This window comes from Mycobacterium sp. SMC-2 (genome assembly GCF_025263485.1).
Taxonomy (GTDB): Bacteria; Actinomycetota; Actinomycetes; order Mycobacteriales; family Mycobacteriaceae; genus Mycobacterium.
In genome coordinates this window covers 5,204,495-5,261,871 of record NZ_CP079863.1, presented here as the reverse complement: position 1 = coordinate 5,261,871, position 57,377 = coordinate 5,204,495, and the positions used below count along the sequence as shown (strand labels likewise).

Below are 57,377 nucleotides of genomic sequence, written 5' to 3'. Positions count from 1 at the left end.
AGCCAGATGACCAGTGATCCCAGTGACAGCGCGCCGAGCATTGTGAACGCAGTGGGGAAGCCGAGGTGTTGGGCGACGACGCCGCCCAGCAGCGGGCTGAGTGCGCCGCCCAGGCCTTGTGCGGCCATAATGGCGCCCTGACCGACGTTGATGTGGCCGGTGCCGTCGAGTATGCGGGCCACCAGCCCTGGCACCGCGACCGACAGCATGCCCGCGCCGATCCCGTCGAGGATCTGCACCGGGATGACGCCCCAGGTCGTGATGAGGCCGGCGGCCAGCAGCCCGCGCACCGGCAGCGCGGTTAACGCGATCAGGATGGCCAGCCAATAGCCGCGGGTTTGGGCGATCCGCATCGCGGCCAGTGCGGCGACGACCATGACCGCCTGCGCGACGACGACGGTGCTGGCCACCGTGATAAACGGGTTGGCGTGGGTGGCGACCACGGCCAGCCCGTAGAGGGGCAGCATCGCCGCGTTTCCCAAATGAAACAGCACCATTGCCGCGGCCAACGCCAGCAACGGCCTCGATTCGAGCAGCACGCGCATCCTCTTGATCGGAGCCTGGCCCGTCGCGATGGCCTCGCCGCGCGCGACGTGATGGTCGATGCGGGCGGCGGGAATGGATAGCACCGCCATGGCGGTGATCACCGCGAACCCCGCGGCCAGCCAGAACACGCCGGCGTACCCGACCAGCCAGCCCAGCAGCCCGCCCGCGGCGGCGCCCACCATGTTGCCGGCGTGGTTGTAGGCCTGATTGCGGCCGTTTTGGGCGACAAAGCCGGCCTGCCGCGCCGCGCCAAGCGTGATGCCGATCACCGCAGGGGCGATCGTCGCCCCGGAAATGCACATGACGGCCTGGGCGGCCGCGACAACCCAGAAGTGCCGCGTCGTCAGGATCACCGCCGAGGCCACCACCGCGGCGAGTCCGGCTCCGATGACGCAGGCTCGCTTGCGGGTGGTTGCATCGACCAGCGCCCCCGCCGGAGCGACCGAGATCATGCCGACGATCGCCCCGAGCGTGATCACTAGGCCGATGGTGCCGGTGGGCCAGCCGCGGCTGGCGAGTAAGACTCCCAAGAATGGCCCCATGCCGGCCTCCATGTCGGCCATGAAGAAATTCACCGCCTGCAGTGCGGCCCGATCCCGGACAGGGATCCCCGGTGTCGTCCTGCTGCGGGTCGGCATGCCTTGATTTTTGCGGAGAACCGACGGCACCGCGCAACCCGGTGCGGCGGTGGGGGTTCCGGGCAGGCGGGGGCCGCAGACCGAATCCTCGTCCGGCCCCGGGCTGCGCACCTGCGAGACTTGCGGGGCGCCCCGGAATCCCCATAATTAGCACTCGGGGGGTGGGAAGTGCTAACGCCCGCGGGGGAGGGGTGAGGAGGAAACATCAATGCGCGGCACTGATTTCGTCTCACCGACCGATGTCGCCGATTCCGGCCGTTGCATGCGGATCGTGCTTGTCGCCCCGCCCTACTTCGATGTCCCGCCGACTGGCTACGGCGGTGTGGAGGCTGTTGTCGCCGACCTCGCCGACATGCTGGTCGCCAGGGAACACCACGTCACGTTGCTTGGCGCCGGCGAACACCGCACGGCGGCCAACTTTGTCCCGCTCTGGGATCGCGCGCTGCCCGACCGGTTGGGTGAGCCATATCCGGAAGTCATGCACGCGTTGAAGGTGCGCAGCACGATCGCCCGGATCGCCGCCGTCGACGGTGTCGACATCGTGCACGACCACACCTTCGCAGGTCCCATGAACGCGCCGGCCTACCACGCCCTCGGAGTGCCGACCGTCGTCACGGTGCACGGCCCCATCGACGACGATCTGTACCCCTACTACCGGGAACTCAGCGGCGATGTGGGTCTGGTCGCCATCAGCGACCGGCAGCGGGAGATTGCTCCCGACCTGAGTTGGGTTGGCCGCGTGCACAATGCGCTGCGGGTGGACGACTGGCCGTTCGAAACCGAAAAGCACGACTACGCCCTGTTCTTGGGTCGCTTCGCGCCGTACAAGGGCGCCCACCTAGCGCTTCAGGCGGCCCACGAGGCCGGGATTCCCCTCGTGCTCGCCGGCAAATGCAATGAGCCATCGGAGAAGGAATACTTCGAAGATTGCGTACGGCCGTTGCTTTTCGAAAGCGACCACGTGTTCGGCGAAGCCGACGCCATCAGCAAGCGAAAACTGTTGTCGCGAGCGCGTTGCCTGCTGTTCCCCGTCGTATGGGAGGAGCCGTTCGGAATTGTAATGATCGAAGCGATGGCCTGCGGTACGCCCGTCGTCGCGTTGCGGGGCGGGGCAGTACCGGAAGTGGTCGTCGACGGTGTGACGGGCGTGGTGTGTGACCGCGCGGAAGAGTTGCCCAGCGCGATCGACCGGGCGCGAACGCTCGATCCGCACGCGTGCCGACGCCACGTTGCCACCAATTTCGGTGTCGATCAGTTTGGTTCGGCGTACGAGCTGATCTACCGCGACATGCTGAACCACATGACAGAACCGCGTCGCTGTGCGCGGACCAAAGGCGGTGTCGAATCGCTCGGGCGCACCAGGCAAGCCCACGACTTCCGACGAAAGGTCACGGCGTGACCGTGCCGACGGCATTCAATTGCGGCGCTCCAGTCGCGATCGGCGCGGGCAGCGAAACCGTCACCCTTGTAGAGGGCGGGACTTTCTGTTTGTCGGATCGTCACGGTGACGTGCTGGTGGGCACGTCTCACGGGTTGTTCTTCCGTGATGCGCGCGTGCTGTCCCGCTGGGAGCTGCGAGTCGACGGCCAAGTCGCCGAGCCGTTGACCGTGGAGTCGACGGATGCGTTTGCCGCCCAATTTATTTCGCGCCGCCCTCCGCATTCTGGTGCGGACAGCACGCTGCTGGTGGTCCGCGAGCGGCTGGTGGCCGACGGATTACGGGAAACGATCTGGCTGCACAACATGGACAAGGAGAGCACGGTCGTGGCTCTCGAGCTGCAGGCCGACGCCGACTTCGCGGATCTGTTCGCGGTCAAGGAGGGACGCGCGCCGGTGGGGGGAGCGGAGAAGACGGTGGCGGGCGGGGAACTCGTGTTACGGAGCCGGGCGGACCAGGTGCGCGGCCTGACGGTGTCCGCCACCGGCGACCCGATCGTGCTACCCGGGTCGCTGAACTGGCGGGTGGTGGTGCCGCCCGGCGGGCGTTGGCAAACCGAGATCATGGTGCATCCGACATGGGCGAACCACAAAGTCCAGACTCGCTTGCCGCGCGGCGAAAACGTTCGGTCCAGCGCACCGGCCCGCAAGATCGAGGCCTGGCGTGACACCGCGACCACGATCGAAACCGACCATGCCGTATTGGCCCAGGTGCTGAGCCAAACCGAACGGGACTTGGGGGCGTTGCTGATTCACGACGCCGACGGTCGCGGTCGACCGTACGTCGCGGCGGGTGCGCCATGGTTCATGACGTTGTTCGGCAGGGACAGCCTGCTCACCGCGTGGATGGCTCTTCCGCTGGACGTCGGGCTCTCGATCGGTACTCTGCAGCGGCTCGCGGCGATGCAGGGACGGCGGGTTGATCCCCTCACGGAGGAAGAGCCCGGCCGCATCATGCACGAGATCCGGCGCGGCCCGGCCAGCGCCGACGTGCTGGGCGGCAGCGTCTATTACGGCACGGCCGACGCGACCCTGTTGTTTGTGATGCTGTTGGCCGAATGCTGGCGGTGGGGTGCCGAGGAAGCGGTCATACGACCGTTGCTGCCGGCGGCCGACGCAGCGCTGGCCTGGGTGGAACAGTACGGCGACCGCGATGGCGATTGCTTCGTGGAATACCGGCGGGCCACCGATCGGGGGCTAATCAACCAGGGCTGGAAGGACAGTTTCAACGGGATCAACGACGCCGCCGGTCGCCCCGGCGAACCACCGATCGCGCTGTGCGAAGTGCAAGGCTATGTGTACGCGGCCTTGCTGTCACGGGCCGAACTCGCCGACGCCTTAGGGGACCAGGGCCACGCGGCGCGGCTTCGCGAGCGCGCCGCGTTGCTGCGGGCTAAGTTCGCCGAGGCCTTCTGGCTGCCCGAAAAGGGTTGGTACGCGGTCGCGCTCGACGGATCTAAGCGCCCGCTCGACGCGTTGACGAGCAATGTCGGCCATTGTCTCTGGACCGGAATCGCGACGGAGGAGTACGCCGCCGCCGTCGTCGAGCGCCTGTCGGCACCCGAGATGGACTCCGGATTCGGATTGCGCACCCTGGCCACCACCATGGGCGCATACAACCCGATGAGCTACCACAACGGCTCGGTGTGGCCGCATGACACCGCCATCGCGGTGGCCGGCTTGCTGCGCTATCGTCACGTGCCCGGGGCGGCGTCGCTGGCGGAGCGTCTGGCGAACGGGCTCCTTGATGCCGCAACGGCTTTCGGCGGACGTCTGCCCGAGTTGTTCTGCGGCTTCCCCCGTTCCCAGTTCGCCTCGCCGGTGCCCTATCCCACCTCGTGCTCGCCGCAGGCATGGGCCAGTGCGGCGCCGCTGCTGCTGCTGCGGTCGTTTTTAGGGCTCGATCCGCACGTACCCAACCGCACCCTGTCGGTGTCACCGCAGTTGCCGGCCGCGTGGGGCAAGATCGTGTTGGCGAATCTACGGCTGGGCCGCACGACAGTGCACCTCGAAGCCGAGGGTGAGACTGTTCAGACCCACGGCCTGAGTGAGGACTGGCAGCTCGTGACGCCGTCGACGTAGCGCTGCGAATGTGGCAGACACTCGCGATTCACCGGCGGCCCAGACCGCTCAGCTGCACCGCCAGCTGCCGCCGCACGGCGGGAACCCGCGCGGCGAGGCGCATTCCCGAGTTGCGGATCGGCCGTAGCGGGCGCGGCAGGGTGGAGACCCGCGTCAGTCGCCCGGTCAGTTTCAGCACCTGCCCGGCCCGCCGGCGCTGGGCGGCGGCGTAGGCGTCCAGCGCGGAGTCGGGACCGCCGCTTAACACCTCGGTGAGCGCGCCGGCCAGTGAGATCGCATCGGTGATGCCGAGATTCATGCCCTGGCCACCCGCCGGGCTGTGCACGTGGGCGGCGTCGCCGGCGAGTAGCAGCCGGCCGGCCCGGTAGCTGTCGGCGACGCGGTGGTGGATGTGGAACCGCGTTCCCCACAGCAGCTCGGTGACCCGCAACTGGCCCGGCCCGAAGGCCCGCGCGTCCAGCAGACCCTGCACGAATTCCGCCGACGGCACCTTCGGTGCGTTCGCGACCGGAGCGACGATGCGGAAGATGTCGCCCGGCAGCGGCGCCAGCACGTTCAGGCCTTCCTTGGCGTAGAACAGGATCACCTCGTCATGCGGTGCCGCACCGGCCAGCCGGACGTCGGCGAGCGCGAATGACTCGGCGAATTCGCCTCCGGTGAAACCGATTCCGGCGTTCTCACGGACCGTGCTGTGCATACCGTCGGCCCCGACGGCATAGCGGGCCCGGATGGCCTCGCCGTCGTCGAAGGTGGCCGTGACGCCGTCGGCGTCCTGCGTGATGCGGTTCAGCGTTTTGGGGCGGACCACGTCACCGCCGAGCTCCTGCAGTCGCTCCAGCAGCAGCCGTTCGGTGTCGGCCTGCGACAGCATCAAGGTGTACGGATGCTTCGTCGGCAGCTCGCTGAAGTCGACGGGCACGAGGATGCGCCGGCCCTGCCGCATGGTGAACCGCGGGGCGATCAGCCCGGCCTTGACCATTCGCCGGGCGACGTCGAGTTCCTCGAGTACCTCGAGGGTGCGGGCGTTGACGGCGGCGGCACGGGTGGTGTTCTGCCCCTCACCCAGCCTGTCCACCACGACCGCCCGCACCCCTTTGGTGATCAGGGAGGCGCCCAGCGCGAGGCCGGTGGGTCCGGCCCCTACCACCAGAACATCGGTGTCGTTCACGGTCGGCTCCTCTCATTATTAGTCAACGCTTGTTGACATAACCTCATCCTCGCGCGCCGCTGCGGAGATGTCAACAGTTGTTGGCCTACAATTGTTGACATGAGGAGATCGTCGGACGAAACCAAGGCGGTGATCCTGACGGCCGCCTGCGAGCGGTTCGGCGCGGTGGGATTTCAGGGCGCGACGATTCGGGCCATCGCCGCCGACGCGGGGGTCGACCCCGCCATGGTCATGCGGTACTACGGCAGCAAGGACAAGCTGTTCGCGGCCGCGGCCGAGTTCGACTTGCGGTTTCCCGACTTCGCCGCGGCCGACTCGGCGCAGGTCGGGCGGTTGCTGGTTCGGCACTTTCTCGAACGCTGGGAGGCCGACGAGGCGCTGGTGATCCTGCTGCGGTCCAGCGCCACCAACGGCGAAGCGGCGCAACGGATGCAGGAGATTTTCGGGGCTCAATTACAACCGCTGGTCGCCACACTGGTGCCCGCCGGGGAATCCGGTGTGCGGGCCGGGCTGATCGCCACGCAGATCCTGGGTATGGCGTTGTGCCGCTTCGTCTTACGGCTGCCGCCGGTCGTCGAGATGAGCCGAGACGAGATTGTCGAATGGCTCGGCCCGACCATTCAGCGCTACCTCGGGCGGCCGGAGGCCTGACTCGCGAGACATAAACCATTGCGTTCCGCGGCGTGTCGTGTGCGTGGTTTATGTGTCGCGGCCGAGACGGTTTCCGGGCAATCCGATGCCGCGGTAGCGCCGCAGCCGGGTGGCCAGACGCTCGGCGGGCGGCGTCTCGCGCAGCGCGTGCACCTCGGCGGCGACTGCGCCCGAGAGCCGCCGGCAGAATTCGACCGGCTCGTCGGCGGCGTCGGGATGCTCCGGCACGATGGCGTCTACGATCCCGGACGCGAGCAGGTCGGCCGACCGGATGCCTTGCGCCGCAGCGAGTTCGGCGGCGTGCGCGGTGTCGCGGAAGACGATCGCGCTGGCGCCTTCCGGTGGGAGTGGCGCCAGCCAGCCGTGCAAGGCCGACAGGACGCGATCCGCGGGCACCATCGCCAGCGCCGGCCCGCCGCTGCCCTGGCCGAGCAGTACGGACACCGTCGGGGTGTCGAGGGTCACCAGCTCGGCCAGGCACTGGGCGATCTGGCCCGCCAGCCCGCCCTCTTCGGCCTCGGCCGACAGCGCAGGGCCGGCGGTGTCGATCACCAGCACCAGCGGTAGGCGCAACTCGGCGGCCAGCGCCATGCCGCGCCGGGCCTCACGCAGCGACGCGGGTCCCACCGTCCCGCCGGTCACCCGTTGCTGGCCAAGCACCACCACGGGCTGACCGGCGAAGCGGGCCAGCGCCAACAGGGTCGTCGCCGCCTCGCCCTGACCGGTGCCCGACAGCAGCACCCGATCGGTGGCGCCGTGGCGCAGCAGCAGCCCGACACCCGGCCGGTCGGGGCGGCGGGACGCCACCACCGACTCCCAGGCCGGCACGTCGGGTATCGGTTCGGGAGGCGAGGCCCCCGGTAGGGGCCGGGGCGGATCGGCGATGACGGTCAGCGCGCGGTCCAGCATCCGGCGCAGTTCACCGACCGCGACGACGCCGTCGATCACCCCGTGGCGCTGCAGGTTCTCCGCCGTCTGGATGCCTTCGGGGAACGGCTCGCCGTAGAGCAGCTGGTACACCCGGGGCCCGAGGAAGCCGATCAGTGCGCCCGGCTCGGCCACCGTGAGGTGGCCCAGCGATCCCCACGACGCGAACACCCCGCCGGTGGTCGGGTTGCGCAGGTAGACCAGGTAGGCCAGGTGCGCCTGCTTGTGCAGGCGCACCGCGGCGGCGATCTTCACCATTTGCAGGAAGGCGACCGTGCCCTCCTGCATCCGGGTGCCCCCGGAGCTCGGCGAGGCCAGCAGAGGTAGGCCCTCGGCGGTCGCCCGCTGCACCGCGGCGGTGATGCGCTCGGCGGCCGCCACCCCGATCGAGCCGCCGAGAAAGCCGAACTCGCAGACCACGACCGCCACCCGGCGCCCGAAGAGGCGGCCCTCGCCGGTCAGCACCGACTCGTCCAGGCCGGTGGCCGCCCGCGCGTCGGCCAGCTCTCGCGAATACGCCTCGCTGGCCGGCACCGCGAGCGGCTCGCTGTCCCAGCGGGCGAAGGAGCCCTCGTCCAGCACCGCGTCGCGCAGCTGAGCAGCCGTGATACGACTCACGACACGAGGCTATATAGGGTGGCTGCCATGATCGGTATTACCCAGGCCGAAGCCGTGCTGACCATTGAGCTGCAGCGGCCCGAGCGCCGCAATGCCCTCAATTCGGAGCTCGTTGAGGAGCTGCGCGAGGCCTTCCAGAAGGCGTGCGACGGGTCCGTGCGGGCCATCGTGCTCACGGGCCAGGGCACGGCGTTCTGTGCCGGCGCCGACCTGAGTGGTGACGCGTTCGCCGCCGACTACCCCGACCGGCTCATCGAGTTGCACAGGGTGATGGATACCACGCCGATCCCGGTGATCGGTGCCATCAACGGGCCCGCCATCGGTGCGGGCCTGCAGCTGGCCATGCAGTGCGATCTGCGGGTCGTCGCACCGGAGGCGTTCTTCCAGTTCCCGACATCGAAATACGGTCTGGCGCTTGATAATTGGAGCATCCGGCGGCTGGCGTCGCTGGTCGGTCACGGCCGGGCCCGCGCGATGCTGCTGGCGGCGGAGAAGCTGACCGCCGATGCGGCGCTGCAGACCGGAATGGCCAACCGCATCGGGACACTGGCCGACGCCCAGGCCTGGGCCGCCGAGATCGCGGGCCTGGCGCCGCTGGCCATTCAGCACGCCAAACGGGTGCTGAACGACGACGGCGCCATCGAGGAAGCCGGGCCGGTGCACAAGGAGCTCTTCGACAGGGCATGGGCGAGCCAGGACGTGATCGAAGCCCAGGTCGCCCGCATCGAAAAGCGACCTCCGAGGTTCCAGGGGGCCTGACCGTCATGTTGCGGGGGGCGCTGCGGTTGGCCGCCGGCACGGCGTCGTTGGCGGCCGGTAGCTGGTTGGTGCGGGCGCTGCATGGCGCACCGGCGGCCCTGGGTGCGCACCCCGCTGCGATCAGGGCGGCGGCCCAGGGGTCGCCGAACTACCGTGACGGCGTATTCGTCAACCTCGACCCCGCCTCCATATTCACGATGGATCGCGAGGAAATTCGGTTGGTCCTGTGGGAGCTGATCGGTAACCGGAGCGCGGGCCGGCCGGCCTCCCCGATCCCACTGGCCGCGCCGGCGATCTTCGATAATGATCCCGGCCGGCTGGCCGTCAGCTGGTTCGGTCACTCGACGGCGCTGCTGGAAATCGACGGTTACCGGGTGCTCACCGACCCGGTGTGGAGCGACCGATGCTCACCGTCGGACGTCGTCGGCCCGCAGCGGCTGCATCCGCCGCCGGTGCAACTGGAAGGGCTGCCCGCCGTCGATTTGGTGGTGATCAGCCACGACCACTACGACCACCTCGATATGGACACGGTGATGGCGTTGGCCCGCACGCAGCGGGCCCCGTTCTTCGTGCCGCTCGGGGTCGGCGCCCACCTGCGCGCGTGGGGGGTACCGGAGCAGCGCATCGTCGAACTCGACTGGCATCAGAGCGCCAAGGTCGATCAGCTCATCGTGACTTGCATGCCGGCGCGGCACTTTTCGGGTCGCTTCCTGGACCGCAATACCACGCTGTGGGCGTCGTGGGCGTTCGTCGGGCCGAATCACCGCGCGTATTTCGGCGGAGACACCGGCTATACCAAGAGCTTCGAGCACATCGGCGAGGACCACGGACCCTTCGACCTGACGCTGCTGCCCATCGGCGCCTACAACACCGCATGGCCGGACGTGCACATGAACCCGGAGGAGGCGGTTCGGGCCCACCTGGATCTCACCGAACGTGGACTGCTCGTGCCGATCCACTGGGGCACGTTCCGGCTGGCCCCCCATCCGTGGGCTGAGCCGGTCGAACGCCTGCTCGCCGCCGCGGGACCCGAACGGGTCAAAGTGGCGGTGCCCGCCCCCGGTCAACGTATCGATCCCACGGCGCAGGTGAAATCAAACCCCTGGTGGCGGCTCTGATTCATCGGGCCCCGCAGCCTCCCACGCTAAGGTTCCGCCATGGCGAAACGCGCGGCCGCGGCCGCTGTCACCGTGCTGCTGGGCATGACCGGATGCGGGCCCGCGCCACCGGTATCCGGCCCGCCCCCGCTCTCTGACGCGCCGCCCAACGAGGTGTCCGGTCTCGCGATCCCGGCCGGCCGCATCGACGACGCGGTCGCAAAGGTCGACGGTCTGGTCGGCGACCTGATGAAGGGCACCGGCGTCCCGGGAATGGCCGTTGCCATCGTCCATGGTGGAAAGGTGCTGTACGCCAAGGGGTTCGGCCTCAAGGATGTGAGCAAGGGGCAGGGGCAGGACAACAAGGTGGACGCCGACACCGTCTTCCAGTTGGCCTCGGTGTCCAAATCGGTTGGCTCGACGGTGGTTGCGCACGAAGTCAGCGACAACGTCGTCGCCTGGGACACCCCGGTGGCGTCCAAACTGCCCTGGTTCACGCTCGGCGATCCCTACGTCACCAGCCACGTGACCGTCGCCGACCTGTATTCGCACCGTTCCGGGCTGCCCGACCACGCCGGTGACAAACTCGAGGACCTGGGCTACGACCGGCGGCAGACCCTCGAACGGCTGAAGTACCTGCCGGTGGCTCCATTTCGAATCAGCTACGCCTACACCAACTACGGAGTGACGGCCGCCGCCGAGGCGGTGGCCGCCGCGGCCGGCAAGTCGTGGGAGGAGCTGTCCGACGAGGTGCTCTACCGGCCGCTGGGAATGACGTCGACCAGTTCCCGGTTCGCCGACTTCCTCGCCCGGCCCAACCACGCCGTCAACCACATCAAGATCGCCGACAAATGGGAGGCCCGATTCCAGCGGGACCCGGATCCCCAGTCGCCCGCGGGCGGCGTGAGTTCGTCGGTCAACGACATGGCCCGCTGGCTGATGATGTTGCTGGGCAACGGAACCTACAACGGCCAGCGGATCGCATCACCGGATGTCCTGCTGCCCGCCATCAGCCCGCAGATGGTTTCGGCACCCGCGAAAACGCCCAGGGCGCGCTCAGGGTTCTACGGCTACGGCTTCAACTCGTCGGTGGATTCCTCGGGCCGCACCGAATACAGCCATTCTGGTGCTTTCGATTTGGGGGCGGCGACGAACTTCGTGGTGATGCCCTCGGAGGACTTGGGCATCGTCGCCCTGACGAATGGGGCGCCCTACGGCATCCCGGAAACGCTGACCGCCCAATTCATGGACCTTGTTCAGTACGGCCAAATCCGCGAGGACTGGGCCGCTCTGTACAACAAGGCGATCGGCTGGCTGAACAATCCCGAGGGCTCGCTGGTGGGCAAGCAACCACCGGCCGACCCCGCCCCGGCCAGACCGCTGAGCGAGTACGCCGGCGTGTACGCCAACGACTACTGGGGCCCGGCCGTCGTCACCGAACACGACGGCGTCCTGCAACTCGCGATGGGCCCGAAGAACCGGATGTTCACCCTGACGCATTGGGACGGCGACACCTTCACTTTCCCATTGACCGACGAAAATGCTCCCCCCGGAACGATTTCCAAGGCCTCATTTTCCGGGTTCCCCGGCGCAACGCTGAACCTGGAGTACTACGACTCGGACAAGCTGGGAACGTTCACCCGATGATTGCCGGCCTGACCGATGCCGAGGTGGCGCAGCGGGTCGCCGACGGCAAAAGCAACGAGGTCGCCGAACGTGCCACCCGCAGCATCACCGAGATCGTGCGGGCCAACGTCTTCACCCGGATCAACGCGATCCTCGGGACGTTGCTGCTGATTGTGCTCGCGACGGGTTCGCTGATCAACGGGATGTTCGGCCTGCTCATCGTCGCCAACAGCGTCGTCGGCATGGTCCAGGAGATCCGGGCCAAGCGGACGCTGGATGCGCTCGCGATTCTGGGGCAGGCGAAACCGTTGGTGCGCAGGCAATCCGGGACCCGCACCCTGTTGCCCGCCGAGGTGGTGCTCGACGACGTCATCGAACTCGGGCCCGGCGACCAAATCGTGGTCGACGGCGAGATCGTCGAAGAGACGAACCTGGAGGTCGACGAGTCGCTGCTGACCGGCGAGGCCGACCCGATCGCCAAGGCCATAAGGGACCCGGTGATGTCGGGCAGCTTCGTCGTCGCCGGAACGGGCGCCTACCGCGCCACCAAGGTCGGGCCGGAGGCCTACGCCGCCAAGCTCGCCGAGGAGGCCAGCAAGTTCACCTTGGTCAAATCCGAGCTGCGAAACGGGATCAACCGGATCCTGCAGTTCATCACCTACCTCTTGGTGCCCGCCGGTCTGCTGACGATCTACACCCAGTTGTTCACCACCCACACGAGTTGGCGGCAGTCGGTGCTGCGGACGGTGGGTGCGCTGGTGCCGATGGTGCCCGAGGGGCTGGTCCTGCTGACGTCGGTGGCGTTCGCCGTCGGGGTGATCCGGCTCGGCCAGCGCCGGTGCCTGGTGCAGGAGCTGCCCGCCATCGAGGGGCTGGCCCGGGTCGACGTGGTCTGCGCCGACAAGACGGGCACCCTGACCGAAACCGGCATGCGCGTCGCGGGCGTCGAGGAACTCGGAGCGGCACAACGGGACAGCGTCGCCGACGCGCTGGCGGCGTTGGCCGCCACCGACCCGCGCCCCAACGCCAGCATGCAGGCGATCGCCGAAACCTATCAACGGCCACCCGACTGGATCGCCACGGCCACAGCGCCTTTCAAGTCCGCCACCAAATGGAGCGGGGCCTCCTACGGTGACCGCGGCAACTGGGTGATCGGGGCTCCCGACGTGCTGGTCGATCCGGGGTCCGCGGCGGCCGAACAGGCCGAGCGGATCGGCGCGCAGGGGTTGCGGGTGCTGCTGCTCGGCACCTGCGACGCGGCCGTCGATCACCCGGACGCACCGGGCCGCGTCACCCCCGTCGCGCTGGTGGTCCTCGAGCAGAGACTGCGTCCAGATGCTGCGGAAACGCTGAATTACTTTGCCGAGCAAGACGTCTCGATCAAGGTGATCTCCGGCGACAACGCCGTTTCGGTCGGCGCCGTCGCCGACAAGCTCGGGCTGCGCGGCGAGACGATGGACGCGCGCCGGCTGCCGTCGGAACCCGCCCAATTGGCCGACGCGCTGGACGCCTACACCACCTTCGGCCGGGTGCGGCCCGACCAGAAGCGGGCGATGGTACACGCCCTGCAATCGCACGGGCATACGGTCGCGATGACGGGCGACGGCGTCAACGATGTGCTGGCCCTCAAGGATGCCGACATCGGCGTCGCGATGGGCGCCGGCAGCCCGGCGTCGCGTGCCGTTGCCCAGATCGTGTTGTTGGACAACAGGTTTGCCACTCTGCCGTATGTCGTCGCCGAGGGCCGGCGGGTGATCGGCAACATCGAGCGGGTCGCCAACCTATTCTTGACCAAGACCGTCTACTCGGTGCTGCTGGCGCTGCTCGTCGGCATCGAATGCGTGTTTTCCAAGGCGATCAAAGCCGATCCCCTGCTGTACCCGTTTCAGCCGATCCACGTGACCATCGCGGCGTGGTTCACCATCGGGATCCCGTCGTTCATCCTGTCGCTCGCGCCCAACAATGAGCGCGCCTACCCGGGCTTCGTCCGGCGGGTGCTGAGCTCGGCCCTGCCGTCCGGGCTGATCGTGGGCGTCGCGACTTTTGCGTCTTACCTGCTGGCCTATCACGGCCGGCACGCGACGTTCCAGCAGCAGGAGCAGGCGTCGACCGCGGCCCTGATCACGCTGCTGATGACGGCGCTGTGGGTGCTCGCGGTGGTGGCGCGCCCCTACCAGTGGTGGCGGGTGGCCCTGGTCATCGCCTCCGCGCTGGCCTACGTCGTGATCTTCAGCATCCCGCTGGCCCGCAGGGCGTTTTTGCTCGACCCCTCCGATGTCGTGGTGACGTCGACCGCCATGGGGATCGGTGTGCTGGGCGCCGCCGCCGTCGAGGCGATGTGGTGGATCCGGGCCAGGATGCTGGGCGTACAGCCGCGGCTGTGGCGCTGACCACCCCCGGTCGCCCGCAACTTGGGTTGGCCCGGGCAAGTAGGATTTCGGCGGGGAAAGGACGGGTACATGGGTTTCCTGGACAAGGCCAAGGACCTGCTGTCGCAGAACGCCGACAAGGTCGAGACGGCGATCGACAAGGCCGCCGAATTCGTCGACGACAAGACACAGGGCAAGTACTCCGACACCATCCACCAGGTGCAGGACGAGGCGAAGAAGGCGGCCGAATCCGCGGCAAAAGGCGACGACAAGAACTGAGCTCATGGCGAAACTCTCCGGATCCATCGATGTCCCGCTGCCACCCGAGGTGGCCTGGAAGCATGCCTCCGACCTGTCCCGGTACAAGGACTGGCTGACGATTCACCGGGTGTGGCGCAGCACGTTGCCCGACGACATCGACAAGGGCACGGTCGTGGAGTCGATCGTCGAAGTCAAGGGCATGTACAACCGGATCAAGTGGACGGTCGTGCGGTACAAGCCGCCGGAGGGCATGACGCTCAACGGCGACGGTGTCGGCGGCGTCAAGGTCAAGCTGCTGGCCAAAGTTCGGCCCGCCGAGGAGGGCTCCGTCGTCAGCTTCGACGTCCACCTCGGTGGGCCGGCACTGTTCGGGCCGATCGGCATGATCGTTGCCGCCGCCCTGCGCGGCGACATCAACGAATCGCTGCAGAACTTCGTGGCGGTTTTCACCAGGGCCGACCCGGGCACGAACGGACACGGCGGCGTTCGCCGCTGATCGCCTCAGTTGCCGGTCCCGTTCCGCTAATCTCGCTGGCATGACTCCCCGGCTGCGCCCTGGTTGGCTGGTGGCGCTTTTCGCGTTGGTGATTTCTGCCAGCGCGTGGCTGCCGTGGCTGACGACGGCGGTCAACGGCGGGGGCTGGGCCAACGCCATCGGGGGCGCGCACGGGAACCTGGAGCTGCCACGCGGATTCGGGGCGGGCCAGCTCATCGTGCTGTTGTCCTCGGCGCTGTTGGTCACCGGCGCGATGGTCGGACGCGGCCTGTCGGTGCGGGTGGCTTCGGTTGGCGCCCTGTTGATTTCACTGCTGATCGTGGCGCTCACGGTGTGGTATTACAAGCTCAACGTCAATCCGCCGGTATCGGCGCAGTACGGTCTGTACGTCGGCGCGGTGGCGGAGGTCTGTGCGGTGGTGTGCTCAATCGCGGCGGTCATCGCGGCATTGGCCTCCCGTCGGCCCGGCCGCTGACGACTCAGGCCGGCGGAAACTCATGCGTTCCCGAGGCGGAGCTGTCGCTTGGCTCGTTGACGCCGAACACGAAGGGCGCAAACACGATTTCGCGGCCGTCTGGATCGCGGTAGGTGACCGCGCCCGTCGCCTCCCAATACGGATGCTGTTCCACGGGTTGGATCCTCGCGGCGCGCAACCGCGCGATCGCCGCCTGCTGGGCCTGCCTGTCGGGGAAGTAGAGGCACAGCTGTTCGTGGGGGTCCACGGCGACGGGGTCGACGGACTCCACGATTTCCAGGGTCAGGTTCCAGCTGGGCAAACCGAAGATCGCGCCATTGCTGCCATAGCTCTCGCCGAACGTCTCGAAGAGCGGCAAGCCCACCAGTTCGCGGTAGAACCGCACCGTGTCCTGGAAGTTCGACGACCGGCGCGCGAAACGGATACCGCCGATCGACGCCAGCTGTATCGGCCAGTGCGTGGTGCGGCGGGGCGTGTGGTCGCCCATCAGAGCCCGACCGCGCTCGGCGCAGCCTCCGCGGTGCCCCAGCGCCGCAGCTGTTCGCCGGGCGCCCAGGTCGAATGGGTGCCGCTGGAAATACGTTCCGGCAGTCGGAGTTTGCAGACCGGGCCGTCGGCGATCCGGCCGGCGTCGAAGACCACGCAGTAGGAGGCGTCGGTGTTCATGTCGGTGGTGAGGGTGACGAGGTAGCCGTCGTCCTCGGCGGTGGCGCCGACCCGCGGGGCCATCGCCGTTTCGCTTCCGTAGACGCCGTCACCGAAGGAGAACTCCTGCTGGCTTCCGGTGCGCAGGTCGTGTTTGACCAGGCCGTCGAACAGGAACCAACCCGGTTTGCCGGTCGCGGCATAGACGTAGCGGTAGTCGCCGGCGGCGTAGTGGGGGTTGATGGTGCCGAATTCGGTGATGGACTCGGACAGTTGCTCTTCCTTCACGCTGCCGGTGGTCAGGTTGAAGCGCCACCGGTGCAGCCGCGACTGCAGGCGGTCCAGTGCCAGGAACCGAAACAGCTTGTCCCACTTAGATCCTTCGGTGTCGGCCGGGGAGGGATCGCCCTCGAAGAAACCGTCGAGCACGATCTCGTCGCCGTCCTCGTAGGCGTTGACGAAGTGCAACACGAACGTGGGGTCCGCCTCGAACCATCGGACGTCGGCGGTTTTACCGCGGCGGGGGAGGATCGCGAAGCGCGACGGCATGTCGGGATAGAAGCGCGGCACGTGCACGTCATGCTCGAGCAGGGCGGGGTCCCAGAACAACGGGAAATCGTTGAGAATGATGTAGTTTTCGGTGAAGGCCATGTCATGCGGCAGCCGCGGTCCGGGCAGGGGGATGTCGACGTAGTGGACCAGCTCGTTGCTCTGGTCGACGACGCCGTACCGCATGTACGGGTCCTGCTTGCTGTAGTTGAAGAACAGCAGTTCGCCCGTCTTGTTGTCGACTTTCGGGTGCGCTGACACACCCCAGTCGGTGGGGAAGCGGCCGTTCCAGCTCTCCTTGCCCAGGGTTTCACCCGAATACGGATCGACCCGGTACAGGTCGCCGCACTGGTAGAAGCTGGTCAGCGCCACGCCCCGGTGGACGATGACGTCGGTGCTCGACGCGTCCTTCATCCGGGTGCGAGCGCCCCAGCCCTCCTCGCGCTTGGCCAATTGCACGGGCTCGGCCAGCCCCGGCCACAGCGGCCCGCCGGCGTCGTTCTCCGCCAGAAAGCCGTCGGTGCGGACGAAGCGGTTGCGGTAGAAGGCTTTTCCATCTCGAAAGCCCACTATGTGTAGCATGCCGTCGCCATCGAACGGGTGGTACGTCTTGAGCGCCGGGTGCAACGGGTTCTCGGTGTTGCGCAGGTAGATGCCATCCAGGTCGCGCGGGATTTCGCCCTCCACGGCGGTGAGGCGGTCGGCGTCCCATTCGGTGGTCTGGGGACGCCACGGTCCGGTCCGGTACGGGTGGTCGTCGTCCTCGGGCAGCGTGGACAGGAACTTGCCGACGATCTCAACGTCCACGTCACACATCTCCTGCTGTGCTGACAACGAAACTCACCGTGGTCGCGGTGCTGCCGCCGAAATTCAGGGTCCCGAAGGTCTTGGCCCCGTCGACCTGATACTCGCCGGCGGCGCCGCTGACCTGCTTGGCCGCATCGAGCAGCATGCGCACGCCGGACGCGCCGACCGGGTGGCCGGCGCCGATCAGCCCCCCGCTGGGGTTGATCGGCAGCCGGCCGCCGATCTCGATCTCGCCGTTCTCGATGGCCTTCCACGACTCCCCCGGACCGGTCAACCCGATATGGTCGATCGCCAGGTACTCGCTGGGGGTGAAGCAGTCGTGCACCTCGTACCCGTCGAGGTCGTCGAGGCTCAGCCGGGCGCGCCCCAGCGCATCGTGCACCGCGGCCCGCACATGCGGAAGGACGTACGGGTCGTCGGCGGCTCGGTCCAGCTTCTGTCGCAGACCCAGCCCCACCGTGCGGTGCCCCCAGCCCTCGATGCGACCGACCGGGCGCGCATCGGGATGGTCGCGCAGGTAGGCGTCGCCGACCAACACCAATCCCGCTGCACCGTCGGTCATTTGGCTGCAGTCAAAGCGCCGCAACCGGCCCTCCGTGACGGGATTGGTTGCATCGTCGTCCGTGATGGGGTCGGGGACCGTCCACGCGCGCGTCTGGGCGTTGGGGTTACGCCGCGCGTTGGCGAAGTTGAGCTGCGCAACGGCCCTCAGGTGTGCGTCGTCCAGGCCGTAGCGCCGGTCGTATTCATCGGCGACCTGAGCGAACATCGACGGCCACAGGTACCGCGCGTCGGCCCCCTCGCGACCCGTCCAGGCGGCCGCACCCAGGTGCTTGGCCGCGGTGTCGCCGGGCACGGTCTTCTCGAGTTCGATGCCCAGCACCAGCGCGGTGTCGTAGGCGCCCGACCGCAGATCGGCGATCGCCGCCAAGGTCGCTACGCTGCCGGACGCGCACGCCGCTTCGTGCCGCGAGGCCGGGGTGTCCCAGAGGTCGGCGCAGACCGTGGCCGGCATCGCGCCGAGGTGGCCCTGGCTGGCGAACATTTCGCCGAAGGCGTTCGCGACGTGCACCACTTCGATGTCGGCGGCGTGCACCTTGGCCGAGGCGAGGGTGCCCTCCACGACCTCCGCGGTGAGGTCGGCGAAGTCGCGACCCTCCTTGGTGAGATTGCGGGCGAAGTCCGTCTGGTAGCCGCCCAGGATCCACACGCCAGCCGAGACATCCATACGCCGCACGGTACTCCGGGATTGCCGCGTCGTTGCGGCGTATCCACGGGCAGGTCATGCCCGAAAAGGTGTCCCGAAATGAGGCGGCCCCGTCGGCTCTCGGGCTGAACCAACGGGGCCTAGGCGGACGCGAAGGCCGGCCGACGCGTTCGCCTCTCATGGAACATTGCCCCGTACGAGGGCAGCCAAACGTGCGGACGAACCCCGTTCACTCCCCGGCGAGTCCGTCGGGTGGTGGTGCGGCGAGGGCTGTCCGCGGGTTTAGACGGCGTCTTCGACGAGTTCGGTGGGCTCGGGGCCTTCCGGTTGACGTGCCGCAACCGCCCGCTGTTTGCGGGCGTCGGCCAGGTCGATCGCCGCCAGGTCGATGCCCTTGGTCTCGGCGGCAGCGACGACGGCTATGGCGCTCACCGTGGCGGTGGCCGCCAGATACCACGAGATGGGCACCGCGGATTTGTAGGTCTCGAGCAGGCGAACCGCGATGATCGGTGCCAGCGATCCGGCCACGATCGAGGTGACCTGGTAGCCCAGCGACACCCCCGAATACCGCATCCGGGTGGGGAACATCTCGGCCATGGCGGCCGGCTGGACGGCGTACATGAGGCCGTGGAACACCAGCCCAATGACGATCGCCGACATGATGATGGCGTTGCGGCCGCTGTTCATCATCGGAAACGCAAAGAAGCCCCAGGTACATGTGCTGACCGCACCGATGAAATAGATTGGGCGCCTGCCGAATCGGTCACTGAGATGCCCGGCCAGCGGGATGACCGCGAAGTGCACGGCATGTGCGGCCAGCAGCCACCACAGGATGGTCTTGGTGTCGGCGCGCACGTGGACTTTCAAGTATGTGATCGAGAAAGTGACGACGAGGTAGTACATGGTGTTCTCGCCGAGCCGCATGCCCATGGCGGTGAAAACCCCACGCGGATAATGTTTTATCACCTCGACAACGCCGATCCGGGCGTGCTCGGACTGTTGCTGGGCTTCGTAAAAGATCGGTGCGTCCGTCACCTTGGTGCGAATGTAGTAACCAATCAGAACGACGACCGCGGAAAGCCAGAAGCCGACGCGCCAGCCCCAGCCCAGGAAGGCCCCATCCGAGAGGGTCGAGGTAAGAACCAGCAGCACCGCGGTGGCCAGCATGTTTCCGCCCGGCACGCCGGCCTGCGGCCAGCTGGCCCAGAATCCGCGACTGGAGTTCGGGCTGTGCTCGGCGACCAGCACGATGGCCCCGCCCCACTCGCCGCCGACGGCGAAGCCCTGGACGAACCGCAGCACCACCAGCAGCGTGGGGGCCCAATACCCGATCTGGGGGAAGGTGGGCAGGCAGCCCATCGCGAAGGTGGAGACGCCGACCAGCAGCAGACTGAACTGGAGCAGCTTCTTGCGGCCGTACCGGTCGCCGAGTTGGCCGAAGACGATGCCGCCGAGCGGGCGGGCGGCGAAGCCGACCGCATAGGTCACGAAGGCGGCGAGGATGGCGTCGAGTTCGTTGCCGCCTCGGGGAAAGAACACCTTGCTGAAGACCAGGGTTGCCGCGGTGCCGTAGAGGAAGAATTCGTACCATTCCACGACCGTGCCGGCCATGGACGCGGCAACCACCCGGCGAAGATATGCCCGGCTTTGGGAGAGCTTGCCGCGCAGGCCGCTACGCACACTCATCGTCGCCCTCCTTGGCGGTTCGCTCACCCAGGGCGCCGAGCCGGCCAGCGTTTGCCGAAACCGGGTTTGTGCTCGAGCGTGGCGATGATGGGTGTGCTGGCGGATGGGAGCGTACCTGGCACGGGCGCTCCACGCATGGTGTCGCCGCGGTGCTCCCGGGGCGGTTGCGGCCGTCGGCATCATGCGTCTCCCCAGCCACTGTGAACGGACACACGCGGGTGCGCCCGCTTCACAGCGACAACGCGGGGGAGCGGCTCGGCCCCAGAGCGGGTCACAACCCCCCGGCACGACGCCTTGTGTCGCCGACGATTGCGGTACCGCTGGCAAACCCTCGGGATCGGGCGGAAACGTCTCTCGGCGGCGGCGGGATTTGTGCGCGGTACGACGGCAAACGGTCTTGGCCCGGAAGGCTACGGCGTTGGCCCGGCCATACAGTGAGCAATCGGCGAAAGCGCATGTTCGCCGGAGAACCGGCTGCGTTGCGACACGGTCACGGATACGTACCTATCGTCGCATCGATAGTCACAACAGCCGCTCTGATAACTATCGTCACATGAGCCAACTGCGGACGTCAATGCGGTGTCCCGCCGCTCGAAAGGTGTTACATGTCGGCGATTCTTCGAAGTGTGTCGCTATCGATGGCGTCGGCGGCCGCTGTGGGACTCGTCTTCGTGGTCGGTCCCGCGCCCTCGGCCCATGCGACCCCGTGCGGCGCGCCGGAAGCGAACGTGGAGCCGCCCGCCGCGCAGCCGGCGATACCCGCCCCCCAACCGGTCGTCCAACCACCGACGGGCCGCAGGCCCACCCACACCAATGACCAGGCGCCGCTGCCTCGGCTGGGACCGCTGATCTCGTCGTTCATCAGGCCGGCCATCCCTCGGCAGGCCGCCCCGATGAGACCGCAAGCGGAGGTCCTACCGCCCGGGCCCAACCCGCCCGTCCCCAATCTGCCGCAACCGCCGAACGCCGGTCAGCTGCAGCCCAATGCCGCCCCGGTCCCGCAGCCGGCGCCGGCGCCGCCGCCGCCCTCGATCGCGGGGGCGCCGACGTCGCTCGTCGACTGGGTGACCGGACCGGACGGCCCGAACAAGACTTTGCAGCGTTTCAGCATCTCCGGTACCGACCTCGGGATCGCCTGGGACAATGGCGATCCCGTCAACCGGCAAGTGCTGATGGCCTTCGGCGACACCTTCGGCTACTGCAAAGTCAAGGGCCAACAGTGGCGCTACAACACGCTGTTCCGCAGCTCGGACCGTGACCTGTCGCACGGAATCCACATCGCGGACGGCATCCCCAACGACCGGTACTCCGGCTCACCGGTGTGGACGACGAGCCTTTCCAAGCAGGTCGTCAACACCATCCACAAGGCAGCCCACGAGACGGGGATCATTCCCACCGCCGGCATCTCGATCGGCAGGACGCAGTACATGAGCTACATGTCCATTCGGCAGTGGGGCCGAGACGGCGAGTGGAGCACGAACTACTCGGCGATCGCCAGGTCCAACGACAATGGCCAGAATTGGGGGATTTTTCCCACCTCGATCCGCACGGCGTCCCCGGACGCCATTCCGGGAGCCGGGTTCACCCCCGGTAACGAGAACTTCCAGATGGGGGCGTTCCTGAAGGGCAACGACGGTTACCTGTATCAGTTCGGGACCCCGTCGGGCCGCGGCGGCGCGGCGTTCCTGTCGCGGGTTCCACCCGGCCAGTTGCCCGACCTGACCAAGTACCAGTACTGGAATGGCGACAACGGTGGCCGCTGGGTTCCCAACAATCCGGGCGCGGCGACGCCGATCTTCCCGGGCCCGGTGGGCGAAATGTCGGCACAATACAACACCTATCTCAAGCAATATCTGGTGCTCTACACCAATGGCGGCAGCAACGACGTCGTCGCGCGCACCGCACCCGCCCCCCAGGGACCGTGGAGCCCCGAGCAACCGCTGGTGTCGTCGTTCTCGATGCCAGGTGGCATTTATGCGCCGATGATCCATCCGTGGTCTTCCGGCCGGGATCTGTATTTCAACCTGTCGCTGTGGTCGGCATACGACGTGATGCTGATGCACACCGTTTTGCCCTAATCGTGATCGTGTCGCACCCCGAAATGTCGGCAAACCAGGCGCACGCTGAATAAAGCGGGGGCCTAGTGAGAGAGGAGATCGACGATGATCATCTTCGAAAACCCGGCCGCGTCGACCGCCAGCAAGCCAAGGCGGCCAGACATCGAGGTGCGCATCGAGGGCGTGCACCGCACGGGCGGCGTAGTCCGCCTGGGCATCGTGCTCAACGGTCGGATGGCAATCCCGTCCTGACCGACGCGGTGCGGCCGGCCGCAATGGCGGGGCAAGATGTAGTGCGTGAGTTGGGCCAAGCGCGAGGGAAGGGCGCTCGCCGATATGACCCTCACGGGCGACGCGTTACTTGCTGAACTCGAAGACTTTGTCCGCGTGCATAATCCGGATTTAACGGACGTCCGGTTGGAGCGGGCGACCGCGACCGAGGAGTACGACACCGGCAGCCAACCGCCTAGGCGGTGGTACGTCGTCACTTACCTGGCCGACGACGGCGAAGGCTACGGCATCAGGCCGTGATCCGCGATACACCCGAGTTGGTGCCCCTGTTCACGGGAGTGATCATCGATCCCGGTCAAGGCTTTGGCGCTGGTGCCATCGGCCAACGCGAAACCGCCCACCCAACCTTCTCGGCAACCTGCGAGATCGACAGACCATCGCTGATCACCGCCAACACAGCCTGATACCTCTGCTCGGCCACGCTCAACTCCCTCATCTAGGGAGTGTCAAGGATCTGCCGAAGTAACTGTCAACCATCAGCCGAAACACTGTCAGGCATCACCCGAAGACAAAATGTCAACCATCAGCCGAGGTCATACAAACGCTTTGGTGCCCCCGGCAGGATTCGAACCTGCGACACCGGCTTTAGGAGAGCCGTGCTCTATCCCCTGAGCTACGAGGGCGAGGACGTCTTGAATACCTGATTAAAACCTAGCTAAGCGTTTGCAGCGGCGTTCGCGGCGGCCTGGTGCCATTCCGGACGATCGGCCTGGTCGTGGTGATGTGGCGGGTGTGAGTGTAGTCGAGCGTCGCGCTGCGGCGACTATTGCCATCTGAGATCTTCGTCGAGTTGTTGGGCTCGTTCGTCGAGTTCGGCCGCGGGACCGGTATCAATCGTGACCTCTTGCCAGTACGCCGGACTGTAGAGGTGAATATCGTTGCCGCTACTGACCTTCAGCACGCCACCGGTGAGTACTTCATAGGTGGCGCCGTCCGGGTATTCGTCATCGTCATCCTGGCCGTCAATTTGGATCCACATTTTCATGCTGAAAAATCCTCCGCGTCGGCCGATCGAATTCTTGAGGCTACCGCTGCGACGGTGAGCTGGGGAGTCGGAGGTCCTGGGCATCCGTGGCCGGGGGTCCCAAGAATAGGGTCTTTCGCCCGCTGACCAGCGACCGTCGTGGGCTTCATCCTGTACCTAACCGGTCACTCGTACACCGGCTCCGGTTAGTGGGATTGCTTCATGCGTTCGAATGACGTCGCGGCCGAGACGCTGCAGGAGCTGGCCGATCTGATCGCGATCTCCGGTGGCGATCCCTACCGGGTCCGCGCCTACGAGAAGGCGGCCCGCTCGGTCGCCGGTTACCCGCTCGACCTCGATGGGCTCGACCGCAAGGGCTTGCTGGCCATTCCGGCCGTCGGCGCCCACACGGCCGACAAGCTGCTAGAACTTCGGCAGACCGGGCACATCGCCGCTCTCGAGGACCTGCATGCGCAGCTGCCCGCGGGTCTGCGCGCCCTACTGGGAATCCCCGGGCTCGGACCCAAGCGAGCCCACCAGGTCTATGAGGAGCTGGGCATCTCGTCGATGCCGGAGCTGCTCAACGCGCTGCACGACGAACAGCTGCGCAACCTGAAGGGCTGGGGCGAGACCAGCGAACGCAACCTGGCCCGGGCGATCCGCCAAATGCAGGAAGTCGGCGGCCGCATGCCACTGGCGATCGCTCTGGACGTCGCCGAGGATCTGGTCGCGCGGCTCGCCGCGCTACCGCAGGTGAGTCGCGTCGACTACGCGGGATCCTTGCGGCGGATGCGCGACACTGTCGGCGACATCGACCTGCTGGCCGCCGCGGACGACGACCCGGCATCGGTCATGGACCACTTCTGCTCCATGCCGCTGGTGGACCGCGTGTTGGCCCATGGCCCTACGAAGTCTTCGGTGGTGACGACCAAGGGCATCCAGGTGGACCTGCGGGTGATACCGGCGGCGGTGTGGGGCGCGGCGCTGCAATACTTCACCGGGTCCAAAGCCCACAACATTCGCATCCGCGAGTTGGCGGTACGGGCCGGGCTGAAGCTGTCGGAGTACGGACTCTTCCGTGCCGACGACGACCGGCTACTGGCATCGGCCGACGAAGCCGACATCTATGCCAAGTTGGGGCTGCCCTGGATCCCGCCGGTGCTACGCGAAGACCGCGGGGAAGTCGAGGCCGCCCTGGCGGGCCATCTGCCCGCTCTGGTCGAGGCGGCCGACCTTCTCGGCGACCTGCATGTGCATACCGATCTCACCGACGGTCTCGCCGGGCTGGACGAGATGGTCGCCGCCGCGGCCAGCCGTGGATACCGCTATTGCGCCATCACCGATCACGCCCCGCAGCTGGCGATGCAACGAATGACGCGGGACAAGGCCTTGCAACAGCGCAGCAAGCTGCCTGAGTTGGCCTGCCGCCACCGCATCGAGGTGCTGCACGGCATTGAACTCAACATCGCCGCCGACGGATCCCTTGACTGGGACGACGACTTCCTGTCCGGCTTCGACATCCTGATCGCTTCGGTGCACTCCGACTTCGACCAGACCCGCGACGAGATGACCAAACGTCTGCTCGCTGCCATCGAGCATCCCTACGTCAACGTCATTGGCCATCCGACCACCCGCGTCCTCGGTCGTCGCCCGCCGATCGAGTTCGACGTCGACTCAGTCTTCGCGGCCGCGGCACGCACCCGTACCGCGTTGGAAATCAACGCATTTCCCGACAGGCTGGACCTGTGTGACGAACTCGTCCGTCGCGCCCGCGAGTACGGCGTTGTCTTCGCGATCGATACCGATTCGCACGCCGTGCCGCATCTCGATTACGTCCGCTACGGCGTTGCCGTCGCCCAGCGCGGCTGGGTTTCCGCCGGTGAAGTGATCAACACCTGGCCGCTGCGCCGGCTGCGGAAGTTCCTTGCGAAGGGGCGTGGCCGACGGCGTTAGGAGTGAGTTAGGTGGCGGCTCAGTCTTCTTCGTCGATGATGTGCACGGCGGCTTCCTCGGCCGACGCCGCACCTCCACTGATTCCGACGTCTGTCGCGAACAACTCCTCGTCTTCGTCTTCGCCAAATCCCATGTCCGGAGCGATAAGCCGGCCGGCCCGTGCGGTACCCACTTCGCGCCGCTGCGGGAATTCGGCCTCACGCTCGGATGCATCGCTGCTCCGCTGCTCGGCCTCGTCGAGCACGACGTTGATTCGAGCTGCCGGATCCGGCTCCTCCTCCGCGAGGATGTCCTCGATGCTTTCGGACGGGCCGAATGCGCCAGGTCCGTACAGTCTTTCGGGAGGCGAGTAACCCTCGTCGAGGATGTCGTCCACACCGCGATCGATCAGGGTGTCCTCTTGCTGAAGCTGGTTGTCGTCCTCGACGCTGTATTCGCCTGCGGCGGGGCCGGACTCGTAGTGCGCGCTCATAAGTTGCCTCCCAGCTGCTCACCGTTGCCGGCCGTGGTCATTGTCCGCTCCTGACGTGTCGTGTTTCGCGGCTGAGGCGCTCGATCTCGTCGGCTGCATCGGTCAGTGCCGCCGCGAGTTCACGCGCCGTGGTCACGTCCAGCGCATTGAGGTGGCGGGTCTGCACGGTGATCCACCGTCGTGTCGAGCCGTCGATCTGCTGCCGGCCGTAGATCTGAACGCGGACGCGCCCGCATCGGCGCGAGGTGCCCTCGAAGTCGCGAAACCAGTTGCTGTCGAGCTGCCAGTCGAATGTGCGGACCGCACCATCGGGCGGCGCGACGCCGTCGAACGGCATCCCAGCGCTCACGTTCTTGGCTGCCCACTGTCGCGCCATCTCCAGCAGCTGCTGCGGTTCGTCGTGTTCGAGGCGCTCGAGCTGGGCGATCTGCGCAGCAGTGAGCTGGTCGGCCACGTCACGCCAGCTTCGGGCGGCGCTGTCGTCGGATGTGCTCATGGTGAACATTCTGCCTTGCCGAGTCGCTGATGGTGAGAGTCCAAAGTCATGTCTTGAAGCCATTGGTCCCCGAAAGACGCTGGGGCAGCGCGGTCGCCGACCACGGGTGGGGAACCACCTGAAGCCGAGCCGACCGGCAGAGGTGCCTGATGGCCGGTGCGCCAAAGCTTTTAAGGCTTCGGCGTGGAGGCTACCTGGCTCATATGGTCGACGAACCAGTCGCGGGCCAGGACCGCGACCTGGTCCAGCGTGCCGGGTTCCTCGAAGAGGTGAGTCGCGCCGGGCACCACGGTCAGTTCGCACTCTCCGGGGATCCGCGCCTGGGCCTGTCGATTCAGTTCCAGCACCACATCGTCGCGGCCACCCACGATCAGCAGCGTCGGTGCGTGGACCCTGGCCAAGGCAGCACCGGCGAGATCCGGTCGCCCGCCGCGGGATACGACCGCCGCGAGGGTCACGCGCGGGTCGGCCGCGGCGACCAGGGCCGCGCCCGCACCGGTGCTGGCACCGAAATAGCCGACCGGCAGCGCGGCTGTCTCGGGCTGGCCGGCCAGCCAGCCGGTGACATCGATCAGGCGGCGCGCCAACAGATCGATGTCAAAGACGTTGGCGCGGTTGCGTTCCTCGTCGGGGGTGAGCAAGTCAACCAGCAGCGTGGCAAGGCCCGCCCTGTTCAGGACATCGGCCACGTAGCGGTTGCGGGGGCTGTGGCGGCTGCTTCCACTACCGTGGGCGAACAGCACCACGCCGACCGGATGCTCGGGGACCATCAGGTGTCCGGCGACGTGCACCGAACCGGCACCCACTCGGACATCCTCGTCACGTAATGGGGGGTCGTCCGGCGCGGCAGCGGCCGAGGGCTCGCGGAAACCGTTCCGGGCGTGATCGAGCAGCGCCACCACCTCGTCGTCAGAGGTTTGGGTGAAGTTGCGGTATCCCTGGCCGACGGCGAAGAAGAACTCGGGCGTGTGCAAGCAGATCACCTCGTCCGCGTATCCGGAGAACCGTGCGAAGATGTCGCGTCCGCCGATCGGTACGGCCAACAGCACCCTGCTCGCGCCCTCGGCGCGGGCCACCTGGCATGCGGCGCGGGCGGTGGCGCCGGTCGCCACGCCGTCGTCGACGATCACCGCGGTCTTTCCGGCCAGCGGGATCCGGTCGTGCCCGCTGCGGAACAGGTCCGAGCGGCGGGCCAGCTCGGCTCGCTGCTTCGCCTCCACGGCGGCCATTTCGTCCTCGGACAAGTGCGCTTCGCGCACCACGGCGTCATTGATCACCCGCACCCCGTCCTCACCGATGGCGCCGAACGCCAGTTCGGGCTGGAACGGGACTCCGAGCTTGCGCACCACCAACACGTCCAGCGGCGCCTGCAGCGCCTTGCCGACCTCGTAGGCCACCGGCACACCGCCGCGCGGTAGACCCAGCACCACGATGTCTTCGCCGCGCAGGAATTCCAGCCGCTGGGCGAGATGCCGTCCTGCGTCGACGCGATCGTCGAACAATCTCGAATCGCCGCGCAACCCAGACAGCCGCTGCCGCAGCGGACCCCTGCCGTCATCGATACGGTCCATTCGTGTCATCCCCCGAGTGTGGCGCGACTTGCCGCCGCACCGAAGGGCCGTAGGGCCATTCCCTCAGGGACCAACGCCTCCTGACCGGTGATATCCGGGCATCTAGCGTCGGGGTGGTGGCGACGGAACGCGCGCATGACGCTGACGCGGTGACGGTGCTGCTGGGCGGTGACGTGATGCTCGGGCGAGGTATCGATCAGATCCTGGCCCACCCCGGTGACCCGGAATTGCGTGAGCCGTACATGCGTGATGCGCGCGGATATGTTCAGCTGGCCGAGCGAGCGAATGGGCCTATCGCGCGCCCGGTTGATTGGCAGTGGCCGTGGGGCGAGTTGTTGCCGCTCCTGGACGAGGCCGCGCCCCATGTGCGGCTGATCAACCTGGAGACAACGATCACCACAGGCGATGATTTCGCTGAAGGCAAAGCGGTTTGCTACCGCATGCACCCGGACAACCTGCCCGCCCTGAGGGCACTACGGCCGGACGTCTGCGCGCTGGCCAACAACCACATCCTCGATTTCGGTTTGCGGGGGCTGACGGACACGGTGACGGCTCTCGCCGGGGCGGGGATCCGGGGCGCCGGGGCCGGGGCCGACTTGCCGGCCGCACGTCAACCGGCCGTGGTCAGTATTTCCGATGGATGCCGGGTGCTCGTCAGCTCGGTGGCGATGCAGTCGGCCGGCGTCCCCGCGTCGTGGGCAGCGCGTCACGACCGGCCGGGGGTGCGGCTGATCCGGGATTCGTCGGTGCGAGACGTTGCCGACGAACTGGCGGCGGAGGTGCTGGCACACAAAGGTGACGGTCACGTCGCCATCGTTTCGGTGCACTGGGGATCCAATTGGGGTTACGGGATAGCGCACAGTGAGATCGCATTCGCGCACCGGTTGATCGATGCCGGCGTCGACATCGTCCACGGTCACTCCTCGCACCACCCCAGGCCCATTGAGATTTACCGCGGCAAACCGATCCTGTACGGCTGCGGGGACGTCATCGACGACTACGAGGGAATCGGTGGCCACGAGTCATTCCGCGGCGATCTCAGGTTGCTCTATCTGACCCGAACCGATCCCGCCAGTGGTGAACTGGTCTCGTTGCAGCTGATTCCACTGCGTGTGCGCCAGATGCGACTCGAGCGCGCGGCCCGAAGCGACGCCGAATGGCTGCGCGCGACGCTCGAGAAAACCAGCAGCCGGTTCGGGACTCGTGTCGCGCTGCAGTCCGACGACCTGCTGGAGATCAAGCTGGTCACTCGGACGGGCTGAGATCAGCGACGTCGCGTGAGGCTCGCTCACCGCAACTCGGCGATGACCTTTCCGAAGTTCTCCATGTGGTTGTCCTGCACGGTGATGAAACTGACCCCGTACTTCTCCCGGTATTGGGACAGCGTGTCGGCCATCTCGCGCGGCGTCCCGCTCAGCACCGAGTGCATGGCCAGTATCTGCTCGTCCGACATCCCCGGCGAATACTGGCGCGTCATGGCCAGGTTGGGCATGGTCTCGCCTTCTCGCGGCACCGCCGTGATCGCCAGGTTCAACTCCAGGTCGTCGAACCGGTCGCCCGCGGCGTTGCGGACAAACTCCACGCGTTCGGTCAGCGGGTCGTCGGCCCCGCGGACGTTGGCGCCGGTCAGCCCGATGATGTCGGCGTGCCGGGCGGCCAGCGTCAGCACCCGGTCGCCGTTGCCGGCGATCATGATCGGCGCCTTCGGGTGATGGTCCTTCAGATACTTCGTCATGTGTTCGAGGTGGCCGACCCGGGCGCCCGCGCTGGGGTAGGGGATCTCGGCGGCCTCGAATTCTTCCCGGACGTATCCGGTGCCCAGGCCGATCTCGAGACGCCCGTCACTGAGTAGGTCCAGCGCTTCCAGGTCGCGGCTCAATAGGGCCGGCTTGTAGAACGCCGCGTTGAGCACGAACATGCTCAGCCGAAGCCTGGTGGTGACCATGGCAACCGCGGTCAGCGTCGGAAACGGTGCCGCCGCACCGAGGTGATCCGGCACGCACAGAACGTCGAATCCGACATCCTCGGCCCGCTTCACCTTCTCTTCCAGCACCGCGCGGGACTTGATGAACCGCATGCTCAGCCCGAAACGAAAATCCTTGGCCACCAACAACCTCCGCTCAGCGATCTATCGATAGTTACCAGGTACGAGCCGCGGCCAACGGGAGGGATCCCAGCGCCGCAGGAAGTCGATCCAGCGTTGCGGCAACCCGTGTTGCACGGCGCCGTCGATGATCTTGGGCAGGTAGCCCGGCCGGGGCGGACCCGGTATCACCCGATGGTCGATGTAGACCCACGCCGGCGACGGCCCGTCGTCGGTGTGCACGGTCAGCCGGTCGCGCCGGTACCGCACCGGCACGCCCTCGGCGCTGTCGAGCGTCGCCAGGTCGCCGTCGGAGATCTGCCACACGACGCCGTGCACCTGATTACCGGCGCACGATTCGACCGTGGCCACGCCGCGCTGGTTGATCAGCCAGTCATGATCCGACAGGACGGCCGGCCGCGGATCGGCGGCGTCGGGACACCGCAGTGCCATCTGCCTGACGCACAGGTTCGACCCGTATGCGAAGTAGGCATGCCGGCGGGCCGACATTTAGCCAGTCACCGTCAGCCAGATGAGCACCACGTTAAGCAGACTAATCATTACGCCGACGGCCCAGCCAATAACCGTCGTGACGGGGTGGTTGGCGTCGTCGCCCATCAGCTCCCGGTCACTGGTCAACTTCACCAGCGGAAGGACCGCAAACGGTATCCCGAACGACAGCACCACCTGGGAGAGCACCAGCGCGCGGGTGGGGTCGAACCCGAACGCGAGGATCACCAGGGCGGGGCAGACGGTGATCAAGCGGCGCACCAGCATCGGAATCCTCCGGTGCAGCAGCCCCTGCATGATCATGGCGCCCGCGTAGGCGCCCACCGACGACGAGGCCAGCCCGGACGCCAGCAACCCGATCGCGAACAGCACCGCAATGGTCGCGCCCAGGGTGTTGTGAATGGCGGAGTACGCGCTCTCGATCGAGGCGCTGATGTTGTGGTGCTGCAGGTTGATCGCCGCGACCAGCAGCATCGCGGCATTCACCGTGCCCGCGACGGCCATCGCCAGCACGACGTCCAACCGGGTGACCCGCAGCAGCAGGCGTCGATGTGCGCCTTCGGCGGGGTGCCCGTGTCGATCGAGCACCAGTCCGGAATGCATGTACACCGCGTGCGGCATCACGGTGGCGCCCAGGATGGCGGTGGCCAGCAGCACGCTTTCGGTGCCGCCGAATCGCGGCACCAGCCCCCCGAGCACCGCATCGGGCGGCGGCGTCTTCACGAAGAAACTGGCCGCGAAGCCGACGGCGATGACGAGCAGCAGGCCGGTGATGACGCGTTCGAAGATGATCTGCCCGCGCCGGTCCTGGATGGCCAGCAACAGCAGGGACACCAGCCCGGTGACGATCCCGCCGAGCAGCAGCGGCAGATCGAACAGGATGCGCAAAGCGATTGCCCCGCCGACGATTTCGGCCATATCGGTCGCGATCGCCACCAGTTCGGCCTGGGCCCAGTAGACCAGCCGGACCGGACGGCTCATCCGCTTGCCGATGGCCGAGGGCAACGAACGCCCGGTCACCAGACCGAGCTTCGCCGACAGGTACTGCACCAGGCCCGCCAGCGCATTGGCCACCACGATGACCCACAGCAACAGGTAGCCGAACTGGGCGCCGGAGCTGACGTTGGCGGCGACGTTGCCCGGATCGACGTAGGCGATCGCGGCGACGAACGCAGGCCCGAGCAGGTACCAACTGCTTTTGAGCGTGTCTTGGCTGCTCTGGGTCAACTCGTCGCCCTCGATTCACACCGCCGAATAAGAAAGTGAGGTTAGCCGAACACTCGCCCGCAAACCGGAAGGCCACCCGCGATTTCCGTCAGGTATATCTATAGCGCCGGCTGCGCGGCGGCGATCAGCCGGGCAGGTAGAGCCCCTTGCCGGTGATCAATGGCAGGTCCAGCGTCGTCACGATGCCCGGCGGGGCGGCCACCACCGCGGGGATCGCGTTGACCACCCGCATCGCGGTGGCGACCAGCCCGGCGTGGTTGTGGTCGCCCCTGCGGCTGCTCAGGCAGACGTCCATGGCGTAGGACGGTTCGCCGGTGATCTCGATGCGGTAGGACCCGCCGTGCTGGGCCGGCTGCGGCCACTCGGGACACAGGTCCTCGCGCAGTCGGGTGACGTGTTCGAGGACCACGACGGGGTCGCCGTTGACCATGCCGAAGACTTCGAACCGCAGCGCCGCGGCGCTGCCCTTGGGAATGTGTCCCGACGCGATGTCGAAGTCCTCGGGCGCCGGCACGCGCACGTACTCCTGCGCGACCGAGTCGAGCGAAAGCCCCAGGCCGGCCGCCAGTTGCCGTACCACCGATCCCCACGCCAGGCTCAGCACTCCGGGCTGCAGCAACATGGGGATCTCATCGAGCGGCTTCCCGAAGCCCATCACGTCGAACATCACGGCGGCGCTGTCATAGGTGGCGTAGTCGACGATCTCCATGCAGCGAATCTGCTGGATGTTCTGACAGGTGCCGGCCAGCGCCAACGGCAGCAGGTCGTTGGCGAACCCGGGATCGATCCCATTGACGTACACGCTCGAATTACCTTCGCGCGCAGCGTCTTCGATGGGTTTGATGAGCTCCTCGGGAATGACTTCCCAGGGATACTGCAAGAAGACCGGGCCGCTTCCGACGACGTTGATTCCGGCCGCCAGGACGCGCCGGTAGTCCTCCAACGCCTCGGGCAATCGGTTGTCGGCCAGCGCGTTGTACACGGCGCATTGCGGTCCGGTGGCAAGCACCGCCTCCAGGTCCGTACTGGCCAGCACGCCGGTCGAATCGGGAAGCCCGGCGAGCTGTGCCGCGTCCTTGCCGGCCTTGGCGTCCGATGACACCCACACTCCCTTGAGTTCGAACTCCGGGTTGGTGATCAGCGCCCGCAGCGCGTGGACGCCGACGTTGCCGGTGCCCAATTGAACGACGGGTATGGCCATGACGGGCTCCTTAGTGGTCGGGGGTCACAGATCCGGGACGGGGATGTCGAGGTTGGGGTAGGTGAGGCCGCCGTCGACCTCCAGCGTCTTGCCGGTCAGGAAACTGCCCGCGGGGGAGGCCAAATAGACTGCGGCCGCGGCGATATCGACAGGATCGCCGAGGCGGCGCATGGGTGTCGCCTTTTCCATCGGCGCGCGCAGCTCGTCGTTGGATGCGACCACGTCCAGCGCGGACGTGAGGATCGACCCCGGCGCGATCGCGTTGACACGGATGCGCGGGCACAGGTCCAGGGCGGTCAGCCGGGTGTAGTGGGACAGCGCGGCCTTGGCGGTGCCGTAAGCGGCGAAGCCGCGTCCGGCCAGCCGACCCATGGTGGAGGTGATGTTGATGATGTTGCCACCGCCGGAGTGCTCGAGCATGAGGGGTACCGCCGCAACCGTCAGCGCGTGCGCGGTGGCCACGTTGAAGGTGAATGCGTCCTTGAGCTCCTTGGTCGAGGTGGTCAGCAGCGTGTTGGGCATGGTCCCGCCGACGTTGTTGACGACGATGTCTAGTTTCCCGAAGGCCTCGACGGCCTGGCCGGCGAGCTGCGCGGTCGCCTCCGGGTGCGCCAGGTCGGCGGCGACGATGTGCGCCCGTCGACCGGCGGCGCGGACCTGTTGGGCGACGCCTTCTAGTTGCGATTCCGTGCGCGAGGCGATGAGGACATCGGCGCCGGCCTCCGCGAAAGCCAGGGCGATCGCCGCCCCGAGGCCGCGCCCGGCACCGGTGATGACGGCGACTTTGTCATCGAGACGAAATTTGTCCAGGATCATTGCGGCCTCTCCTCGCCCATGTTGTCAGCCGACACGGTAGCAAGCCGCGCCGTCTCGGATACGGCATTTCTGTAACAGGTTCTACTTTTGCATGTGGACGGGGCGAATAGGTGCCGTGCCTTCGACGGCCTCGCCGCATCCCGCGTCCGCTGCGAGAACATTCGCCCGGCGCTAGCCTTAGTGCTTAGCGTTGGTCGGCGCACGGCGGCTATTGAATGGTGGCGATCATGTCCGATTCTTCCTGTTGGGGAACATGTTGCGGCTGAGGCGAATTGGCGCTGCGCTGAGTGCCACGACCGTTGTTGCCCTGGGCTTGTCGGGCTGCGGGATCAATCACGACGCGGCCGGGGGAACCGCCGGTCCGGGCACGTCGCCGGTCAAGGTGAGCTGCGGCGGGACGAAGTCGCTGAAGGCCAGCGGGTCGACCGCCCAGGCCAACGCGATGACCCGCTTCGTCAACGCCTTCGAGCAGTCCTGCCCCGGCCAGACGCTGAACTACACCGCGAATGGCTCGGGCGCGGGAATCGGCGAATTCACGGCAAACCAAACGGATTTCGCGGGGTCGGACACACCGCTGGCTCCCATCGAATACTTCGCGGCGCGGCAGCGCTGCGGTTCGCCGGCGTGGAATTTGCCGGTGGTGTTCGGTCCGATCGCGATCACCTACAACGTCACCGGCGTGACTTCGCTGAATCTGGATGGTCCGACGGCCGCGAAAATATTCAAGGGCGCCGTCAGGGCCTGGAACGATCCGTCGATTCAGGCGTTGAACCCCGGCGTCGCGTTTCCCGCCGAGCCGATCCGGGTGATCTTCCGCAACGACCAGTCGGGTACCACAGACAATTTTCAGAAGTACCTGGACTCCGCCGCCGGCGGCGCCTGGGACAAGGGCATCGGAAAGACTTTCAACGGCGGTGTCGGTGAGGGGGCCAAGGGCAATGAAGGCACGTCGGCGGCGATCAAGGCCACCGAGGGGTCGATCACCTACAACGAATGGTCGTTCGCCCAGGCGCAAAACCTCAACATGGCCAAGATCATCACGTCGGCCGGCCCGGACCCGGTCGCGATCAGCGCTGACTCGGTCGGCGAGACGATCTCCGGTGCCACCTTCACCGAAGAGGGCAACGACTTGGTCGTCGACACCTTCTCCTTCTACAAGCCGGCCCGGGCCGGGTCCTACCCGATCGTGCTGGCGACGTACGAGATCGTCTGTTCGAAGTATCCCGATCCGCAGGTCGGCGCCGCCGTGAAGGCGTTCCTGCACAGCACCGTCGGTGCGGGGCAGAACGGTTTGGCGAGCCACGGCTACATTCCCGTGCCCGAGTCGTTCAAGTCCCGGCTGTCGGCGGCTATCGACGCGATTTCGTGAGCATCTCGCAACGGCGTGCAGCCCGCCCCCGAGCCGTCTTGGCCAGCCGCAATCGGCCGACCGCAATTTGCCCAACGTTAACCTTCTTGCTGTTAGCTTCCTTGCTGCGAGAGACGGCTGGTCGCCGGACAGCGGCTGGAAGAACGTCGGCAATCATGTTTCCTCCCTACCGTTAGGAAGTGACTTGAAACTCAACCGATTCGGTGCCGCGCTGAGCGTCGTCACCGCTGGTGCGCTGGCATTGTCCGGCTGCGGAAGCGACAACAACGCCACTGGCGGAAGCGGCGCGACGAGCGGTTCGTCGTCGGGCAAGGTCAGCTGTGGCGGGAAGAAGACGCTGAAGGCGAGCGGGTCGACCGCCCAGGCCAACGCCATGACGCGCTTCGTCAACGCCTTCGAGCAGGCCTGCTCCGGCCAGACGTTGAACTACACGGCCAATGGTTCGGGGGCGGGAATCAGTGAATTCAACGGCAACCAAACCGATTTCGGCGGCTCGGATTCACCGCTCGCTGCGAAGGAATACGCTGCGGCACAGCAACGCTGCGGCTCGCCGGCGTGGAATCTACCGGTGGTCTTCGGTCCGATCGCCATCACCTACAACGTCAAGGGCCTGAGTTCGCTGAGCCTCGACGGCCCCACGGCGGCGAAGATCTTCAACGGCGCCATCACGACCTGGAACGATCCGGCCATCGCGGCGCTGAACTCCGGCGTCACGTTGCCCGCCGAGCCGATCCATGTGGTGTTCCGCAACGACGAATCCGGCACTACCGACAACTTCCAGAAGTACCTTGACGCCGCCTCCGACGGCGCGTGGGGCAAGGGCGCCGGGAAGACGTTCAAGGGCGGCGTCGGTGAGGGCGCCAAGGGCAACGACGGCACGTCGGCGGCGATCAAGGCCACCGAGGGATCCATCACCTACAACGAGTGGTCGTTCGCTGAGGCGCAGAAACTGGACATGGCCAAGGTCGTCACGTCGGCGGGTCCGGACGCGGTGGCGATCAGCTCCGACTCGGTCGGCAAGACGATCTCCGGAGCCAAGATCAGCGGGCAGGGTAACGACCTGGTGCTCGACACGCTCTCCTTCTACAAACCGACCCAGCCCGGGTCCTACCCGATCGTGCTGGCCACGTACGAGATCGTTTGCTCGAAGTACCCCGATTCCCAGGTCGGTACGGCGGTGAAGGCGTTCCTGCAAAGTACGATCGGTGCGGGGCAGAATGGCCTGGCCGACAACGGGTACATTCCCATCCCCGATTCGTTCAAGTCCAGACTGTCGACCTCGATCAACGCCATCACGTGATTTGAGGTGGTCGTGACCCGAGGAGCGGTAGCCATCCCGTCGACCCCGCAAAAGCCCGGGCTCAAGGCGCCGGGCACGCCGTCAGGTCGGCGGGGTGACCGGCTGTTCAAGCTGATGGCTGCCGCTGCGGGTTCGACGATCGTGGTCGCGATCCTGCTGATCGCGGTGTTCCTGCTGATCCGTGCCGTCCCGGCGTTACGGGTCAACCATGCGAATTTCTTCACCAGCGCCCAGTTCAGCACCACCGACCCGGGGAAACTCGCCTTCGGCATCCGCGACCTGCTGATGGTCACGGTGCTGAGTTCGCTCACCGCGCTGGTGCTGGCGGTGCCGGTCGCGGTCGGTATCGCGGTGTTTCTCACCCAATACGCGCCCAGGCGGCTGGCCCGTCCGTTCGGCGCGATCGTCGACTTGCTGGCCGCGGTGCCCTCGATCATCTTCGGGTTGTGGGGCATCTTCGTGCTGGCGCCCAAGATCGAGCCCGTCGCGGCGTTCCTCAACCGCAACCTGGGCTGGTTGTTCCTGTTCAAACAGGGCAACGTGTCGCTGGCCGGTGGTGGCACCATCTTCACCGCCGGCATCGTGCTTTCGGCGATGATCCTGCCGATCATCACGTCGGTCTCGCGTGAAGTGTTCCGGCAGACCCCGCACATACAGATGGAAGCGGCGCAAGCGCTGGGTGCCACCAAGTGGGAGGTGGTGCGGATGACCGTGCTGCCGTTCGGCCGCAGCGGTGTCATCGCGGCGTCCATGTTGGGCTTGGGCCGCGCGCTGGGCGAGACCGTGGCCGTGCTGATCATTCTGCGTTCCGCCGCGCGCCCCGGGAATTGGTCGCTGTTCGACGGCGGCTACACGTTCGCCTCCAAGATCGCCTCCGCGGCAGCCGAATTCAGTGAACCGCTGGCCACCGGGGCCTACATCGCGGCGGGATTCGCGCTGTTCGTCTTGACGTTCGTCGTCAACGCGTTCGCTCGTGCCATCGCCGGCGGGAAGGTCAACGGATGACGGCCAACGTGTTTGACCGGCCGGTCAAGACCCAGGCGTTCCGGCCCGTCAGCATCCGGCGCCGGATCACCAACAGCGCCGCGACCACGTTCTTCGTCGCGACGTTCCTCATCGCGCTGGTGCCGCTGGTCTGGGTGCTCTCGGTCGTGGTGGCGCGTGGCTGGTACGCGGTGACCCGGACGGGCTGGTGGACCCACTCGCTGCGCGGCATCCTGCCCGAGCAGTTCGCCGGTGGCATCTATCACGCGCTGTACGGAACCGTGGTGCAGGCCGGGGTGGCAGCCCTGCTGTCGGTGCCGCTGGGGTTGATGACCGCGGTTTTCCTGGTGGAATACGGCTCGGGCCGGCTGGTGCGGCTGACGACCTTCATGGTCGACGTTCTCGCCGGGGTGCCCTCGATCGTGGCGGCGCTGTTCGTCTTCAGCCTCTGGATCGCCACCCTGGGATTTCAGCAGAGTTCGTTCGCCGTCTCGCTGGCGCTGGTCTTGCTGATGCTGCCGGTGGTGGTGCGCTCCGCCGAGGAAATGCTGCGACTGGTGCCCGACGACCTGCGCGAAGCCAGCTACGCGCTGGGCGTTACCAAGTGGAAGACCATCATGCGGATCGTGTTCCCGATCGCGATGCCCGGCATCGTCTCCGGCGTCTTGTTGTCGGTCGCGCGGGTCATCGGCGAAACGGCCCCGGTGCTGGTGCTGGTCGGATACAGCCGTTCGATCAACCTTGACATCTTCCACGGCAACATGGCCTCGCTGCCGCTGCTGATCTACACCGAGCTCACCAACCCCGAGCACGCCGGCTTCCTGCGCATTTGGGGTGCGGCGCTGAGCCTGATCATCATCGTCGCGGTGATCAACCTGATCGCGGCGGCGACCCGGTTCCTGTCGAGCCGCCGGCGCTGAGCCCGCGCCGGATCAGGATTTCGACGCGGCCTTCTTGGCCGGTGTCTTCTTGGCCGGTGTCTTCTTCGCGGTGGTCTTCTTGGCGGCGGTCTTCTTGGCCGGTGCCTTCTTGGCGGGAGCCTGCCCGTCGCCGGAACGCGCCTTCACGCTGGCTTCCAGCTTGGCCAGCAGGTCGGAGACGTCCTCGGTCTCGTCGAGTTCCTTCGGCTGCTCCTCGGTGGTAAAGGCCTCGCCGCCTTCGAGTTTCGCGTCGATCAGCTCCTGCAGCTGCTCTTGGTAGGTGTCGTGGTAGCGGTCGGGGTTGAAGTCTTCGGCCATCGACTCCACCACCTGACCTGCCATCTTCAGTTCTGCGGGCTTGATCTCGACCTTCTTGTCGAGCACCGGGAAGTCCGGATCGCGGATTTCGTCGGGCCAGAGCAGGGTATGCACCACCATGACGTCGCGCTTGCCGAAGTCCTTGACGCGCAACGCCGCCAGCCTGGTCTTGTTGCGCAGCGTGAAGTGCACGATTGCCATCCGGTCCGATTCGGCGAGCGTCTTGGCAAGCAGCACATAGGATTTCGACGACTTGGAATCGGGCTCCAGGAAGTAGCTGCGGTCGAACAGCATCGGGTCGACCTCGCTGGCCGGCACGAACTCCAGTACCTCGATTTCGCGGCTGCGTTCTTCGGGCAGCGTGGCGATATCGTCGTCCGTGATCACGACGGACTGGCCGTCGTCGGACTCGTAGGCCCGGGCGATGTCCCGGTATTCGACGACCTCGCCGTCCAGCTCGCACACGCGTTGGTATCGGATGCGGCCGTTGTCCTTGGCGTGCACCTGATGAAACTTGATGTCGTGGTCCTGGGTGGCGCTGTACACCTTGACCGGGACGTTGACCAGCCCGAATGCGATCGAGCCCTTCCAGATGGAGCGCATGTAAGTCAGTATGCCCACACCACCAGCGGATAAGCGCCTAATGACGCGACGCGGCCCGAAGCGCAGCCCGATCCGGCAGGTCGGCTCCCGCGCGAGCCACGGTCAGCGCCGACGACAGGCTCGCCGCCTCGAGCGCCGCCGTCAGCGCGTCCACCCCGATCCCACCCAGGTCGGCGCGCCGGTCGCCGCCCAGCAAACCCGACCCCCACAGTGCGTCGAGCAGACCGGCCATGAAGGCGTCACCGGCGCCGACGGTGTCGACCACGCGCACCGCGCGCGTGGGCACCCGTGCGACCCCGGCCGCGCAGAAAGCCACCGCGCCCCGGTCGGCCATCGTCACCGCCACGATGGCGGGGCCCAACCCCAGCCAGGTCTGCGCGATCTGCTCGGGCGGGCGAGCGGGGTCGATCCAGCGCAGGTCTTCCTCGCTGGCCTTCCCGACGTCACTGCGTTCGATGAAATGCTCGATGCGTGCGACGGCCAGTTCCCGGTCGCCGATCAGCGACGGCCGCACGTTGGGGTCAAAGGTGACCGTGGCCGAGGCACGATAGGCGTCGATCAACGCCGCCACCGCCACGCAGCCCGGATCCCGCACAGCGGCAATCGATCCGGTATGGATGAAAAGCGGCGGCGCGACCGGCGGCGTTGCGGAAAGGCGCCAGTCGAGATCGAACACATAGTCGGCCGACCCGTCTTCCGCGATGGTCGACCGCGCGGTGGCCGTGCGCTCCGCGGTCCGGCTTTCTGAAAGTAGTTGCACCCCGGCGGCTTTGAGGTAGTCGACGATGCGCCGGCCGCGTTCGTCGCCGCCGATGTGGGTCAGGAAGTCGATGCCGCGGCCCAGCCGGCCGAGCCCGACGGCGAGGTTGAGCGGACTGCCCCCGACGTGCTCGTCGCCCCCGAGGATATCGATCAGCGACTCGCCGATCACCAGCCCGCGGCTCATTGCATCAAGGCCGCCAGTGTCGCCCGAGCTCCCTTGTGGTGCAACGAATCCAGTGCCCAGCGGTACGCCTCGACGAACCGGGGTTGGTGGGTCAGATCGCAGAACACCGCGGTGAGCTCGATGAACGCGGTGGGATTCTCGTGCTGCGAGCGCGCTATCGGGATCAGCGAATCCGCCAGCTGATCCACCACCTCGTAAGGCTGGCCCCACTCGTCGACACCCTCGGCGTAGCGGGCCCAGCTGGCCACTGCCGCGGCCGCCAGTCGAACCGGCCCGCTGCCGGCCAGGTTGTCACAGATGACGGGAAACAGCCATTTCGGGATGCGGTCCGACGAGTAGGCGCAGATCCGCGCGACGGTGTCGCGCACGGCCGGGTTGGCGAACCGCTCGACCAGCGTGCGGCCGTATTCATGCAGGTCGATCCCGGGCACCGGCGGGAGCGTCGGAATGGCCTCGGTGTCGAAGTAGGCGAGCAAGAACTTGGCGAACAACGGATCGCGGGCCGCTTCGTGGACGAACTCGAAGCCGCAGAGATGGGCGAAGTAGCACAGGCACTGATGTCCCGCGTTGAGCAACCGCAGCTTCATCAGCTCATAGGGGCGGACATCGTCGACCAGCAGCGCGCCCGCCCGCTCCAGCGGCGGCCTGCCGTCGGCGAAGTCGTCTTCGAGCACCCAGGCGCTGAACGGCTCGGCCACCACCGGCCACCGGTCGTTGACGCCGAAGTCGCTCCGCACCTCCGCGGCCATCTCCAAAGTCGTTGCCGGAGTGATGCGGTCGACCATCGAACTCGGGAACCGGGCGTGTACGGCCACCCACCCGGCCAACTCGGGATCTGCGTGTTCGGCACTTGCGAGCACAGCGCGTCTGGCCACCTCACCGTTGTTCTCGATGTTGTCGCAGGAGACGATGGTCGGCGCGGGGATCCCTCGATCGCGCCGCCTGGCGAGCGCCTCGGTGATCAGCGCGAACGCCGGCCCATCGGGATCGCGGTACCCGCCCTCGGTGATGGTCAGCGAAATGATTCTGGTAGACGCCGCAGCGAGCACCTCAAGGGCGGACTCGGGATCGTCGGGCGCGTAACGGTAGTCGATGATCGAGCCGATCACCTGCGCATCCCGGCTGCCGTCGGGGTGTTCCAGGATCAGCGTGTAGAGCCCGTCCTGGCCATCGAGGACGTCGCGCATGGTCCAGTCGGCGGGCATCACGCCCACCCCGCAGATGCCCCACTCGCGCGCCAAGCCCTGCTGCAGCAGCAGGTTGATGCACGCGGCTTGGTGCGCCCGGTGGAAGTGGCCGGCTCCGATGTGTGCGATTCCGACGCTGACGCTGCCGCGGTCGTAGTCCGGCGCCTCGATCGGCAGCGTGGAGAGCGACGCGTTGTTCAGATCGATCGGGTTAGCCACCGTCGGCTACCTCCTCCTCGGGCCACAGCCCTGATCTTTACCGAGCTCGGGAACCCCCGGTCGGCACGGCCGACGACAGCAGGACATCGGCAAGAGCACGCCACGAATCGGTTATCGCGACTGCGCCGGCATCGATCAATTCGCCACGGCGGCAATCCCGTTCGTCAGGGGACACGAACATCAGGTTACCGACGGCGGCGTAGCCGGCAGCGACCGCGGAACGCACGCCGGCCACGGAATCCTCGATGGCCAGCCCTTGTTCGGCCGCGACCCCCAGCGCCTGGCCGGTGTGCAGATACACCGCCGGGTCGGGTTTGCTCGTCGGCACCGGGAGAGAGTCCTCCGCGCTGAAGGTCACCGCCTCCGGTATCAGCGAGCCGAGGCCGGTGGCGGCGAAGCAGGCGCGCAGACGCTTGGTCGCGCTGGAACTCACGGCCGCCAGCGCGTAGCGCGCCGCGAGGTCGCGCAACGGTTCCAGCACCTGCGGATCGGGTGTCAGCGTGACGGCCAGATGGGCGGTGACCCGTTCGCGTTCGTCACGCACCCACCGCTCGAGTTCGTCCGAGCACAAGGCATTGCCGCTCGCCACATCGCCGGCTGAGGCGACCACCGCTGCCGGACGGCCCCGTGCCAACGCCTCATCGAGCGGCACTTCGCACTGCACCGCCAGGTCCAGGGCCGTGGTGCGGAAGTTTTTCCCGACGGCCCGTCTGCGCAACTCCTCGGAGCTGAGCGGAGCGGTCACGCCGAACCTTGCCAGGAAACGACTCGTCACCTCGGCCGACGCGTCGAACGCCGGCCTCTCCGATCCGAACAGGTTGTCATCGGCGTCGCAGAGCAGCGTCGTGATCGGCGCGTGGTCGAAGGCGCGCACAAACGTCAGGCCGGAATTCATCGCGACACCAACTCCTGCTCGTCGTTGCGCATAGCGCCGCGCAGCGTGGGAACCACACCGCGCGCGTCGATGTCCGCGATCATGTCGCCCAGGCGCTGCGCAAAACCGGGAACCCCGCGTACCTCGGCGAACATCTCATGCCCCAGCAGGGGGTCGGGGTTTTTGGCCGCCATGTTGGCCAACCTAGCCACCGGTATCGCCTGCGAGTCTTCGAGCTGAAGCTTGCGCCCCTCGAGGTCGTGGCCGCGCATATAGCGGGCCCATCCGGCAACGGCCAATGTCAACAGCGTGTGCGGCCTACCCCGTGAGATCGCTTCCTGCAGGGAGGGCAGCACGAACGACGCTATTTTGCTCGTGCCCCGTCGTGCCAGCCGCGTCAATTGGTCACTCATCCGGGGATTGCTCAGCCGGTCGAGCAGGGTGGCCCGGTACTCGGGCGTGTTCATCCCGGGGACGGCGGGCAGCAGTGGCTGAATCTCATCGCGCAGGAGCGTCTCGACGTAGTCGGAGATGGTGTGGTCCCGCATCGCCTCGTCGGTGCGCTGGTAGCCGGCCAGAATGGCCAAACACGCGAGGGCGATGTGAGTTCCGTTGAGAAGACGGGTCTTGATCAGCTTGTGGTCGCTGACGTCGGCGACGAATTCGGCACCGACCTCCTCGAGCGGCGGCCGCCCGTCGCTGAAGGAATCCTCGATCACCCATTGGCAGTACGGCTCGGTCACGATCGGGCAATTGTCAGCGACGCCGAATGCCTGCTCGACGAACTTGCGCTCCGACTTCGAGGTTTGCGGGGTGATGCGATCGACCATGGTCGACGGGAACGCGACATGCGTGTCGATCCAGCGGGCAAGCCTGGGGTCCTTCAAGGCGGCGAACGACACCAGCGCGATTCTCGCCGGCTGGATGTCGCCGGGAATGTTGTCGCAGCAGAGCACGGTGAACGGGGCGACGCCTGCGCGGCGGCGTCGGTCGAGCGCTTCGGCCAGATATCCCCACGCGGTGGCGTAGCCATCGGACGCGATGACGTCGGCGCCCACGTCGGGGTGGTCGGCGTCAAACTCGCCGGTGACCGGATTCAGGAAGTATCCGTTGTCGGTGATCGTCAGGCTGACGATGCGGGTTTGGGGATCGGCCAGGGCGGCGCGGACCGCTGCGCCATCGTTCGGTGCGTAATGAACGGAGCCGATCGAGCCGACCACGCGGGCGGTTTGGCGGTCATGGCCGCGCTGCACAACGGTGTAAAGCCCATCTTGCGCCGACAGCAATCCTTTGGCGCCGGGGGAGTGCAGACTGACGCCGGTAACCCCCCAGCGATCTGAAATGCCCGACCGGGCAAGGTCGTCGAAGTAGACGGCCTGGTGTGCGCGGTGGAAGTTGCCCGCACCGATATGAACGACACCCCGCGCAAGAGCCGACCTGTCGTAGGTGGGCACGTCAACCCGTTTCGAATGCAGTCGTAATGTCGCGTCGCTCAGTGGGACGCCGTTTTCTGGACGCCAGGGGGAGGGAATGACATTAAACATTCCCCCCACTGTGCCCCGGGGCCGTCCCCGGTTTTAACCCCTCCGTGGTTGATGTCACAAAAGAAATCGGCGGCACGGATGATATTGGGTGGTCAACGCGATTAACACGATTGAAACGCGTAGGTTGACTCTCATGGCGCCACGGGTGAAGCTGACGAATCCCGACAAGGTGCTGTACCCGGCCACCGGCACCACGAAGCGGGACGTCTTCGACTACTACACCCAAATCGCGGAGGCGATGATTCCGCACATCGCGGGGCGTGCGGCCACCCGCAAGCGGTGGCCGAATGGCGTTGACCAGCCTTCGTTTTTCGAAAAGCAGCTGGCTTCCTCGGCCCCCGGTTGGTTGCCCCGCGCCAGCGTTTCGCACCGGTCCGGGACGACGACATACCCGATCATCGACAGCATCGACGGGCTGGCCTGGATCGCGCAACAGGCGGCGCTGGAGGTGCACGTGCCGCAGTGGCGGTTCGTCGCGCAGTGGACCCGGAGCAAGGCCGAGGAACTCAAGCCGGGCCCGGCGACCCGGTTGGTGTTCGACCTCGACCCCGGTGAGGGCGTGACGATGGCCCAGCTGGCCGAGGTGGCTCACGCCGTGCGTGAGCTCATGGACGGGATCGGGCTGACGCTGTTTCCGCTCACCAGCGGCAGTAAGGGCCTGCACCTGTATGCGCCGCTGACGGAGCCGGTGAGCAGCAGGGGCGCCACGGTATTGGCGAAACGCGTTGCCCAGCAACTGGAGAAGTCGATGCCCAAGCTGGTCACGTCGACCATGACCCGCAGCCTACGCGCCGGAAAGGTGTTCCTGGACTGGAGCCAGAACAACGGATCCAAAACGACGATCGCACCGTATTCGATGCGTGGACGCGAGCACCCGACGGTCGCGGCGCCCCGCACCTGGGCCGAGATCGACGACCCGGCGTCGCTGCGCCAGTTGCGCTACGACGAGGTGCTGGCCCGGGTCGCGCGCTACGGCGACCTGCTGGCGGCGCTGGACGACGGCGTCGCTGTTCCCGACCGGCTCACCAAGTACCGCAGCATGCGGGACGCATCAAAGACCCCAGAGCCGGTCCCACGGTCAAAACCTGTTACGGGCCGGGGCAATTCATTTGTCATCCAGGAACATCACGCCCGTCGGCTGCACTACGACTTCCGGTTGGAGCGAGACGGCGTCCTGGTGTCATGGGCGGTACCGAAGAACCTCCCCGAAACCACGTCGGTGAACCACCTGGCGGTGCACACCGAGGATCATCCGCTGGAATACGCCACCTTCGAGGGCAACATCCCCCAAGGGGAATACGGCGCCGGAAAGGTGGTCATCTGGGACGCCGGAACCTATGAGGCGGAGAAGTTTCGCGATGACGAGGTCATCGTCAACCTGCACGGCAGCAAGGTCTCCGGCCGCTACGCGCTGATCCAAACCAACGGTGATCAATGGCTGGCGCACCGGATGAAAGACCAGAAGACTTTCGACTTCGACGGGATCGCGCCCATGCTCGCCACTCACGGTTCGGTCGCGGCGTGCAAGGCGAGCCAGTGGGCTTTCGAAGGCAAATGGGACGGCTATCGGCTGTTGGTCGAGATCGACCACGGCGACTTGCGGGTACGGTCCCGGCGCGGACGCGAGGTCACCAACGAATACCCCCAATTGCGCGCACTGGCGGCCGATCTGGCCGACCATCACGTGGTGCTTGATGGTGAGGCCGTCGTGTTGGACTCGTCCGGGGTGCCGAGCTTTCACGCGATGCAAAACCGGGGCCGCGGCAGCCGCGTGCAGTTCTGGGCATTCGACCTGCTGTATCTCGACGGCCGTTCGCTGTTGCGGGCCCGCTACCAAGACCGCCGAAAGTTGTTGGAAACGCTGGCCGGTGGCAGCGATCTCATCGTCCCGGAGTTGCTGCCGGGTGACGGGAAGCAGGCGCTGAAGCACTCCCGCGAGCATGGCTGGGAGGGCGTGGTCGCCAAGAAACGCGACTCCACCTACCAGCCCGGGCGGCGCTCGGCATCGTGGATCAAGGACAAGCATTGGAACACCCAGGAAGTCGTCATCGGAGGCTGGAAGGCCGGGGAGGGCGGACGCAGCAGCGGCATCGGCTCACTGCTGATGGGCATCCCCACCGACGGCGGCCTGCACTTCGCCGGGCGGGTAGGCACCGGGTTCACCGAGCGCGACCTCGCGAGCCTGAAGAAGACCCTGGCGCCGCTGCACACGGACCAATCGCCCTTCCACCCCCCGCTTCCCCGCGGCGAGGCCAAGGGCGTGACGTTCGTGGAGCCGGTGCTGGTGGGGGAGGTGCGCTACAGCGAGTGGACCCCCGATGACCGGTTACGCCAATCGAGTTGGCGTGGGCTGCGGCCGGACAAGGAACCGAGTGAGGTGGTGCGCGAATGAAATGGGTGACCTACCTTGACGCAGATGGTGAACGCACCGGGGTGCTCTCCGGTGACGACATCTATGCGATGCCCTCGGGCGCGACGCTGCTTCAGCTGATCGGTCGTGGCGCCGACGGTTTGCGCGCCGCCGGCGAAGAGGTGCTGCGCACCCCGGCGGCCACGGTGCCCTTGGCCGCGGTGCGGCTGTTGGCGCCGATCCCGCGCCCGCCGTCCATCCGCGACTCGCTGTGCTTTTTGGATCACCTGCGCAACTGCCAGGCCGCGCTCGGCGCCGGCCGCACGCTCGCGGACACGTGGTATCGCATACCGGCGTTTTACTTCGCCTGCCCCGCAACGGTTTTCGGCCCGTACGACGAGGTCCCCACCGCACCCGGAAGCGCTTGGCAGGACTTCGAATTGGAGATCGCCGCGATCATCGGAACCGGTGGCCGCGACCTGACGGTTGCCGAAGCCGAACGGGCCATCATCGGCTACACCATCTTCAACGACTGGTCCGCTCGCGACCTGCAGCAGATGGAAAGCCAACTGGGCATCGGGCAGGGCAAGGGCAAAGACAGCGGGGTCACGCTGGGCCCGTACCTGGTGACGCCCGACGAGCTCGAGCCCTACCGCCGGGACGGCAGGCTGGACCTGCGGGTGACCGCTCTGGTCAACGACGCCGTGATCGGGTCGGGGTCAATCGCCCAAATGGATTGGACCTTCGGCGAAGTCATCTCCTACGCCTCGCGCGGCGTGACGCTGGCCCCCGGCGACGTCATCGGCTCCGGTACCGTGCCGACCTGCACGCTGGTCGAGCACCTGAACCCGACGGCGCTGGACTCGTTTCCCGGCTGGCTGCACGACGGCGACGTCGTCACGCTCCAGGTCCAGGGCCTCGGCGAGACCCGGCAGACCGTGCGTGCCAGCGGCGCGCCGCACCCGTTGGCGCCCCGACCCAATCCGGACGCCTCGCCCGCCGCGCGGCGGGTGAACCGTGCGCCCGCCAAGGTGCCCTACACCCGTGGCCTGCATGAGGTTGCCGACCGGGTGTGGGCGTGGACGCTGCCGGACGGGGGCTACGGGTGGAGCAACGCCGGGCTGGTCGCCGGCGACGGGGCGTCCCTGCTCGTCGACACCCTGTTCGACCTGGCGCTGACCCGCGAAATGCTCACCGCGATGCGGGATATCACCTCGTCGGCGCCCATCACCGACGCGCTGATCACCCACTCCAACGGCGACCACACGCACGGCAACCAACTGCTCGGGGCCTCGGTGCGGATCATCGCCGCGCGGGGCACCGCCGACGAGATCGCGCACGGGATGGCACCAGAGATGCTGGCGATGGTGCAGACCGCGAACCTCGGCCCGGTGGCCACCCCCTACACGCGAGACCGCTTCGGGCACTTCGACTTCAGCGGCATCACGGTGCGCAACGCCGATCAGACGTTCGACCGCGAGCTGACCATCGAGGTGGGAGGGCGCCGCGTCGACCTGATGAACCTGGGTCCCGCGCACACCGCCGCGGACTCGGTGGTGCACGTGCCGGACGCGGGAGTGCTGTTCGGCGGCGATCTGCTGTTCATCGGCTGCACCCCGATCGTGTGGGCCGGCCCGATCGCCAACTGGATCGCCGCGTGCGACGCGATGCTCGCGCTCGACGCGCCGACGGTGGTGCCCGGCCATGGCCCCGTCAGCGATCCGGACGGAATCCGTGCTGTCCGTGGGTATCTCGCGCATGTTTCCGAGCAGGCCGAGGCGGCTTACCGCCGGGGGCTGTCGTGGTCGGAGGCGGCCGACACGATCGACCTCGGCGAGTATGCGACCTTGCTGGATGCGGAGCGCGTCGTCGTCAACGTCTATCAGCGTTACCGCGAACTGGACCCCGAGACCCCGCAGCTGGAGGTCATGGCCCTACTGGTGATGCAGGCCGAGTGGCTGGCCAGGCGGGGCGCCGACTGTGGGCCCTAAGCACGGTTAATGCCTCTTGAATTCGTCCATAGGGCCCACGGTCGACGAGTCGGGCTAAACCCGCACGGCCCGCACAAAGCGGATCGTGGTGGCCGGAACCTGTTGCGCGGCCTGCCCGAGCTCCGGGAGCCCGGCTTCGGAGAACAGATCGGTGAGCCGGGATTCGGTGGTTTCCCACCCGTTGGCCCGCAGAAGTGCGGCGACGTCGGTGCGCTCGCCCGGATACGCCAGGGCGGTGAGATCCATCTCGAGTCCCCGTCGCCGCCACCCCTCGGTCATGTGCCGGGCTTGTTCCCGGGCGCCTTGCGAATCCCCGGCCACCGTTCCGTAATCGGCGGCGAACCGGCTGCCCTCGGCGGACAGCGGGATGATGGAGTCCAGCAGCCGAACCTCGGCCTCCGGCGGGAGCCATCCGATGAGCACGCCCTCGGCGAGCCAGGCCGTGGGATGGGCCGGATCGAAGCCCGCCTCCTGTAGCGCCGCCGGCCAATCCTCGCGCAGATCGATTCCCACGGTGCGGAGCTGGGCGGTGGGGGCCGCCCCGATCTCGGACATCGTCGCCATCTTGAACGCGATCACCTCGGGCTGATCGATCTCGTACACCGTCGTCCCGATCGGCCAGCGCAGCCGGTAGGCGCGGGAATCCAGCCCCGATGCGACGATCACCACCTGGCGCAGCCCGACTTGGCCGGCCGTGGCGAAGTAGTCGTCGAAATACCGGGAGCGAGCCGCGAACGTGTCGACCATCCGCGGAAACCCGACATCCCGCTCGAGGTCGGCCGCATCCAGTTCGCCGCTGGCCAGCCTGGTGAACACGTCCAATCCCACGGCACGCACCAGCGGCTCGGCGAAGTCGTCCGTGACGACCGGCTGCGGACGCTTGCTCGCGGCGGCCCGGGCGGCGGCAACCATGGTGGCGGTTGCCCCCACGCTGTTGGCAAGGTCCCAGCTGTCGCCTTCGGTTCGTGCCATGGTTTCCTTACCTTTCTTGGAGGGTGGTTGTTGCGCTCGGCCGTAGGCTTTCAACTGCCCAGGGACGTCGGGTATGGCTTTCATGGTTTTGCTGTCTTCGATGGCCGAAGGAGATTGGCCGCCCGGGGTCCCGCGACGACTCGACCGCTAATTGAGAGATGCGATGTGATCGCTGTGTAAGGACACGCCGGCGTGGTCGTCTGCTGGGTTGATAGAAACCGAGACGGGAACGGAGGTGGTTGTGGCACAACCTGTGTGGGCTGGTGTGGACGCCGGGAAAGCGGACCATTACGGCGTGGTCATCGACGCTGAGGGCAAGTCGTTGCTGTCGCGGCGCGTCGCTAATGACGAGGCCGCGCTGCTGGAGTTGATCGACATGGTCGCGGCGCTGGCTGATGGCGGAGAAGTCACTTGGGCGATTGACCTCAACGCCGGCGGCGCTGCATTGCTGATCACGCTGCTGATCGCTGCCCAGCAGCGGCTGCTCTACATTCCCGGCCGCACTGTTCACCACGCCTCGGGTGGCTACCGCGGCGACGGCAAGACCGACGCCAAAGACGCTGCGGTGATTGCCGATCAGGCCCGGATGCGCCGCGACCTGCAACCGTTGCGCCCCGGCGACGACATCGCCGTCGAACTGCGCATCCTGACCAGTCGGCGCGCCGATCTGGTGGCCGATCGCACCCGCGCGATCAATCGGCTGCGCGCCCAGCTGCTGGAATACTTCCCGGCCCTGGAACGTGGCTTTGACTACAGCAAAAGCAAGGCCGCGCTGATCCTGCTCACCGGCTATCAAACCCCCGACGGGCTGCGCCGGGCCGGTGCCGCCCGGGTGGCAGCCTTTTTGCATAAACGCAAGGCCCGCAACGCCGATGCGGTCGCAACCGCCGCCATCGAGGCAGCCAACGCCCAACACACCATCGTGCCCGGACAACAGCTTGCCGCGGGCGTGGTCGCCCGCTTGGCTAAGGAGGTGATGGCCCTCGACACCGAAATCGGCGACACCGACGCGATGATCGAGGACCGATTTCGCCGCCACCGCCACGCCGAAATCATCCTGAGCATGCCCGGCTTCGGCGTCATCCTCGGCGCCGAGTTCCTCGCCGCCACCGGCGGCGACATGAGCGCCTTCCCCTCCGTCGACCGCCTCGCCGGCGTCTCGGGTCTGGCCCCAGTACCGCGAGATTCGGGCCGCATCAGCGGCAACCTCAAACGCCCCCGCCGCTACGACCGGCGCCTGCTGCGCGCCTGCTACCTGTCCGCTCTGGTCAGCATCCGCACCGATCCCGCCTCGCGCACCTACTACGACCGCAAACGCGCCGAAGGGAAACGCCACACCCAAGCCGTCTTGGCCCTGGCCCGTCGCCGACTCAACGTCCTGTGGGCCATGCTGCGCGACCACGCCGTCTACCAACCCGCAACCACTACTGCGGCGGCTTGACAACGTCATTGAGAATCTCCTTCGACGGGGGGCAAAACAACGGTATGCCCCGTCGGTGAACATCGGCGTCGCCTACGGTTCCTGCTATGCCCGCAGTCGAATTGGACACCCTCGAAGACGACATCGCCCGCATCACGCTGAACCGGCCCGAGCGCCTCAACGCCATCGACGGATCGCTGATCGACGGCGTGGAACATGCCCTGGACGTGCTCAGCGGCGGCGAGTTCAGGGCCGCGATCCTGACCGGGGCGGGCCGCGGATTCTGCGCCGGGGCCGACTTGAGCGGCACCGGGCAGCCGTGGACCAAGCCCAAACCGACGACCCCGCGCTTCAAGGTCAGCTATGACTCCCAGGTTCGCCTGGCCGACCTGTTCACCCGGATCTACGAGCTGCCCATTCCGATGATCGCCGCGGTCAACGGCGTGGCCGTCGGGGGAGGGCTGGCGTTCGCGCTGGTGTCGGATGTCCGGGTCGCCTCCGAGCAGGCCCGGTTCGGGTCCGTGTTCATCAAGGCGGGCTTCTCGTCCATGGACATGGGCACCAGCTATTTGCTGCCGAAAATCGTCGGTGCGGGAGTGGCGCGCGAACTCATGCTGTCCGGCCGCATCATCGACGCGGCCGAGGCCTACCGCATCAAGCTGGTACACGAGGTGGTGCCGGCCGACGACCTGATGCCGGCCGCGCTGAAGGTGGCCCGTTCGATCGTCGAGAACAACGCCTACGGCGTGTGGCAGACCAAGATCGGCCTCAACGCGGCGCTCGACGCGCCCAGCTTGCGCCATGCCATCGAGATCGAGAACCGCACGCAGATCCTCAGCGGTTTCACCAACAACCCGGCCGAGGCGGCCACCGCGCACATGGAGAAGCGGGCTCCGAAGTGGGATCCGCTTTGAGGCAACGCCAGGCCCGATATCGGACCGCCGCTAGACCTTCGCGATCACGTTCTCCGCGAACATCTCCAGGTTGCGGATCTTGTTCTCCAGCGGCTCGGTGTCCTTGCCCTTGATGTAGGGAATGCGGAAGCCGACGATGGCGTCGGTGACGCCCTTGTCCTCGAGGCGTTTGATGCCGTCCACGGTGTACGCGTCGGCTGAGATGACGTGAATCTGGAACCGGCCGGTCTTGCCGGCTTCCTCGCGATACCGCTTGAGCTTGGCGATGAGCCCGTCGAGTTCCTCCGGGTCGCCGCCCCCGTGCATCCAGCCGTCCAGGCGGGCAGCGCGGCGCAGCGCCGCGTCGGCGTGCCCGCCGATCAGGATCGGGATCGGCTCGGTGGGCGCCGGGGTCATCTTGGTCTTCGGGATGTCGTAGAACTCGCCGTGGAATTCGAAGTAGTCGCCGCTGGTCAGCCCCTGGATGATCTCGATGCATTCGTCCATGCGCTTGCCGCGCTTGGCGAATGGGACGCCGAGGAGTTCGTAGTCCTCCGGCCATGGGCTGGTGCCCACGCCGAAGCCCACCCGGTTATTGGTCAGCGCGGCCAACGAGCCGATCTGCTTGGCCACCAGTGCCGGCGGGCGGATGGGCAGCTTGAGGACGAAGAAGTTGAAGTGCAGCTTCGTCGTCACCGCACCCAATGCCGCAGTCAGCACGAAGGTTTCGATGAACTCCTTGCCGTCCAGGAATTCGCGATTGCCGTCGGGCGTGTAAGGGTACTTCGAGTCGGACTCGTAGGGGTAGGCGATGCTGTCGGCGATCGTCATCGCGTGGTACCCGGCGGCCTCGGCCGCCTTGGCCAGCGGGATGTAGTACCTGTGGTCGGTCATCGCCTCCGCGTAGGTGAACCGCACGTCATCTGCCTTCCTGGAAACGGGTCGTCACACGAGATTAGAACGTGTTCTAGTTCTACCCGCGCCCGGGTTCCCAGCACAACAAGGCGTCAGAGCTGGTTTTCGGGGCCGATGACCGCCCACACCGTCTTGCCGGTCGCGGTGGGGGTGCTGCCCCATGCGCGTGACAACGCATCGACGATCGCCAGGCCGGAGACGTCGATGCCGGTCGCGGGCGACGGCAGCCGCACGGCCGGCGCGCGGCTGCCGTCGGACACTGCGATGGTCGCCGCCGCGCCGTGGCTCTCGATCCGTATCACGGGAACACTCGCGGTGTGTTCCAGCACGTTCTCGACGAACACGTTGACCACCACCAAGGCGACCGGGATCAACGCGGATTGCGACCAAGCCGTGAGCCACTCGCGGACCAGGCGACGCGACTCGCGCAGGCTGGTCAGGTCGGCGGGCAGCTCCGCATCGGCGCGACGCACGGCGCGCCGGCTCTGCTGACCGAGCGCCTTCATCGCCGCCTTCTCGGTCGAGTACACCGGCATGAAATAGGCGACGCCGCTGCGGGCGATCGCCTCGCGTGTCCCGCGGTGCGCGCAGACCAACACGACCGGAACGTTGGGATTGCTGCGAACTTGCCAGTGCGCGCCGATGAACGTCGACCATGCCAATTCGGCGAGGACCTTGAGCGCGGAGATATTGACGATGACGGCGGCGGGCTTGTCGAGCGTGGCCTGCAGGATGTGGTCGCGGAGCGTCGCGGAGTTGGTGGTGTCGAGCACACCGTCGACGGTCAGGATGGTCACCGATTGATCCGTCCGCGTCGCGACGGCCAGCGAGCTGGGGGACTCAGCTACCGAGCTCACCACAGCGACCCCTTTCCCTGCGGCGGCCCAAGGTGTCGAGGCACCCGGATGCCCTGCTGGATCGACGACGGATGGGATGCCGCAATCCGGCTTCCCAGCGCGTGCCTGTCGTCCGGTTCCATCACCGCTCCTCGAATCACTGCCGGGCCAACTGCTTGAGTATCCGCCCTCAGCGGCAAAAGTCTAATTCGGGTCGAGAAGCTGGACGCCACCGGAAAGCGCAGCCCACGGGCGTCGTGTTGCGCGGCGCGGCGTGAGTAAGGAGCGTGCCCGTCCCCACCCGTTCGAGGCCCCCCGCCTCTACCGCGCCGAACATATTGTTCGTGTGCGCTGCGCAGCACGCGCATCCCCCGGGGCTACCACGTTCCGGGTTCCCCCAAACGCCGGAATGGCGGCCCGAAAACCACCTGTCCAAGCGGCGGTCAGCTCGACGGGTACGGCGGTGCGCCCACCCCGGCGACAGAGTGCGTGCCCCACGGCGTTCGTTCGACGATGCGGGCGGCGGCGCTGCGCTCGCCCACCGTCAACGTCGCGGTCTGCGCTTGCCCGAGTGCCTCATCGGGCAGGGGCTGCGACGGCGAATCGAAGACCGTCCCCTGCCAGTGGTAGCGCCCGTCGATCGGGTCGAGGTGCCCGGTGAGCCGGACCCGCACCGGATGGCTGGCACCGGCAATCTCCAGCGTCGCCGCGCCGTCGTAGGTGCCGTCGCGCTCGGGTGCGCTGGACGACAGGTCGAAGGCGGAGGCCACCGGAGGAGCCTGGTCGGGTGTCAGCTGGGCGCGCTCGTTGAACACCCGCAGGCTGCTCTCGCGCACCTCGATGCGGCTGCTGGCCGTGCGCTCCATCAGGCGCAGGCACTCGGCGATGTAGCGCGCCTGCGCGCCGGCGTCGGGCCCGGTGATGAAGAAGTAGTTGGGGAAGCCGCGAGCCGCCACACCGTAGAACGGCTCCATGCCGTCGTGCCAGGCCTGCCGGAGGGTCAGCCCGCCGGCGCCGACGAGCGTTTCATCGGCTACCTCTTCGGCGACTGAGAACCCGGTGCCGTAGATGATGGCGTCGACGCGGTGGCCGACGCCATCGCGAGTGCGGATGCCCGAGGCGGTCACCGCCGCTATGGGCGACCCGGCCAGCTTCACCGAAGAGCGCTCGGCGGTCGGTCGGATGCGGTCGCGCAGCCAGCGTTTGGCCCGGGTTGACCACAGCGGTATCTCGGTCACTACGCGGCGCGGTGCGTGGGCGAAGGCGGTGACCGACGCCGCCGCCCCGATCAGCCGGCCGATGTGGTGGCCGGCGGTGGCGTCGGTGCCGACGACCGCGATGTGCTTGCCGGACGGATCGAAGTCGGGGGCCCAGGCGGCCGCGTGAAACGACGGGCCCGGGAAGTCGTCGCGGCCGGCGATGTCCGGCAGCCAGGGCACGAAGGGCGGCCGGTCGGCGGCGATGACGGCCCGCGCCCGCACAACCTCGCCGCCGGCCGTCGTCAACAGCCAGGTATCGGTGCCGCCGTCGAACGTCGCCTGAACCCGGGGCTTGTCGAGGACTATGTAGTCGGTGACGCCGGCCGCGCGCAATGCCGACCGGGCGTCGGCGTGCGCGCCGAGGACGGCTAACCGGTGGGGGCGCTCGCCGGGGCCGCGCGGCCGCGTCACAAAAACCTGCTGCGCTTCCAGCCGCGGCGCGCGATCGGGCCCAGCAAACCCACTTCGGTGAGGAAAGCCGCCAGCGGGGCGAAACCGGCCACCTGCATCTCGCGGCGATGCGGGCTGGTCCGCGCGACGTGTCGCGCCCGCTTGGGATCAAGACCCGTGCGCGCATACGGGATCGGATTGCTGAACAGGTAGTTGAAGAAGTACCCGCCCAGCCCGTTGATGTTGGCCATGAACCAGCGGTTGAACCGGGGCATTTCGGCCACGCGTTTGCGGGCGCCGTCGCGGGCGAACTGGATGTGGCGCGCTTCCTCGGTGACGTGAATCCGCATGAGCCGCTGGATGATTGGCTGCAACTCCGGATCGTCCATCATCTGCCGTTGCAGCGAGTCGAAGATCTCTTCACCGATCAGCGCGGCCACCCACAGCATCGAGCCGCGCTGAAAAGCCAGCGGAAGAGCGTTGATGATCATCCGGTGAAACAGTCTCGGCCGCACCGGCTTTGCGCCGATGCGTTCGATGGCCTTGCCGAACATGACCATGTGACGCGTCTCGTCGCCCAGTTCGGTCAGCTTGTAGTGGGTCGACCGGCTGGTTGGGTCCTCGTGCAGGATCGTCCGCAGCAACGATTGATTGAGCATGTTCTCGAACCAGATGCCGGCCGAGAGCGTGTTGACCAGCTCCTGGCGCGACAGCTCGATCTGTTGCTCGCGGGTCATCTCGTCCCACATCGGCGTGCCGTACAGCGAAACCAGACGCGGCGGCAGGTAGAACTTGTCCGGGTCCAGCGGGGCGTCCCAGTCGATGTCGACGACCGGCTCGTAGGACTTTCTCACCGAGCCCTTGAGCAGACGCTCCGAGAACTCTTCACGACTCGGCCCACCTGGCTTCACCGCAGAGGTCGTCATCCCTGGCGTCCCTTCATTGGGTGCTTCAGACGGTACCCATGGTACCGGGTACTTTTGGTCCCGACTAGGCCTTCGAGGTCTCGATTCGGCAATCTGATTTAAGCAAGGAGGAGGTCTCTTGGGTCGGCATATTCACGTGATCGGCATCGGCGCGGGTGACCCCGACTACCTGACCGTCCAGGCGGTCGACGCCCTCAACGACACCCAGGTGTTCTTCGCGATGGACAAGGGCGAGGCGAAAAGCGACCTGGTGGCGCTGCGACGCGAGATCTGCGCCCGATTCATCCGCGAGCCCGGCTACCGCTTCGTCGAGCTGCCGGATCCCAAGCGGGCGACCGACGCCGACTACCGCGGGGCCGTGTCCGACTGGCATGCGGCGCGGGCGCGGGTCTGGGCGGCGGCGATCGCCGCCGAGCTGGGCCCCGACGGCGTCGGCGCCTTCCTGGCCTGGGGCGACCCGTCGCTGTACGACAGCACGCTGCGCATCCTGGACGCCATCAAGGCAGAAGCGGCCGAGGTCGAGTTCACCTTCGACGTGATTCCGGGCATCACCGCGGTGCAGGCGCTGACCGCCCGACACCGTATCCCGCTCAACGAGGTCGGCGAATCGGTGCTCATCACCACCGGTCGGCAGCTGCGCGCGCACGGTCTGGCCGGGTCGGCGGTCGTCATGCTCGACGCCGAGTGTTCCTTCCAGTCGTGCCCGGCCGACACCCGGATCTGGTGGGGCGCCTACCTGGGCACCGCCGACGAGTTGCTGGTGTCGGGCATCGTCGGCGAGGTCGGAACGCGCATCGCGGCGCTGCGGGCTGACGCCCGCGCGCGGCACGGCTGGATCATGGACACCTATTTACTGCGACCGGCAGACTGAAGGGCGTGCCCGAACTGCCCGAGGTCGAAGCCCTGGCCGACCATCTGCGCCGCCATGCCGTCGGCTTGACGATCGGTCGCGTCGACGTCGGCGCGCTATCCGTGCTGAAAACCTTCGACCCGCCAATCAGCGCGCTGCACGGAAAGCCCGTGACGGGGGCCCACCGCTGGGGCAAGTACCTCGGGCTACAGGCGGCGGAGCTCTACTTGATCGCCCACCTGTCGCGGGCGGGGTGGTTGCGGTGGTCGGACAAGCTTGCCGCGGCGCCGCTGCGCCCCGGCAAGAGCCCGATCGCCCTGCGAGTGCACCTGGGCACGCCCGGCGAGGCGCCGGGGTTCGACCTCACCGAGGCCGGCACCCAGAAGCGGCTGGCCGTGTGGCTGGTCGGCGATCCGCAGTCGGTGCCCGGCATCGCCGCGCTCGGCCCGGACGCGCTGGACCTCGGCGTCGAGGATCTCGCCGGCCTGTTGGCCGGCAATACCGGGCGGATCAAGACGGTCATCACAGACCAGAAGGTGATCGCCGGCATCGGCAACGCCTACAGCGACGAAATCCTGCACGTCGCGAAGATCTCGCCGTTCGCCACCGCGGGCAAGCTGACCGAT

At 67.1% G+C, this 57,377-nt stretch carries 51 protein-coding genes, 1 tRNA gene and 2 pseudogenes (2 of these 54 running past the window's edge); 27 read left to right on the top strand and 27 right to left on the bottom strand.

Translation table 11 applies throughout. The features are described 5' to 3' along the window. A protein-coding gene (locus tag KXD96_RS24640; RefSeq protein WP_260741035.1) for an MFS transporter crosses the window boundary here: on the bottom strand, positions 1-1,184 show its 5' portion. Its footprint begins 73 nt before the window's first position; the window shows 1,184 of its 1,257 coding nt (coding positions 1-1,184); the start codon lies at positions 1,182-1,184; the stop codon falls past the left edge of the window. Between the two features lie 208 nt (positions 1,185-1,392). Here KXD96_RS24640 and KXD96_RS24635 point away from each other — a divergent pair, with 208 nt between their 5' ends. Together KXD96_RS24635 and KXD96_RS24630 are read left to right on the top strand one after the other, a co-directional pair. Next, the gene (locus tag KXD96_RS24635; protein ID WP_260741034.1) at positions 1,393-2,583 is read left to right on the top strand and encodes a glycosyltransferase family 4 protein; all 1,191 of its coding nucleotides are present in this window, start codon (positions 1,393-1,395) and stop codon (positions 2,581-2,583) included. Continuing rightward, positions 2,580-4,703, top strand: a complete 2,124-nt coding sequence (locus tag KXD96_RS24630) for a glycogen debranching N-terminal domain-containing protein (protein WP_260741031.1) — start codon at positions 2,580-2,582, stop codon at positions 4,701-4,703. The genes KXD96_RS24635 and KXD96_RS24630 overlap by 4 nt, the downstream gene beginning before the upstream one ends. 28 nt (positions 4,704-4,731) lie before the next feature. Here KXD96_RS24630 and KXD96_RS24625 read toward each other — a convergent pair whose 3' ends face one another. Next, entirely contained in the window at positions 4,732-5,871 is a 1,140-nt protein-coding gene (locus KXD96_RS24625; protein WP_260741029.1) for an FAD-dependent monooxygenase, read from the bottom strand. 99 nt (positions 5,872-5,970) lie between these two features. Between KXD96_RS24625 and KXD96_RS24620 the strand changes: the two genes are divergently transcribed. Continuing rightward, the gene (locus KXD96_RS24620; RefSeq protein WP_260741028.1) at positions 5,971-6,522 is read left to right on the top strand and encodes a TetR/AcrR family transcriptional regulator; all 552 of its coding nucleotides are present in this window, start codon (positions 5,971-5,973) and stop codon (positions 6,520-6,522) included. 48 nt (positions 6,523-6,570) lie between these two features. Here KXD96_RS24620 and KXD96_RS24615 read toward each other — a convergent pair whose 3' ends face one another. Continuing rightward, a complete protein-coding gene (locus KXD96_RS24615; protein ID WP_260741023.1) occupies positions 6,571-8,067 on the bottom strand; it encodes a carboxyl transferase domain-containing protein in 1,497 nt (498 codons plus the stop codon). 27 nt (positions 8,068-8,094) lie between these two features. On the opposite strand from KXD96_RS24615, the gene KXD96_RS24610 reads away from it, so the two are divergent. From KXD96_RS24610 to KXD96_RS24580, 7 genes are all read left to right on the top strand, one after another. Then, positions 8,095-8,826 (top strand): enoyl-CoA hydratase, encoded by a 732-nt coding sequence (locus KXD96_RS24610; protein ID WP_260741022.1) that lies wholly within the window; start codon positions 8,095-8,097, stop codon positions 8,824-8,826. 5 nt (positions 8,827-8,831) lie between these two features. Next, entirely contained in the window at positions 8,832-9,944 is a 1,113-nt protein-coding gene (locus KXD96_RS24605; RefSeq protein WP_260741021.1) for an MBL fold metallo-hydrolase, read from the top strand. 39 nt (positions 9,945-9,983) lie between these two features. Next, positions 9,984-11,570, top strand: coding sequence for a serine hydrolase (locus tag KXD96_RS24600; RefSeq protein ID WP_260741020.1), 1,587 nt, complete (start codon positions 9,984-9,986; stop codon positions 11,568-11,570). After that, on the top strand, positions 11,567-13,939 hold the full coding sequence (locus KXD96_RS24595; RefSeq protein WP_260741018.1) for a cation-translocating P-type ATPase: 2,373 nt from the start codon (positions 11,567-11,569) through the stop codon (positions 13,937-13,939). The genes KXD96_RS24600 and KXD96_RS24595 overlap by 4 nt, the downstream gene beginning before the upstream one ends. A gap of 69 nt (positions 13,940-14,008) precedes the next feature. Further along, positions 14,009-14,197, top strand: a complete 189-nt coding sequence (locus tag KXD96_RS24590) for an antitoxin (protein WP_260741016.1) — start codon at positions 14,009-14,011, stop codon at positions 14,195-14,197. 4 nt (positions 14,198-14,201) lie between these two features. Continuing rightward, positions 14,202-14,675 carry an SRPBCC family protein gene (locus KXD96_RS24585; protein WP_260741014.1) on the top strand — a complete coding sequence of 158 codons (474 nt, stop codon included), beginning with the start codon at positions 14,202-14,204 and terminating at the stop codon, positions 14,673-14,675. 40 nt (positions 14,676-14,715) lie between these two features. Continuing rightward, a complete protein-coding gene (locus KXD96_RS24580; RefSeq protein ID WP_260741011.1) occupies positions 14,716-15,150 on the top strand; it encodes a hypothetical protein in 435 nt (144 codons plus the stop codon). 4 nt (positions 15,151-15,154) lie between these two features. Here KXD96_RS24580 and KXD96_RS24575 read toward each other — a convergent pair whose 3' ends face one another. From KXD96_RS24575 to KXD96_RS24560, 4 genes are all read right to left on the bottom strand, one after another. Then, a complete protein-coding gene (locus KXD96_RS24575) occupies positions 15,155-15,637 on the bottom strand; it encodes a VOC family protein (protein ID WP_260741007.1) in 483 nt (160 codons plus the stop codon). Next, positions 15,637-17,151, bottom strand: coding sequence for a carotenoid oxygenase family protein (locus tag KXD96_RS24570; protein ID WP_260745539.1), 1,515 nt, complete (start codon positions 17,149-17,151; stop codon positions 15,637-15,639). The genes KXD96_RS24575 and KXD96_RS24570 overlap by 1 nt, the downstream gene beginning before the upstream one ends. A 1-nt stretch (position 17,152) precedes the next feature. Then, entirely contained in the window at positions 17,153-18,379 is a 1,227-nt protein-coding gene (locus KXD96_RS24565; protein WP_260741006.1) for an acetyl-CoA acetyltransferase, read from the bottom strand. Between the two features lie 261 nt (positions 18,380-18,640). After that, positions 18,641-20,044, bottom strand: coding sequence for an MFS transporter (locus KXD96_RS24560; protein ID WP_260741002.1), 1,404 nt, complete (start codon positions 20,042-20,044; stop codon positions 18,641-18,643). A 605-nt stretch (positions 20,045-20,649) separates the two neighbouring features. Between KXD96_RS24560 and KXD96_RS24555 the strand changes: the two genes are divergently transcribed. From KXD96_RS24555 to KXD96_RS24540, 4 genes are all read left to right on the top strand, one after another. Then, the gene (locus KXD96_RS24555; RefSeq protein WP_260741000.1) at positions 20,650-22,122 is read left to right on the top strand and encodes a DUF4185 domain-containing protein; all 1,473 of its coding nucleotides are present in this window, start codon (positions 20,650-20,652) and stop codon (positions 22,120-22,122) included. A gap of 84 nt (positions 22,123-22,206) precedes the next feature. Then, positions 22,207-22,353, top strand: a complete 147-nt coding sequence (locus KXD96_RS24550; RefSeq protein WP_260740997.1) for a hypothetical protein — start codon at positions 22,207-22,209, stop codon at positions 22,351-22,353. Positions 22,354-22,398: 45 nt separating this feature from the next. Then, entirely contained in the window at positions 22,399-22,632 is a 234-nt protein-coding gene (locus KXD96_RS24545) for a hypothetical protein (protein WP_260740995.1), read from the top strand. Next, a complete protein-coding gene (locus KXD96_RS24540; protein WP_260745592.1) occupies positions 22,629-22,796 on the top strand; it encodes a hypothetical protein in 168 nt (55 codons plus the stop codon). The genes KXD96_RS24545 and KXD96_RS24540 overlap by 4 nt, the downstream gene beginning before the upstream one ends. 143 nt (positions 22,797-22,939) lie before the next feature. Here the strand turns inward: KXD96_RS24540 and KXD96_RS24535 are convergent. Both KXD96_RS24535 and KXD96_RS24530 read right to left on the bottom strand, forming a co-directional pair. Then, positions 22,940-23,015, bottom strand: a tRNA-Arg gene (locus KXD96_RS24535). Between the two features lie 140 nt (positions 23,016-23,155). Next, entirely contained in the window at positions 23,156-23,377 is a 222-nt protein-coding gene (locus KXD96_RS24530) for a hypothetical protein (protein WP_260740988.1), read from the bottom strand. 201 nt (positions 23,378-23,578) lie between these two features. Here KXD96_RS24530 and polX point away from each other — a divergent pair, with 201 nt between their 5' ends. Next, the gene (gene polX, locus KXD96_RS24525) at positions 23,579-25,309 is read left to right on the top strand and encodes a DNA polymerase/3'-5' exonuclease PolX (RefSeq protein WP_260740984.1); all 1,731 of its coding nucleotides are present in this window, start codon (positions 23,579-23,581) and stop codon (positions 25,307-25,309) included. Positions 25,310-25,328: 19 nt separating this feature from the next. On the opposite strand, the gene KXD96_RS24520 is transcribed toward polX, so the two are convergent. From KXD96_RS24520 to KXD96_RS24510, 3 genes are all read right to left on the bottom strand, one after another. After that, positions 25,329-25,781 carry a DUF5709 domain-containing protein gene (locus KXD96_RS24520; protein ID WP_260740982.1) on the bottom strand — a complete coding sequence of 151 codons (453 nt, stop codon included), beginning with the start codon at positions 25,779-25,781 and terminating at the stop codon, positions 25,329-25,331. Positions 25,782-25,818: 37 nt separating this feature from the next. Next, complete coding sequence (locus tag KXD96_RS24515; RefSeq protein WP_260740981.1) at positions 25,819-26,235, bottom strand: hypothetical protein; 417 nt, start codon at positions 26,233-26,235, stop codon at positions 25,819-25,821. Between the two features lie 212 nt (positions 26,236-26,447). Further along, on the bottom strand, positions 26,448-27,848 hold the full coding sequence (locus tag KXD96_RS24510) for a phosphoribosyltransferase family protein (protein WP_396878903.1): 1,401 nt from the start codon (positions 27,846-27,848) through the stop codon (positions 26,448-26,450). Positions 27,849-28,024: 176 nt separating this feature from the next. Here KXD96_RS24510 and KXD96_RS24505 point away from each other — a divergent pair, with 176 nt between their 5' ends. Further along, a complete protein-coding gene (locus KXD96_RS24505; protein WP_260745538.1) occupies positions 28,025-29,110 on the top strand; it encodes a CapA family protein in 1,086 nt (361 codons plus the stop codon). 26 nt (positions 29,111-29,136) lie between these two features. Here KXD96_RS24505 and KXD96_RS24500 read toward each other — a convergent pair whose 3' ends face one another. The 5 genes and pseudogenes from KXD96_RS24500 to KXD96_RS24480 form a co-directional block, all read right to left on the bottom strand. Beyond that, a complete protein-coding gene (locus KXD96_RS24500) occupies positions 29,137-29,961 on the bottom strand; it encodes an LLM class F420-dependent oxidoreductase (protein WP_260740975.1) in 825 nt (274 codons plus the stop codon). Positions 29,962-30,003: 42 nt separating this feature from the next. Continuing rightward, positions 30,004-30,441: pseudogene (locus KXD96_RS24495) on the bottom strand (gamma-glutamylcyclotransferase family protein); the annotation flags it as partial. After that, on the bottom strand, positions 30,442-31,683 hold the full coding sequence (locus KXD96_RS24490) for an Nramp family divalent metal transporter (RefSeq protein WP_260745537.1): 1,242 nt from the start codon (positions 31,681-31,683) through the stop codon (positions 30,442-30,444). A 109-nt stretch (positions 31,684-31,792) separates the two neighbouring features. Continuing rightward, positions 31,793-32,869 carry a diacylglycerol kinase gene (locus KXD96_RS24485; RefSeq protein ID WP_260740973.1) on the bottom strand — a complete coding sequence of 359 codons (1,077 nt, stop codon included), beginning with the start codon at positions 32,867-32,869 and terminating at the stop codon, positions 31,793-31,795. Positions 32,870-32,893: 24 nt separating this feature from the next. After that, entirely contained in the window at positions 32,894-33,685 is a 792-nt protein-coding gene (locus tag KXD96_RS24480) for an SDR family oxidoreductase (protein ID WP_260740970.1), read from the bottom strand. A 256-nt stretch (positions 33,686-33,941) separates the two neighbouring features. Here KXD96_RS24480 and pstS (KXD96_RS24475) point away from each other — a divergent pair, with 256 nt between their 5' ends. The 4 genes from pstS (KXD96_RS24475) (at position 33,942) to pstA (ending at position 38,258) form a co-directional block, all read left to right on the top strand. Continuing rightward, positions 33,942-35,054: a phosphate ABC transporter substrate-binding protein PstS gene (gene pstS, locus KXD96_RS24475; protein WP_260745536.1), complete on the top strand. Its 1,113-nt coding sequence runs from the start codon at positions 33,942-33,944 to the stop codon at positions 35,052-35,054. Positions 35,055-35,238: 184 nt separating this feature from the next. Next, the gene (gene pstS, locus KXD96_RS24470; protein WP_260740969.1) at positions 35,239-36,354 is read left to right on the top strand and encodes a phosphate ABC transporter substrate-binding protein PstS; all 1,116 of its coding nucleotides are present in this window, start codon (positions 35,239-35,241) and stop codon (positions 36,352-36,354) included. Between the two features lie 114 nt (positions 36,355-36,468). After that, entirely contained in the window at positions 36,469-37,359 is an 891-nt protein-coding gene (gene pstC, locus KXD96_RS24465; protein ID WP_260745535.1) for a phosphate ABC transporter permease subunit PstC, read from the top strand. Further along, positions 37,356-38,258, top strand: coding sequence for a phosphate ABC transporter permease PstA (gene pstA / locus KXD96_RS24460; protein ID WP_260740967.1), 903 nt, complete (start codon positions 37,356-37,358; stop codon positions 38,256-38,258). Before pstC ends, pstA begins: the two co-directional genes overlap by 4 nt. Before the next feature lie 12 nt (positions 38,259-38,270). On the opposite strand, the gene KXD96_RS24455 is transcribed toward pstA, so the two are convergent. Genes KXD96_RS24455 through KXD96_RS24435 form a run of 5 tightly spaced genes read right to left on the bottom strand, consistent with a single transcriptional unit; the run spans position 38,271 to position 43,949 of the window. After that, a complete protein-coding gene (locus KXD96_RS24455) occupies positions 38,271-39,179 on the bottom strand; it encodes a Ku protein (RefSeq protein WP_260740965.1) in 909 nt (302 codons plus the stop codon). Positions 39,180-39,216: 37 nt separating this feature from the next. Continuing rightward, positions 39,217-40,125 carry a carbohydrate kinase gene (locus KXD96_RS24450; protein WP_260740962.1) on the bottom strand — a complete coding sequence of 303 codons (909 nt, stop codon included), beginning with the start codon at positions 40,123-40,125 and terminating at the stop codon, positions 39,217-39,219. Further along, positions 40,122-41,531, bottom strand: coding sequence for a mannitol dehydrogenase family protein (locus KXD96_RS24445; RefSeq protein WP_260740961.1), 1,410 nt, complete (start codon positions 41,529-41,531; stop codon positions 40,122-40,124). Before KXD96_RS24445 ends, KXD96_RS24450 begins: the two co-directional genes overlap by 4 nt. Before the next feature lie 37 nt (positions 41,532-41,568). Then, a complete protein-coding gene (locus tag KXD96_RS24440; protein ID WP_260740955.1) occupies positions 41,569-42,426 on the bottom strand; it encodes an HAD family phosphatase in 858 nt (285 codons plus the stop codon). Next, complete coding sequence (locus KXD96_RS24435) at positions 42,423-43,949, bottom strand: mannitol dehydrogenase family protein (RefSeq protein ID WP_313901596.1); 1,527 nt, start codon at positions 43,947-43,949, stop codon at positions 42,423-42,425. Before KXD96_RS24435 ends, KXD96_RS24440 begins: the two co-directional genes overlap by 4 nt. Positions 43,950-44,082: 133 nt before the next feature. Here KXD96_RS24435 and KXD96_RS24430 point away from each other — a divergent pair, with 133 nt between their 5' ends. Then, entirely contained in the window at positions 44,083-46,341 is a 2,259-nt protein-coding gene (locus KXD96_RS24430) for an ATP-dependent DNA ligase (protein WP_260740949.1), read from the top strand. Next, positions 46,338-48,290, top strand: a complete 1,953-nt coding sequence (locus tag KXD96_RS24425; protein ID WP_260740945.1) for a fumarylacetoacetate hydrolase family protein — start codon at positions 46,338-46,340, stop codon at positions 48,288-48,290. The genes KXD96_RS24430 and KXD96_RS24425 overlap by 4 nt, the downstream gene beginning before the upstream one ends. 54 nt (positions 48,291-48,344) lie before the next feature. Here the strand turns inward: KXD96_RS24425 and KXD96_RS24420 are convergent, their stop codons facing one another. After that, complete coding sequence (locus KXD96_RS24420; RefSeq protein WP_260740942.1) at positions 48,345-49,262, bottom strand: SAM-dependent methyltransferase; 918 nt, start codon at positions 49,260-49,262, stop codon at positions 48,345-48,347. A 235-nt stretch (positions 49,263-49,497) separates the two neighbouring features. Between KXD96_RS24420 and KXD96_RS24415 the strand changes: the two genes are divergently transcribed. After that, positions 49,498-50,703, top strand: a complete 1,206-nt coding sequence (locus KXD96_RS24415) for an IS110 family transposase (RefSeq protein WP_396876743.1) — start codon at positions 49,498-49,500, stop codon at positions 50,701-50,703. 86 nt (positions 50,704-50,789) lie between these two features. Beyond that, entirely contained in the window at positions 50,790-51,596 is an 807-nt protein-coding gene (locus KXD96_RS24410; RefSeq protein WP_260740939.1) for an enoyl-CoA hydratase/isomerase family protein, read from the top strand. 30 nt (positions 51,597-51,626) lie between these two features. Here the strand turns inward: KXD96_RS24410 and KXD96_RS24405 are convergent, their stop codons facing one another. From KXD96_RS24405 to KXD96_RS24390, 4 genes are all read right to left on the bottom strand, one after another. Beyond that, a complete protein-coding gene (locus KXD96_RS24405; protein ID WP_260740937.1) occupies positions 51,627-52,493 on the bottom strand; it encodes an LLM class flavin-dependent oxidoreductase in 867 nt (288 codons plus the stop codon). An 89-nt stretch (positions 52,494-52,582) separates the two neighbouring features. Beyond that, positions 52,583-53,347, bottom strand: a complete 765-nt coding sequence (locus tag KXD96_RS24400) for an STAS domain-containing protein (protein WP_260740935.1) — start codon at positions 53,345-53,347, stop codon at positions 52,583-52,585. Positions 53,348-53,769: 422 nt separating this feature from the next. Beyond that, positions 53,770-54,765, bottom strand: a complete 996-nt coding sequence (locus KXD96_RS24395) for a DUF4873 domain-containing protein (protein WP_396878899.1) — start codon at positions 54,763-54,765, stop codon at positions 53,770-53,772. Positions 54,766-54,992: 227 nt separating this feature from the next. Then, positions 54,993-55,901 carry a diiron oxygenase gene (locus tag KXD96_RS24390; RefSeq protein ID WP_260740932.1) on the bottom strand — a complete coding sequence of 303 codons (909 nt, stop codon included), beginning with the start codon at positions 55,899-55,901 and terminating at the stop codon, positions 54,993-54,995. A 118-nt stretch (positions 55,902-56,019) separates the two neighbouring features. On the opposite strand from KXD96_RS24390, the gene cobF reads away from it, so the two are divergent. From cobF to KXD96_RS24375, 3 genes and pseudogenes are all read left to right on the top strand, one after another. Continuing rightward, entirely contained in the window at positions 56,020-56,772 is a 753-nt protein-coding gene (gene cobF, locus KXD96_RS24385) for a precorrin-6A synthase (deacetylating) (protein ID WP_260740930.1), read from the top strand. 5 nt (positions 56,773-56,777) lie between these two features. After that, positions 56,778-56,972: pseudogene (locus KXD96_RS24380) on the top strand (DNA-formamidopyrimidine glycosylase family protein); the annotation flags it as partial. 201 nt (positions 56,973-57,173) lie between these two features. Next, positions 57,174-57,377: the 5' end (the start) of a zinc finger domain-containing protein gene (locus tag KXD96_RS24375; protein WP_260745534.1), read on the top strand. It continues 264 nt past the right edge of the window; only the first 204 of its 468 coding nucleotides appear in the window; its start codon is at positions 57,174-57,176; the stop codon falls past the right edge of the window.

Bases quoted from the DNA above. Each gene is read 5' to 3' on its own strand.
- KXD96_RS24635 (WP_260741034.1), top strand. From the start codon at position 1,393: ATGCGCGGCACTGATTTCGTCTCACCGACCGATGTCGCCGATTCCGGC.
- KXD96_RS24620 (WP_260741028.1), top strand. From the start codon at position 5,971: ATGAGGAGATCGTCGGACGAAACCAAGGCGGTGATCCTGACGGCCGCC.
- KXD96_RS24610 (WP_260741022.1), top strand. From the start codon at position 8,095: ATGATCGGTATTACCCAGGCCGAAGCCGTGCTGACCATTGAGCTGCAG.
- KXD96_RS24605 (WP_260741021.1), top strand. From the start codon at position 8,832: ATGTTGCGGGGGGCGCTGCGGTTGGCCGCCGGCACGGCGTCGTTGGCG.
- KXD96_RS24600 (WP_260741020.1), top strand. From the start codon at position 9,984: ATGGCGAAACGCGCGGCCGCGGCCGCTGTCACCGTGCTGCTGGGCATG.
- KXD96_RS24595 (WP_260741018.1), top strand. From the start codon at position 11,567: ATGATTGCCGGCCTGACCGATGCCGAGGTGGCGCAGCGGGTCGCCGAC.
- KXD96_RS24590 (WP_260741016.1), top strand. From the start codon at position 14,009: ATGGGTTTCCTGGACAAGGCCAAGGACCTGCTGTCGCAGAACGCCGAC.
- KXD96_RS24585 (WP_260741014.1), top strand. From the start codon at position 14,202: ATGGCGAAACTCTCCGGATCCATCGATGTCCCGCTGCCACCCGAGGTG.
- KXD96_RS24580 (WP_260741011.1), top strand. From the start codon at position 14,716: ATGACTCCCCGGCTGCGCCCTGGTTGGCTGGTGGCGCTTTTCGCGTTG.
- KXD96_RS24575 (WP_260741007.1), bottom strand. From the start codon at position 15,637: ATGGGCGACCACACGCCCCGCCGCACCACGCACTGGCCGATACAGCTG.
- KXD96_RS24565 (WP_260741006.1), bottom strand. From the start codon at position 18,379: ATGGATGTCTCGGCTGGCGTGTGGATCCTGGGCGGCTACCAGACGGAC.
- KXD96_RS24560 (WP_260741002.1), bottom strand. From the start codon at position 20,044: ATGAGTGTGCGTAGCGGCCTGCGCGGCAAGCTCTCCCAAAGCCGGGCA.
- KXD96_RS24555 (WP_260741000.1), top strand. From the start codon at position 20,650: ATGTCGGCGATTCTTCGAAGTGTGTCGCTATCGATGGCGTCGGCGGCC.
- KXD96_RS24550 (WP_260740997.1), top strand. From the start codon at position 22,207: ATGATCATCTTCGAAAACCCGGCCGCGTCGACCGCCAGCAAGCCAAGG.
- KXD96_RS24530 (WP_260740988.1), bottom strand. From the start codon at position 23,377: ATGAAAATGTGGATCCAAATTGACGGCCAGGATGACGATGACGAATAC.
- polX (WP_260740984.1), top strand. From the start codon at position 23,579: ATGCGTTCGAATGACGTCGCGGCCGAGACGCTGCAGGAGCTGGCCGAT.
- KXD96_RS24520 (WP_260740982.1), bottom strand. From the start codon at position 25,781: ATGAGCGCGCACTACGAGTCCGGCCCCGCCGCAGGCGAATACAGCGTC.
- KXD96_RS24510 (WP_396878903.1), bottom strand. From the start codon at position 27,848: ATGGACCGTATCGATGACGGCAGGGGTCCGCTGCGGCAGCGGCTGTCT.
- KXD96_RS24505 (WP_260745538.1), top strand. From the start codon at position 28,025: ATGCTCGGGCGAGGTATCGATCAGATCCTGGCCCACCCCGGTGACCCG.
- KXD96_RS24485 (WP_260740973.1), bottom strand. From the start codon at position 32,869: ATGGCCATACCCGTCGTTCAATTGGGCACCGGCAACGTCGGCGTCCAC.
- KXD96_RS24480 (WP_260740970.1), bottom strand. From the start codon at position 33,685: ATGATCCTGGACAAATTTCGTCTCGATGACAAAGTCGCCGTCATCACC.
- pstC (WP_260745535.1), top strand. From the start codon at position 36,469: ATGGCTGCCGCTGCGGGTTCGACGATCGTGGTCGCGATCCTGCTGATC.
- pstA (WP_260740967.1), top strand. From the start codon at position 37,356: ATGACGGCCAACGTGTTTGACCGGCCGGTCAAGACCCAGGCGTTCCGG.
- KXD96_RS24455 (WP_260740965.1), bottom strand. From the start codon at position 39,179: ATGCGCTCCATCTGGAAGGGCTCGATCGCATTCGGGCTGGTCAACGTC.
- KXD96_RS24450 (WP_260740962.1), bottom strand. From the start codon at position 40,125: ATGAGCCGCGGGCTGGTGATCGGCGAGTCGCTGATCGATATCCTCGGG.
- KXD96_RS24440 (WP_260740955.1), bottom strand. From the start codon at position 42,426: ATGAATTCCGGCCTGACGTTTGTGCGCGCCTTCGACCACGCGCCGATC.
- KXD96_RS24435 (WP_313901596.1), bottom strand. From the start codon at position 43,949: ATGTTTAATGTCATTCCCTCCCCCTGGCGTCCAGAAAACGGCGTCCCA.
- KXD96_RS24430 (WP_260740949.1), top strand. From the start codon at position 44,083: ATGGCGCCACGGGTGAAGCTGACGAATCCCGACAAGGTGCTGTACCCG.
- KXD96_RS24425 (WP_260740945.1), top strand. From the start codon at position 46,338: ATGAAATGGGTGACCTACCTTGACGCAGATGGTGAACGCACCGGGGTG.
- KXD96_RS24420 (WP_260740942.1), bottom strand. From the start codon at position 49,262: ATGGCACGAACCGAAGGCGACAGCTGGGACCTTGCCAACAGCGTGGGG.
- KXD96_RS24410 (WP_260740939.1), top strand. From the start codon at position 50,790: ATGCCCGCAGTCGAATTGGACACCCTCGAAGACGACATCGCCCGCATC.
- KXD96_RS24390 (WP_260740932.1), bottom strand. From the start codon at position 55,901: ATGACGACCTCTGCGGTGAAGCCAGGTGGGCCGAGTCGTGAAGAGTTC.